This is a genomic window from Methylobacterium sp. UNC300MFChir4.1 (genome assembly GCF_900110155.1).
In the GTDB taxonomy this organism is placed as follows: domain Bacteria; phylum Pseudomonadota; class Alphaproteobacteria; order Rhizobiales; family Beijerinckiaceae; genus Methylobacterium.
On sequence record NZ_FOCS01000001.1, the window covers coordinates 84184 to 139787 of the forward strand.

The 55604-nt window shown below is 71.6% G+C and carries 54 protein-coding genes (2 of these 54 only partly in view); 22 read left to right on the plus strand and 32 right to left on the minus strand.

What is annotated here, in order from left to right; genetic code table 11:
• A protein-coding gene (locus BMY19_RS00435) for a GNAT family N-acetyltransferase (protein ID WP_100250543.1) crosses the window boundary here: on the minus strand, positions 1 to 90 show its 5' portion. The gene continues 399 nt to the left of window position 1, outside the view; only the first 90 of its 489 coding nucleotides appear in the window; its start codon is at positions 88 to 90; its stop codon lies off the left edge, out of view.
• Entirely contained in the window at positions 87 to 854 is a 768-nt protein-coding gene (locus BMY19_RS00440; protein WP_020090865.1) for an NAD kinase, read from the minus strand. The genes BMY19_RS00435 and BMY19_RS00440 overlap by 4 nt, the downstream gene beginning before the upstream one ends.
• A 143-nt stretch (positions 855 to 997) precedes the next feature.
• Between BMY19_RS00440 and cutA the strand changes: the two genes are divergently transcribed.
• Both cutA and BMY19_RS00450 read left to right on the plus strand, forming a co-directional pair.
• Positions 998 to 1351: a divalent-cation tolerance protein CutA gene (gene cutA, locus BMY19_RS00445; RefSeq protein ID WP_100250544.1), complete on the plus strand. Its 354-nt coding sequence runs from the start codon at positions 998 to 1000 to the stop codon at positions 1349 to 1351.
• 331 nt (positions 1352 to 1682) lie between these two features.
• Positions 1683 to 2294, plus strand: coding sequence for a cupin domain-containing protein (locus tag BMY19_RS00450; RefSeq protein WP_100250545.1), 612 nt, complete (start codon positions 1683 to 1685; stop codon positions 2292 to 2294).
• Positions 2295 to 2339: 45 nt separating this feature from the next.
• Here BMY19_RS00450 and BMY19_RS00455 read toward each other — a convergent pair whose 3' ends face one another.
• The 4 genes from BMY19_RS00455 to BMY19_RS00470 form a co-directional block, all read right to left on the minus strand.
• A complete protein-coding gene (locus tag BMY19_RS00455; protein WP_100250546.1) occupies positions 2340 to 3476 on the minus strand; it encodes a glycosyltransferase family 2 protein in 1137 nt (378 codons plus the stop codon).
• A 67-nt stretch (positions 3477 to 3543) separates the two neighbouring features.
• Positions 3544 to 4302 carry a lysophospholipid acyltransferase family protein gene (locus BMY19_RS00460; RefSeq protein ID WP_100250547.1) on the minus strand — a complete coding sequence of 253 codons (759 nt, stop codon included), beginning with the start codon at positions 4300 to 4302 and terminating at the stop codon, positions 3544 to 3546.
• 95 nt (positions 4303 to 4397) lie between these two features.
• Positions 4398 to 5927, minus strand: a complete 1530-nt coding sequence (crtI, locus tag BMY19_RS00465; protein WP_100250548.1) for a phytoene desaturase family protein — start codon at positions 5925 to 5927, stop codon at positions 4398 to 4400.
• 97 nt (positions 5928 to 6024) lie between these two features.
• On the minus strand, positions 6025 to 6873 hold the full coding sequence (locus BMY19_RS00470; RefSeq protein WP_100250549.1) for a type 1 glutamine amidotransferase: 849 nt from the start codon (positions 6871 to 6873) through the stop codon (positions 6025 to 6027).
• 197 nt (positions 6874 to 7070) lie between these two features.
• Here BMY19_RS00470 and BMY19_RS00475 point away from each other — a divergent pair, with 197 nt between their 5' ends.
• Positions 7071 to 7385 carry a hypothetical protein gene (locus BMY19_RS00475; RefSeq protein ID WP_020090858.1) on the plus strand — a complete coding sequence of 105 codons (315 nt, stop codon included), beginning with the start codon at positions 7071 to 7073 and terminating at the stop codon, positions 7383 to 7385.
• 208 nt (positions 7386 to 7593) lie between these two features.
• Entirely contained in the window at positions 7594 to 7941 is a 348-nt protein-coding gene (locus BMY19_RS00480) for a cache domain-containing protein (RefSeq protein ID WP_244534795.1), read from the plus strand.
• Between the two features lie 26 nt (positions 7942 to 7967).
• Here BMY19_RS00480 and BMY19_RS00485 read toward each other — a convergent pair whose 3' ends face one another.
• The 7 genes from BMY19_RS00485 to croR all read right to left on the minus strand — a co-directional run bounded on the left by BMY19_RS00485 (position 7968) and on the right by croR (position 14931).
• Entirely contained in the window at positions 7968 to 9176 is a 1209-nt protein-coding gene (locus tag BMY19_RS00485; RefSeq protein ID WP_100250550.1) for an ABC transporter permease, read from the minus strand.
• Positions 9173 to 10150, minus strand: coding sequence for an ABC transporter ATP-binding protein (locus tag BMY19_RS00490; protein ID WP_100250551.1), 978 nt, complete (start codon positions 10148 to 10150; stop codon positions 9173 to 9175). Before BMY19_RS00490 ends, BMY19_RS00485 begins: the two co-directional genes overlap by 4 nt.
• A gap of 4 nt (positions 10151 to 10154) precedes the next feature.
• Positions 10155 to 10574 carry a DUF2141 domain-containing protein gene (locus BMY19_RS00495; protein WP_100250552.1) on the minus strand — a complete coding sequence of 140 codons (420 nt, stop codon included), beginning with the start codon at positions 10572 to 10574 and terminating at the stop codon, positions 10155 to 10157.
• Positions 10575 to 10618: 44 nt separating this feature from the next.
• The gene (gene crtI, locus BMY19_RS00500) at positions 10619 to 12208 is read right to left on the minus strand and encodes a phytoene desaturase family protein (RefSeq protein ID WP_100250553.1); all 1590 of its coding nucleotides are present in this window, start codon (positions 12206 to 12208) and stop codon (positions 10619 to 10621) included.
• Positions 12209 to 12440: 232 nt separating this feature from the next.
• Entirely contained in the window at positions 12441 to 13442 is a 1002-nt protein-coding gene (locus BMY19_RS00505) for a helix-turn-helix domain-containing protein (protein ID WP_100250554.1), read from the minus strand.
• Between the two features lie 186 nt (positions 13443 to 13628).
• Complete coding sequence (locus BMY19_RS00510; protein WP_170862886.1) at positions 13629 to 14456, minus strand: TrmH family RNA methyltransferase; 828 nt, start codon at positions 14454 to 14456, stop codon at positions 13629 to 13631.
• Position 14457: 1 nt separating this feature from the next.
• The gene (gene croR, locus BMY19_RS00515) at positions 14458 to 14931 is read right to left on the minus strand and encodes a 3-hydroxybutyryl-CoA dehydratase (protein ID WP_020090850.1); all 474 of its coding nucleotides are present in this window, start codon (positions 14929 to 14931) and stop codon (positions 14458 to 14460) included.
• A 189-nt stretch (positions 14932 to 15120) separates the two neighbouring features.
• Here croR and BMY19_RS00520 point away from each other — a divergent pair, with 189 nt between their 5' ends.
• The 3 genes from BMY19_RS00520 (at position 15121) to BMY19_RS00530 (ending at position 17657) form a co-directional block, all read left to right on the plus strand.
• Entirely contained in the window at positions 15121 to 15726 is a 606-nt protein-coding gene (locus tag BMY19_RS00520) for a cation efflux transmembrane domain-containing protein (protein ID WP_100250555.1), read from the plus strand.
• Positions 15727 to 15770: 44 nt separating this feature from the next.
• Positions 15771 to 16622, plus strand: coding sequence for a metallophosphoesterase (locus tag BMY19_RS00525; RefSeq protein ID WP_170862887.1), 852 nt, complete (start codon positions 15771 to 15773; stop codon positions 16620 to 16622).
• Positions 16623 to 16763: 141 nt separating this feature from the next.
• The gene (locus BMY19_RS00530) at positions 16764 to 17657 is read left to right on the plus strand and encodes a transporter (protein WP_020090847.1); all 894 of its coding nucleotides are present in this window, start codon (positions 16764 to 16766) and stop codon (positions 17655 to 17657) included.
• A 183-nt stretch (positions 17658 to 17840) separates the two neighbouring features.
• Here BMY19_RS00530 and BMY19_RS00535 read toward each other — a convergent pair whose 3' ends face one another.
• Positions 17841 to 19286, minus strand: a complete 1446-nt coding sequence (locus BMY19_RS00535; protein WP_091676273.1) for a homospermidine synthase — start codon at positions 19284 to 19286, stop codon at positions 17841 to 17843.
• Positions 19287 to 19661: 375 nt separating this feature from the next.
• Between BMY19_RS00535 and BMY19_RS30750 the strand changes: the two genes are divergently transcribed.
• From BMY19_RS30750 to BMY19_RS00545, 3 genes are all read left to right on the plus strand, one after another.
• A complete protein-coding gene (locus BMY19_RS30750; protein ID WP_020090845.1) occupies positions 19662 to 19838 on the plus strand; it encodes a hypothetical protein in 177 nt (58 codons plus the stop codon).
• A 102-nt stretch (positions 19839 to 19940) separates the two neighbouring features.
• Positions 19941 to 20630 carry an invasion associated locus B family protein gene (locus BMY19_RS00540; RefSeq protein WP_056531428.1) on the plus strand — a complete coding sequence of 230 codons (690 nt, stop codon included), beginning with the start codon at positions 19941 to 19943 and terminating at the stop codon, positions 20628 to 20630.
• Between the two features lie 188 nt (positions 20631 to 20818).
• Complete coding sequence (locus BMY19_RS00545) at positions 20819 to 24175, plus strand: hypothetical protein (protein WP_244534796.1); 3357 nt, start codon at positions 20819 to 20821, stop codon at positions 24173 to 24175.
• A 65-nt stretch (positions 24176 to 24240) separates the two neighbouring features.
• Here the strand turns inward: BMY19_RS00545 and fliP are convergent, their stop codons facing one another.
• From fliP to BMY19_RS00560, 3 genes are read right to left on the minus strand one after another with little or no spacing between them, the layout of a single operon-like run.
• Positions 24241 to 24999 carry a flagellar type III secretion system pore protein FliP gene (fliP, locus tag BMY19_RS00550; protein ID WP_020090841.1) on the minus strand — a complete coding sequence of 253 codons (759 nt, stop codon included), beginning with the start codon at positions 24997 to 24999 and terminating at the stop codon, positions 24241 to 24243.
• A gap of 29 nt (positions 25000 to 25028) precedes the next feature.
• Positions 25029 to 26096 carry a lysylphosphatidylglycerol synthase domain-containing protein gene (locus tag BMY19_RS00555; protein WP_056531434.1) on the minus strand — a complete coding sequence of 356 codons (1068 nt, stop codon included), beginning with the start codon at positions 26094 to 26096 and terminating at the stop codon, positions 25029 to 25031.
• Positions 26097 to 26151: 55 nt separating this feature from the next.
• Positions 26152 to 26592 (minus strand): hypothetical protein, encoded by a 441-nt coding sequence (locus BMY19_RS00560; protein WP_100250558.1) that lies wholly within the window; start codon positions 26590 to 26592, stop codon positions 26152 to 26154.
• A gap of 191 nt (positions 26593 to 26783) precedes the next feature.
• On the opposite strand from BMY19_RS00560, the gene BMY19_RS00565 reads away from it, so the two are divergent.
• Together BMY19_RS00565 and BMY19_RS00570 are read left to right on the plus strand one after the other, a co-directional pair.
• Positions 26784 to 28094, plus strand: coding sequence for a KpsE/RkpR family capsule polysaccharide export protein (locus tag BMY19_RS00565; protein ID WP_100250559.1), 1311 nt, complete (start codon positions 26784 to 26786; stop codon positions 28092 to 28094).
• A 103-nt stretch (positions 28095 to 28197) separates the two neighbouring features.
• Positions 28198 to 28482 (plus strand): hypothetical protein, encoded by a 285-nt coding sequence (locus BMY19_RS00570; RefSeq protein WP_020090837.1) that lies wholly within the window; start codon positions 28198 to 28200, stop codon positions 28480 to 28482.
• Positions 28483 to 28594: 112 nt separating this feature from the next.
• Here BMY19_RS00570 and BMY19_RS00575 read toward each other — a convergent pair whose 3' ends face one another.
• From BMY19_RS00575 to BMY19_RS00610, 8 genes are all read right to left on the minus strand, one after another.
• The gene (locus BMY19_RS00575) at positions 28595 to 29956 is read right to left on the minus strand and encodes a sigma-54-dependent transcriptional regulator FlbD (protein WP_091926504.1); all 1362 of its coding nucleotides are present in this window, start codon (positions 29954 to 29956) and stop codon (positions 28595 to 28597) included.
• Positions 29957 to 30013: 57 nt separating this feature from the next.
• Positions 30014 to 30346 carry a flagellar motor switch protein FliN gene (gene fliN, locus BMY19_RS00580; RefSeq protein ID WP_012321962.1) on the minus strand — a complete coding sequence of 111 codons (333 nt, stop codon included), beginning with the start codon at positions 30344 to 30346 and terminating at the stop codon, positions 30014 to 30016.
• Positions 30347 to 30356: 10 nt separating this feature from the next.
• Positions 30357 to 30968 carry a FliH/SctL family protein gene (locus BMY19_RS00585; RefSeq protein ID WP_020090835.1) on the minus strand — a complete coding sequence of 204 codons (612 nt, stop codon included), beginning with the start codon at positions 30966 to 30968 and terminating at the stop codon, positions 30357 to 30359.
• Positions 30965 to 32023, minus strand: a complete 1059-nt coding sequence (gene fliG, locus BMY19_RS00590; protein WP_020090834.1) for a flagellar motor switch protein FliG — start codon at positions 32021 to 32023, stop codon at positions 30965 to 30967. Before fliG ends, BMY19_RS00585 begins: the two co-directional genes overlap by 4 nt.
• A gap of 25 nt (positions 32024 to 32048) precedes the next feature.
• Positions 32049 to 33680 carry a flagellar basal-body MS-ring/collar protein FliF gene (fliF, locus tag BMY19_RS00595; protein WP_020090833.1) on the minus strand — a complete coding sequence of 544 codons (1632 nt, stop codon included), beginning with the start codon at positions 33678 to 33680 and terminating at the stop codon, positions 32049 to 32051.
• A 369-nt stretch (positions 33681 to 34049) separates the two neighbouring features.
• Complete coding sequence (locus BMY19_RS00600; RefSeq protein WP_007569077.1) at positions 34050 to 34325, minus strand: CtrA inhibitor SciP; 276 nt, start codon at positions 34323 to 34325, stop codon at positions 34050 to 34052.
• Positions 34326 to 34416: 91 nt separating this feature from the next.
• Positions 34417 to 35103, minus strand: a complete 687-nt coding sequence (locus BMY19_RS00605; RefSeq protein WP_100250560.1) for a flagellar hook assembly protein FlgD — start codon at positions 35101 to 35103, stop codon at positions 34417 to 34419.
• Between the two features lie 89 nt (positions 35104 to 35192).
• Positions 35193 to 36749, minus strand: a complete 1557-nt coding sequence (locus tag BMY19_RS00610; RefSeq protein WP_100250561.1) for a flagellar hook-length control protein FliK — start codon at positions 36747 to 36749, stop codon at positions 35193 to 35195.
• Between the two features lie 239 nt (positions 36750 to 36988).
• Here BMY19_RS00610 and mnmA point away from each other — a divergent pair, with 239 nt between their 5' ends.
• The 4 genes from mnmA to BMY19_RS00630 all read left to right on the plus strand — a co-directional run bounded on the left by mnmA (position 36989) and on the right by BMY19_RS00630 (position 41320).
• Positions 36989 to 38143 carry a tRNA 2-thiouridine(34) synthase MnmA gene (gene mnmA, locus BMY19_RS00615; protein ID WP_020090829.1) on the plus strand — a complete coding sequence of 385 codons (1155 nt, stop codon included), beginning with the start codon at positions 36989 to 36991 and terminating at the stop codon, positions 38141 to 38143.
• Between the two features lie 25 nt (positions 38144 to 38168).
• Positions 38169 to 38822 carry a class I SAM-dependent methyltransferase gene (locus BMY19_RS00620; RefSeq protein ID WP_056531444.1) on the plus strand — a complete coding sequence of 218 codons (654 nt, stop codon included), beginning with the start codon at positions 38169 to 38171 and terminating at the stop codon, positions 38820 to 38822.
• The gene (locus tag BMY19_RS00625) at positions 38819 to 39622 is read left to right on the plus strand and encodes a TVP38/TMEM64 family protein (protein ID WP_100250562.1); all 804 of its coding nucleotides are present in this window, start codon (positions 38819 to 38821) and stop codon (positions 39620 to 39622) included. The genes BMY19_RS00620 and BMY19_RS00625 overlap by 4 nt, the downstream gene beginning before the upstream one ends.
• Before the next feature lie 210 nt (positions 39623 to 39832).
• Positions 39833 to 41320 carry a sensor histidine kinase gene (locus tag BMY19_RS00630; protein WP_020090826.1) on the plus strand — a complete coding sequence of 496 codons (1488 nt, stop codon included), beginning with the start codon at positions 39833 to 39835 and terminating at the stop codon, positions 41318 to 41320.
• A gap of 35 nt (positions 41321 to 41355) precedes the next feature.
• Here BMY19_RS00630 and bioB read toward each other — a convergent pair whose 3' ends face one another.
• The 3 genes from bioB to BMY19_RS00645 all read right to left on the minus strand — a co-directional run bounded on the left by bioB (position 41356) and on the right by BMY19_RS00645 (position 44629).
• The gene (gene bioB / locus BMY19_RS00635) at positions 41356 to 42369 is read right to left on the minus strand and encodes a biotin synthase BioB (RefSeq protein ID WP_020090825.1); all 1014 of its coding nucleotides are present in this window, start codon (positions 42367 to 42369) and stop codon (positions 41356 to 41358) included.
• A 31-nt stretch (positions 42370 to 42400) separates the two neighbouring features.
• On the minus strand, positions 42401 to 43516 hold the full coding sequence (locus BMY19_RS31560) for a methyl-accepting chemotaxis protein (RefSeq protein WP_280141589.1): 1116 nt from the start codon (positions 43514 to 43516) through the stop codon (positions 42401 to 42403).
• Between the two features lie 228 nt (positions 43517 to 43744).
• The gene (locus tag BMY19_RS00645; RefSeq protein WP_056531450.1) at positions 43745 to 44629 is read right to left on the minus strand and encodes a fumarylacetoacetate hydrolase family protein; all 885 of its coding nucleotides are present in this window, start codon (positions 44627 to 44629) and stop codon (positions 43745 to 43747) included.
• A 411-nt stretch (positions 44630 to 45040) separates the two neighbouring features.
• Between BMY19_RS00645 and BMY19_RS00650 the strand changes: the two genes are divergently transcribed.
• The gene (locus BMY19_RS00650; RefSeq protein ID WP_100250564.1) at positions 45041 to 46354 is read left to right on the plus strand and encodes an OmpP1/FadL family transporter; all 1314 of its coding nucleotides are present in this window, start codon (positions 45041 to 45043) and stop codon (positions 46352 to 46354) included.
• 182 nt (positions 46355 to 46536) lie between these two features.
• Here BMY19_RS00650 and phaC read toward each other — a convergent pair whose 3' ends face one another.
• Positions 46537 to 48378: a PHA/PHB synthase family protein gene (gene phaC / locus BMY19_RS00655; protein ID WP_100250565.1), complete on the minus strand. Its 1842-nt coding sequence runs from the start codon at positions 48376 to 48378 to the stop codon at positions 46537 to 46539.
• Between the two features lie 156 nt (positions 48379 to 48534).
• Between phaC and BMY19_RS00660 the strand changes: the two genes are divergently transcribed.
• The 4 genes from BMY19_RS00660 (at position 48535) to BMY19_RS00675 (ending at position 51069) form a co-directional block, all read left to right on the plus strand.
• Positions 48535 to 48921, plus strand: a complete 387-nt coding sequence (locus BMY19_RS00660; protein ID WP_244534797.1) for a hypothetical protein — start codon at positions 48535 to 48537, stop codon at positions 48919 to 48921.
• Positions 48922 to 49031: 110 nt separating this feature from the next.
• A complete protein-coding gene (locus BMY19_RS00665) occupies positions 49032 to 50249 on the plus strand; it encodes an LL-diaminopimelate aminotransferase (protein ID WP_026604561.1) in 1218 nt (405 codons plus the stop codon).
• A gap of 134 nt (positions 50250 to 50383) precedes the next feature.
• Positions 50384 to 50596, plus strand: coding sequence for a hypothetical protein (locus tag BMY19_RS00670; protein WP_020090818.1), 213 nt, complete (start codon positions 50384 to 50386; stop codon positions 50594 to 50596).
• Between the two features lie 113 nt (positions 50597 to 50709).
• Entirely contained in the window at positions 50710 to 51069 is a 360-nt protein-coding gene (locus tag BMY19_RS00675) for a hypothetical protein (RefSeq protein ID WP_020090817.1), read from the plus strand.
• Between the two features lie 21 nt (positions 51070 to 51090).
• Here BMY19_RS00675 and BMY19_RS00680 read toward each other — a convergent pair whose 3' ends face one another.
• Positions 51091 to 51426 carry a DUF3140 domain-containing protein gene (locus BMY19_RS00680; protein WP_100250567.1) on the minus strand — a complete coding sequence of 112 codons (336 nt, stop codon included), beginning with the start codon at positions 51424 to 51426 and terminating at the stop codon, positions 51091 to 51093.
• A 223-nt stretch (positions 51427 to 51649) separates the two neighbouring features.
• On the opposite strand from BMY19_RS00680, the gene prfB reads away from it, so the two are divergent.
• Positions 51650 to 52778, plus strand: a protein-coding gene (gene prfB / locus BMY19_RS00685; RefSeq protein WP_100250568.1) for a peptide chain release factor 2 whose coding sequence is annotated in 2 segments (ribosomal slippage) — positions 51650 to 51718 and positions 51720 to 52778 — 1128 coding nt in all. Because the reading frame shifts where the segments join, the coding sequence is not laid out codon by codon here.
• 181 nt (positions 52779 to 52959) lie between these two features.
• Here the strand turns inward: prfB and ggt are convergent.
• Both ggt and BMY19_RS00695 read right to left on the minus strand, forming a co-directional pair.
• Complete coding sequence (gene ggt, locus BMY19_RS00690) at positions 52960 to 54561, minus strand: gamma-glutamyltransferase (RefSeq protein WP_100250569.1); 1602 nt, start codon at positions 54559 to 54561, stop codon at positions 52960 to 52962.
• Between the two features lie 258 nt (positions 54562 to 54819).
• Positions 54820 to 55604: the 3' portion of an ABC transporter ATP-binding protein gene (locus BMY19_RS00695; protein WP_091676312.1), read on the minus strand. 139 nt of this gene lie beyond the right edge of the window; only the last 785 of its 924 coding nucleotides appear in the window; its start codon lies beyond the right edge, outside the window — the gene reads right to left on this strand; the stop codon is at positions 54820 to 54822.

The window sequence follows — 55604 nt, forward strand, 5'->3', positions numbered from 1 at the left end:
GTAGGTCTCACCGGCCCGGATGGTCGGCACGATGATGCCGGTGATGGCCGCGTGGTCGGCCGCCTGCACGGCCCGGATGTGCAGACTCACCCGAATTGCTCCCGCAGGATGCGCTCGTCGAGGCTGTGGCCGGGATCGTGCAGCAGCACGAGCTCGGTGGCGCGGTCGAGGGACGTCTCTACCGTGCAGACCCGGCGGAACTCCGTGTGGTCGGCCACCGCCGCGACCGGGCGGTGGGGGGCGTCGAGGACGTCGATCCGGATCCGGGCGTAGTCCGGCAGAAGTGCGCCGCGCCAGCGCCGGGGGCGGAAGGCCGAGATCGGTGTCAGCGCCAGAAGCTTGGCGTCGAGCGGTAGGATCGGTCCCCCGACCGACAGGTTGTAGGCCGTGGAGCCCGCCGCGGTGGCGACGAGCACGCCGTCGGCGATCAGCAGGTCGAGCCGGACATTGCCGTCGACGGCGATCTTCAGCTTGGCGGTCTGGTGGGTCTGGCGCAGCAGGTAGACCTCGTTGATCGCCCGCGCCCGGTGGGATCGGCCCTCCGTGTCGAGCACGTCCATCACGAGCGGGTGGATGACGCTGCGCTGGGCGTTCTCCAGATGCTCCAAGAGGTCGTCGTCGCGGAACTCGTTCATCAGGAAGCCGACCGTGCCGCGGTTCATCCCGTAGATCGGCTTCGGGTGGTCCATGAAGCGGTGCAGCACCTGGAGCATCAGGCCGTCACCGCCCAGGGCCACGACGACGTCGGCCTCCTCGGGCGGGACGTGGTCGTAGCGCCGCATCAGGGCGGCCGCGGCCTCGCGGGCGTAGCCGGTCGGGCTCGCCACGAAGGCGATCTTCTGGAAACGCGGCATGGATCAGGCGCAGCCGCGCAGGCGCGTCGGGATCGCCTCAGGGTTCACGTCACGGCTCCAGTCTGACGAGCGAACCGCCCGGTTGACGTCCTTGCCCGGCATGCGCCTCACTCCGCGAGCACACGCGCAATTGGAGGCATAGCATGGAGCGTCCGCTCCTCGTCTACACCACCTTTCCCGACCTCGCCTCGGCGCTGAACATCGGCGAGGCGCTGGTCCGCGAGCGACTCATCGCCTGCATCAACGTGCTACCGGGCATGCAGTCCGTCTACAGCTGGAAGGGTGCGGTGGAGCGCGGTGCCGAGGTCGCAGCCATCCTCAAGAGCCGCGAAGGTCTGGCCGACGCGCTGGCGGTCGCGCTGAAGGCCCGCCACCCCTACGACACGCCGATCATCCTGCATCTGCCGGTCGCCGGGGCGGACGCCGACACGGCCGCCTGGATCCTGGCGGAGACGCAGCCCGGTAAGTCGTTCGAGAACGGGACCCAGGCGGACTGATCCGGCAGACTGCGCCGCGCTGCTTCCCACCCTGACCCTTCCGGCCGGTTCCGGCAGTGTGCCGGACAGGGTCCAGACGGCTGTGGACAAGCGCGCTTTGCCGTCGGTGCGGGCGCCACAATGGCTCGTCGGACACTGGTGCCATTGGCGTAGTCGTGGAGTCGAATTAAAAAGACATAAATATACGAATCTATGCTAAAAATATCCGATCTTGAATTATGGAACGAGAATTTATACTGACTGATTGGAGTATAGGATTGAATTCATCTGGTGTGCTTGGCTAGAAAACCTCCGTGCGTACACCGCACGCGATGCGACGCGGAGGAAAATCATGGGACGTTTCAGGAATGCAGGACGGTTGGGGTTGGTCCTGCTCGCCGCAGTCGCGGGCGCCGTGCATGCGCAAGCGGCCGGGGCGCCGAAGAGCGAGCCGCTGATGACCGTCGCGCCGGCGCCGTCCGGTCCCGCCGGCCTCGCATCGGCCGATCCGCCCGCCTTGCGGTACGGTGTCCTCTATGCCGACGACAAGGGCCACAGCCATGTCCAGTATTGTGACCTGAAGAACTTCATCTTCAAGAGCTACGCGCCTCCGGCAGCGCCGCAATATGTCGGCTTTCCGCCGGGTGAGGTGACGTCGATCAAGTACGCGGTCCTGCCGGTCGGCTATGTCGGCACGTGGCACACGGCGCCGGGTCCCCAATGGGTGATCACCCTGTCGGGCCGCTGGTCCGTGGAGGCTACGGACGGGTCGGTGCTGGAGCAGGGCCCCGGCGAGGTGGAATTCAACGCCGATATGGGATCGACACCGCAAGGGCCTGAGGGCCATGTCGGACACCTGACCCGGCAGGTCGGCGACGTGCCGAACGTGCAGCTCATCGTCTCGCTGAAGCCGCAGGCCGGAAAGGCCCGCTCCACCGATCCGTGCCAGCCGTCCCAGCCCTGAAGCGCGGTGCGGGCCGGCGACACTCGTTCCGCCGGCCCGCGCGGGTCAGCCGCCGCTCACCGGATAGCTGCGGCCCTTCCAGGTCGCCGCGCCGGCCCGTTCGCGGCGCAGGAGCACGTTCCACTGGATCGCCAGGGCCACCGCGACCGCCGCGGGGTGGAGCGGGATCGTCGCCCACGGGGCCCGGACCGCGACGGTGACGGCCGTTCGGGTCGCCAGGGACAGGCCGAGGGCCAGCACGGCCGGGGTCAGGGCGGAGGCCGGCAGCAGCCCGAGCAGCCCGGCCAGGACGAGGAGCGGCGGCAGGATCTGACCGCAGCCGAGGAGCAAGGTCCAGATCGGAAGGGCGCGGGGCGTGGCCATGCCCTCGTGGGCGTTCTTGGAGAAGCCGGCCCAGGCCTGGGCGAAGCCGTTGTACATCCGGCAGGTGGCCAGCGCGGCGGCGGCCACGAGATCCGTCCGGTAGCCCGCGGCCCGGAACAAGCGGGGCAGGCGGACTCCGTCGTGCAGGGAGGTGCGGATCGCGCCGTGGCCACCGGTGGCCGCGTAGGCCCCCCGATCCATCAGGATCAGTTGACCGCAGGCCGCGCCGAGCGACGGGTCGGACAGGCGGCGCATCAGCGGCACGGGCAGGAAGCCGAGGAGCAGGAAGTCGATCATCGGCACCGTCAGCATCTCACCCACCGTGTCGGTCCGCTGCCGGGGCACGCCGCTGACGAGGGCCGCGCCGGTGCGGCGAGCCTGCGCCGCGAGGGCGGCGGCTGCCCCGGCCTCGAGGCGCACATCGGCGTCGATGAACAGCAGGTGGTCGCCGCGGGCGAGCCCGGCCATGTGGCTGCAGGCGTGGTTCTTGCCCGTCCATCCGTCGGGCAGGGCCGGCACCGGGACGAGACGCAGGCGCGGGTCGCCGACGGCGCGCACGATCTCGGCGGTCGCGTCGGTGGAATGGTCGTCGCCGACGATCACCTCCACCGGGACCGCGGCGCTGGCGAGCGCCGCCCGCACGGTGGCGTCGATGTTGCCGGCCTCGTTGCGCGCCGGGATCAGGATCGAGACGAGACCGGCCCCGGTCTCCACCGCGGGTTGGCGCAGGACCGCGAGATTCACCGCCGCCAGGATGGCCGGCAGGAGGGCGGTGGCGAGGCAGAGGTACGCCAGGGCCGTGAGGATCGAGTCGGTCATCGTCTGCGCCGGCAGGGGTGCGCGCCACGATAGGGGATCGGGCGGGATCTGGCGCGCGCGGGCGGTCTCATCCGGCGCGATCCTGACCGCCCGCGGCGCGGTGCGCCGGATCGAACCGGCGGCCGGAGAGGCGGGCCGACAGGCGCCGCCACAGGTCGTAGAGGCCGCCAACGCCCTTCCGGCCGGAAACCAGCGTGCGGAAGCGTCCGGGCTCCCGGCTGATCACGTCGGCGCTCAGGCGGTCGAGGGTTCGGGTCAGTTCGGATTCCAGGCGCGCGAGGCGCTGATCGCGCGGGAGCGCGGCGAGTTCGGATCCGACGATCCCCGGCCCGAAGGCCGTGAAGGCTCCCGCGCCGCGCTCGTCCCAGAAGGTGTACTCGACGGCGAGCGGGACGAAGAGCGCGTCGGGGGCGATCTCGGCGAGCCGCGCGACGCCGGGACGGAGGGCCAGCGGCCGCGCGCGGGCATCGGCGAAGCGGCCCTGCGCGGTGATCCAGAGCATGCCGTCGGGGGCTCCGAGGATCGACCGTGCGGCTGCCAGGAACTGCGCCGCCCCGCGCGGGCTGTCGAGGTCGACGCCGAAGGCCCCGATCCGCTCGAAGATGCGGTAGCGCGCCAGCATCGCGGCGTCGAACGGCGCGCGGCTCGCCCGCTCTGGATAGAGCCGGCCGCCCAGCACGATGATCAGCGCGGCGTCCCACCAGGCCGGATGGTTGCAGTAGACCACGATCGCGCCGGGATGGTTCGCGTCAGGTGGCGTGCTCCAGAGGGGCAGCCGCAGGGCGTCGAGGTGGCGGTGCAGGTATCGCTCGAACCACGCCACCATAAAGGCGCGGATCCGAGGCGAGACCGAGGGCAGGGGGGCGCCGTGCGCGCCTCTCGCGCCCCCCGTACCGGGGGGCGGAGATGGCGGCGTCGCGGTCACGCCGAGGCGCGCAGGGCGCCGCGCGCGTCCTGGTCATGCGCGTCGGCGGCGATCCAGCCCGACATCATCACCATCGGCATGCCGGGCCCCGGATGGGCGGCGCCGCCCGCGAGGTAGAGGCCGCGCACCTGCCGCGACCGGTTGCCGGGCTTGAACGCCCCCATCACGCGCCCGTGGGAGGCGAGGCCGTAGATCGCGCCGTTCAGGACCTTGTAGCGCTCGTGGATGTCTTGCGGCGTGAGGTGGCGCTCGACGACGATACGCTCTTCGAGATCCGGCATGCCGGCGGTGCGCTTGAGCTTGTCGAGGATCGTGCGGCGGTAGTTCTGGAACAGCGGCCCGTCCGGACGCCAGTCGTGGTGCGGCCGCAGATACGGCGTGTGCACGAGGACGTAGAGCGCCTCGCCGCCCTCGGGCGCCACGCTCGGATCGGTGGAGGAGGGAGCTGCCAGATAGGCGGTGGGGTCCGGGGCCGGCTCGCCCTTGTTGTAGATGTAGTCGAACTCCTCCTCCGGGTCGCGGGAGAAGACGAAGTCGTGGTGGTTGAGGTGCTCGTAGCGCTTGTTCAGGCCGAGATAGAGCACCACGCCCGAGCAGGCCGGTTCGGGATTCTTCTTGGCGTAGGCCTTGGCGGCCTCGCCGCCCACGAGCTCCCGGTAGGTGCGGACCGAGTCCATGTTGGAGATCACGGCGTCGTAGGCCGTGACCCCCGCGGCCGTCCGCACGCCCCGGACCGCGCCGTTGGCGGTCTCGATCCCGGTCACCTCGGTGTCGGTCTTGCACGTGGCGCCGAGTTCCTGGGCGAGCTTCGCCAGCCCCTCGGCGACGGCGCGGGTGCCGCCCATCGGGTACCAGACGCCGTCGGCCGTCTGCATGTGGGCGATGGCGCAGAGCACCGCCGGCGCGCCGTAGGGCGAGGAGCCGACATACTGCACGAAGTGGTCGAGCATCTGCGCGAGCCGCGCGTCCTTGACCTTGCCGCGGATCGTCGAGGCCACCGAGGCATGCATGCGCAGCGACAGTACGTCGCGCAGCGTGCCCGGGTTCATGTTGGCGCGGATGTTGATCGTGTCGAACAGGTCCTCGACCGGCTTCCAGAAGAAGAATTTCTCGGACACGCCGTGAAGATGCTCGGAGATGGTGATGAACTTCTTGTAGCCCTCGCCGGTGCCGGGGGCGAAGCGCTCCATGTCGCCGGCCATCCGCTCGACGTCCTGCATCAGGTCGATATGCGTGCCGTCGTCGAAGAAGCAGCGCCACTGCGGGTCCAGGCGGCGCAGGTCCATGTAGTCGTGGACCGAGCGGCCGGACTCCGCGAAGATCCGCTCCAGCACCCGGGGCACGGTCAGGATCGTCGGCCCCATGTCGAAGCGGAAGCCGCCCTCGTGGAGCACCGCCGCCTTTCCGCCGAGCCAGCCGTTCTTGTCGTAGACCGTCACGCGGTGGCCCCGCGCGGCGGCGACGCACGCGGCGGCGAGTCCGCCGAGCCCGCTGCCGATGACGGCGACCGTGGAATCCTGGCTCATCCTGCTGGCTGGCTCCCCGGGCCGAGGAAGGCGTGGCCCGCAGAGCGAAGCTAGACCTGGGGCCGGGCGGGTCAACGCGCCACCCGGTCGCGGTCGCCTAGTGGCGGCGCTCGCCTGTGGACAGGCGCACCAGGAAGTTTCCGATCTCCCGCCGGCGGAGCCCGGCCTCCAGCACCTCGGGCCCGACGCCGTGACGCCAGGCCAGGCGGCGCGCGGTCTCCGGGTCGTGGCCCTGGAGCGTCGCGACTTCGTCGGCATAGGCGGCCACGGCCCGCGAGTTCTCGGCGAGACCCGCCTCGACAATGGCGGTGTCGCAGAGGCGCAGCATCGCGGCCAGCTCGTCGAGGTCGAGCTCGGGATGATACTGCGTCCCCCAGAACCAGCCGCGATCCCGGCGGATCTCGAGGGCCTGGATGCCGAGAACGCGGTTGCCGGCGAGCACGCGGGCGCCCGGGGGCGGCTCTAGGACGGCGTCGGAGTGGATCGCCGGGGCGTCCCAGGTCGCCGGCCGTCCGGCGAGCAGAGGGTGAGTTCGGCCCTCCTCGGTCAGGGTGATCGCCCGGGCGAAGCCGTATTCCGGCCCGCGGGGGTTCTCGGCGGCGCGCCCGCCCGCCACCGTGGCGGCGACCTGCACGCCCCAGCACGAGCCGAAGACCGCGCGCCCGGCCTCGAAGGCCGCGCGCATCAGGTCGAGCTGCCGGTTCACGGCCGGCGTGCCCTCCGAGACCTTGAGGGTCGAGCCGGTGAAGATCAGGCCATCGAACTCCGCGAGACCCGCCGGCAGGGCCGCGTCGGCGTCGGCGGCGTTGACGTGCTGGCAGACGGAGTCCGGCGCGAGGTCCCGCACCACCGCCGCGTAGGACTCGGCCGAGGTTCGTCCGGTGGCCGCGACGTGGCGGTCGCGGGCGGCGCGATCGTTGCCGTCGGCGATGAGCAGGCGGAGCATGCGGGATACCGGGGAGCGCGGCCGTAGCGGAGGCGTCTCTATGTCGGTGCGCACCGCGTCGCAGGAACGGCGCGGATCGTCGCGGGAGGCGGGCGCTGAAATCGGGCCCGACTCCTCCAAACGGGTGATGCGTCCCGCGAGGCCGGGGTTACCCCTTCCGTCTCGGACTCCGAGGAACGATCAGCGCGGAGGACAGGATGCCAGATCTCGCCGAGGTGGAGCTCTACTGCGCGGAAGCCCGGGATATCCTCGCTCACGCGGAGAACATCGTTGCCGACCTGGACCGGAGAGGTGCCTGCGAGGGGCACTGCCTGATGGCGAACCAGGGCCTCGCGGCGCTGCGGAACCTCGACCGCATCATCGAGCGGCACCGCAGGCGGCTGGCGTTCCTGGCCCTGCCCAACGCGGTCGGCCCGTCCCCACCTCCATCCCCTCCGCGGAAGCGGAACTGGTTGCTCTTCCTCCGGCGGCGCGGCGGCTACGCGGGCCATGGCATCGAGGCGCATTCCTAAGGCTTTCCCGGAGGATCGAGCGAGCCACGCGAGGCGTGCAGATCCCTGGCTGCCGGCGACGCGGCGGTGCGACGGCCTGTCGAGGACCCTGCTGGTCGGGATCGTGCTGCTCGTCCTGGGGTTGGCCATCCCGGCCACCGCCCGGCGAGCACCCCCGCCGTTGCACTAGGCGGCCGAGATCGAGGCCCTGGTCAACAGGGCGGCCGACATGCTGGAGGCCGAGGGCGCGCGGGCGTTCGACGCGTTCCGGCGCAAGGGGAGCACCTGGCGATACGGGGACGTCTACCTGTTCGTCGTCGACCTGCGGGGGATCGTCCTCTTCAACGCCGCCCATCCGAACCGCGAGGGCCACGACCTGCTCCACGAGCGCGACGCCGACGGGAAGCAGTTCCACCACGATTTCATCGACGCCGTCACGCGGTTCGGGTCCGGATGGGTCGACTACATGTTCCCGAAGCCCGGCCAGTCGGCGCCGAGCGTGAAATGGAGCTACGTCTGCGCGACGCGCGTGGCCGGCGTGGAGGCGCTGGTCGGTGCCGGCGTCTACGTGGAGTAGCGCCGTCCGGGTCGGGACGGCGGGCCCTAGGCCGTCCGCCGCGCCGCCAGCGCGAGGGCGAACGCGAGACCGGCCAGGGTCAGCGCCGCCAGGACGCCCAGGGCCGGGGCCGCGGCGGAGAAGCCCTCGCCCAGGGCGCTCTGGTAGGCCTCGATCGCCCAGGCGTTCGGGGTGAGCCATCCGGCCTGCTGCAGCCAGGGCGGCATCAGGAACCGCGGGACCATCGAGCCTCCGACCGCCGAGAGCAGCAGCACCCCGAAGGTCGAGGCGAGATGCGCCTGCTGGCGCGAGGCCGCGAGCGCGCAGGCCGCGAGCGCCAGACCGGCCGCCATCGCGGAGACCAGCAGGCAGGCGGCCAGGAAGGCCGGCCAGTGCGGACCGATCTCGACGCCGTAGAGAAGCGCGGCGGCCAGGAAGATCAGTCCGGCCTGGACGAGCCCCTGCAGCGTCAGGAAGGCGAACTTTCCGAGCACCACGACGGGCAATCCACCCGGCCCGGCCATCAGCCGCTCGGTGAGGCCCGTCTCGCGCTCCTCGACCAGGGACATGGCGCCCTGCATGGCGGCGAAGAGCAGGAACACCGCGGTGATCGCGCCGGCATAGTAGCTCACCCGGGCATTGGCGGTCCCGGACGCGGTGCTGCGGCGCTCCACCAGGGAGGCGAAGCTGAACGGTTCCTTCTTGGCACGCTGCTCGGCGAAGGCCTCGTCGAGGAACCGGCGCTCGTCTGGACCGATCTTGCCCGTGCGCTCGACGTCGGCGACGACCCGCGACAGGACCACGTCGGGCAGCGCCTCGTTCAGGACCCGCTGGAGCTGGCCGAGGGCGATCGGTGTCGCCAGCGCCTTGGCAGGGTTCTCGACCAGCACCACCGGCTGGTCCGCGGAACCGGGCGCGGCCACAGCAGGGGCGGCGATCAGGTCTCCACGCAGGACCAGCGCCACGTCGACCTCGCCGGCCCGCACCGCCTGCGCCACGGCGTCGATGTCGGTCGCGGGCAGCCGCGACACCCGGAGCGAGGGATCGGCCGCGAGCGCGTCGGCGAGGCGCTGTGTCGCCGCGGTGTGGACGAGGTCGGCCAAGCCGAGATGGATGCGGATCCGGTCGCCGATCGCACCGGAGAAGATCGCCGCGAAGATCGAGAAGATCACGGTCGGCAGCACGAAAGCCATCACCAGCGCGGCCCGGTCGCGCAGGAGGGTCAGGAGCATCACCCGGAAGGCGGCAGCGATCATCCGGCGGCCCCGACCCGGAGCGGGGTGGCTTCGGGATCCGTCAGTTCCCGCGGGCGGAGGGCGTCGAGATAGAGCGTCTCCAGCCGCGGCGCCCGCACCCGGATCTCGGCCACCGGCACGTTCTGGGCGCGTAGGGCGCCGAGCAGCGCCGCGCCGTCGAGGCCGGCCCGTTCGACCGACCGCCAGACGAGGCCGCCAGCCTCGGCGGGCACGAAGCCGGCCCGGCGCAGCGCGCCCTCGGCCTGTCCCGTCACCGGGCCGGTGAGGCTCAGCTCCCGCTCGGGCGCGCCCGTGCGCAACTGCGCGAGCAGGTCGGCGAGACGGCCGGCACGCACGACCCGGCCCTGGGCCAGGAACGCGACCCGGGAGGCGAGGCGTTCCGCCTCGGCGAAATCGTGGGTGGCAATCAGGATCGCGGTGCCGGCGGCCTTCAGGCGGTCGAGCACCGCGTGGATCGCGGCCCGCGCGGCGAGGTCGACGCCGCTGGTCGGCTCGTCGAGGAGCACCAGCCGGGGCCGGTTCATCAGGCTCGCGGCGATGTTCACCCGGCGCCGGTACCCGCCCGACAGGACGCCGACCGGACGTCGCGCCACGTCGCCGATGTCGGCCATGGCCAGGGCGGCCTCCACGGCCGCCTTCCGGTCGCGGCGGGAAACCCCCGCCAGCTGCCCGAACACGCCGAGATTCTCCGACACCGTCAGCCGCGGGTAGAGGGCGATCTCCTGCGGCACCCATCCGATGGCGCGTCGGGCCTGTCCCGCGCGGTACGGGTCCGCTCCGGCCACGCGCACCGAGCCCGCACTCGGGGCGAGGCGCCCCGCCACGAGGCGCATCAGCGAGGACTTACCGGCCCCGTTCGGTCCGAGCAGCGCCAAGGTGTCGCCAGTGCCGAGGTCGAGATCGACCTGATCCAGAACCCGTCGGCCGCGGAGGTCGAGGCCGACGCCCGCGAGCCGGACGAGGGGGGCGTCCATCGGTTCACCGACCCGGCAGGGCACGGCCGAGGCGCACCCGTACGGCGGCGCCGGGCTCCCGGAGGGCGAAGGCCGCCTCGGCGAAGTCGGGTCGCGCCCGCCGCCCGACGGCCCCCGAGAAGCCGTAGGGCTCGAGCGGCAGGCCGAGGCCGGTGCGGTCGAGGCGCCCGTTGCCGTTGGCGTCCTGGTAGGCCGCCACCGCGTAGGTTCCCGGCGGGACATCCCGGAAGGTGAACCGCGCCCGGTCAGCGGTGGCCGGCGCGTCGTCCCCCCGGAGACACGACGTCTCCGAGAGACCGCCCTGACAGAGCGCGACGCGCACCTGGCCGCCCCCGGGCTCGATGCCGTCGACCTCGACCTGCACCGCGGCGGCCCAGGCGGGCAGGGTCGCGGCGCAGAACCAGGCCGCCACGGCAACCGTCACGCGTCCTCTCGGCCTCCGGAGAAGGCTCCGGTCGGTCGCCGCGCTCACGAGGCCTCGCTGGAGGTGGCCAGCGGGGCGGTGTCGGGGATGCCGGCCGCGGCGGCGGCGCGGGCACCGGCAAGCTCCTCGATCAGCAGCCGGGCCGAGATGCGGGCTCCCTCGTAGATCACCGGCAGGCCGGAGCCCGGATGGGTGCCGCCACCGACGATGTAGAGCCCCGGTCCGAAACGATTGTGCGGCCGGAAATACAGCATCTGCATCAGGTCGTGGGCGAGGTTGAAGGTGGCGCCTTCGTGGACGGCGAAATCCTCCTCCCACTGGGTCGGGTCGATGATCCGCTCGTAACGGATGCGGGACTCGAGATCGTCGATTCCGAGGAGCTTCAGCCGTTCCAGGATCAGGGCGCGGTAGGTCTCCCGCATCGCCGCCCAGTCGATCCCCGCCTTCAGGTTGGGCACCGGCACCAGCACGTAGAGGGCCGTGTGTCCGGGCGGCGCCATCCCGCCATCCGTGTAGCCCGCGTGCTGCACGTACAGGGACGGCTGCATCGGCAGCGTGCCCTCCGTGATCTCGCGGATGTTCTTCTCGTAGCCGTCGGCCAGGAGGATCGTATGATGCCCGAGGCTGTCGGGCATTTTCCCCTCGAGGCCGAGATACAGCATGAAGGTCGAGCAGGAGAGCCGAGCCTTCCGGATCTTGGCGTCGCGCCAACGCGGCCGGTGCCGCTCCGGGACGAGGGCGCGCACGACCTTCGCGAAGTCACCGTTGATCAGCACCGCGTCGGCGTTGAAAGTCTCGCCGTCCGCTACCAAACCGGTGGCGCGCTTGCCGTCGAACAGCACCTCCTCGACGTTGCTGTTGAGCCGGAGGTCCACGCCCATGCGACCGGCCAAGCCCGCCATCGCCTCGGAGACGGCGCCGCAGCCGCCCACCGGGTGATAGACCCCGTGCTCGTATTCGAGGAACGACAGGATGGTGAACAGGCTCGGGCACCGGAACGGCGACATGCCGAGATACTTGGTCTGGAACGAGAAGGCGAGGCGCACCCGCGGGTCGGCGAAGTGGCGCTTGAGGTCTCGGTCCACGCTCCGGCCCGGATGCAGGTAGGGCAGGGCGGCCAGCATGGCCGGGCTCGCCATGCTGCGCAGGGTGTGGAAGGCCTGTTCCAGGACCGGCTTGAAGTAGTTCAGCTTGGTCCGGTTCTCGGAGAAGAAGGCCTTGACGTTCTTGGCGTCGTCCGGCGCGAGGCGGGCGATCTCGCGCTCCAGGCGCTCGACGTCGCCGGTCGCGCGGATCGTTCCCGAGATCCCCTCCGCGCCCTCGAACACGAGGTGGTACTGCGGGTCGAGCCGCTCGAGCTTGACGTGGTCTTCCAGCCGCTCGCCGCAGCTCGCGAAAATATCCGCAAGAATCTGTGGATAGAGGAAGAACGTCGGGCCGATATCGAATCGGTAACCGCCGGGAGCCTCGACGGTCTTCGTCCGACCCCCGACCTGCGGGTCCTTCTCGAAGATGGTGACGTGGATCCCGGCCCGCGCGAGCAGCAGGGCGGCGGCCAGTCCGCCCGGTCCGGCCCCGACCACGGCCACCCGGCGTCCGGTCAGCGCCCGCAACCCATCCCCAGACTGAAGCAACGTCCCCGACTCCTCACAGAATCCCGATACCCCGTGCAGCCAAGCTAGCTTCGCATCACCGCGCGGCAATTGCAGCCGTTTGTCGCGCGCACAACGCTGTATACGATCATACGGTGGATACACATCCGCAAGGTTTCTCGACGCGAGCCGCGTCGCGGACCGCCCGTGGCCTCACCGGCGGCCTCGCCAGCGCCGGATCGCGTGTCGGGCCGTCCTCGGTGGAGCGGGCGCGTCAGCGCTGGCCCAGACGCTCGTACCAGGCGTGGGCCTGGGCGGGCGTCCGCTCGAACGTCCGGGTGCCGTGGGGCCTTCGCGTCTGGCGCCATTCCCGCGGCGTCACCCCGAATCGAGCGCGGAAGGCGCGGCTCAGGTGTGCGGGATCCTTGAAGCCGTGCTCGCTCGCCAAGCGCGCGAGCGCCCGCGTCTCGAGCGGATCCTGCAGGGCGATCCGGATCGCCTCCAACCGCTTCTCCCAGACGCGGTGCATGACGCCGCCGACGTTCTGGAAGGCGCGGTACAGCACGGTCCGCGAGACGCCCGCCCCGTCGGCGAGGCGGTCCGGCGATAGGTCGGGCGAGGCCAGGTGGAGATCCATCAGGCGCTCGACGAGGGCGACGAAGCCGGCATCCAATTCCGGGCCCTGCAGCACGTCCGAGGCCGCGGACGGATCGAACAGGCGGCGGACGAAACCGGTCAACTCACCCGCGATCGCCGGCTCGTCGTCGGCGGTGGCCGTCGGCAGCCGGCGGTACAGGGCGTGCAGCCGGGCGACGAGCAGACGGTTCCGCTCCCTGTCGAGGAAGATCGGGATCCGCTCGACCGCGCAGTTGGCCAGCAGGCGCCGCGGGATGGTCAGCCCGATCGCGCTGGAGCTCACCCCGCGGGCATCGAGTTCCCGGCCCATATTGGCGGCCATGATCCGGTTGCGCTGCTGCACCACCGGGCTGCCCGCGACGTCCCCGGACAGGCCACCCGACACGTAGAGCATGAACGTGAAGTGATCCGGCGTCGCCGCGGCGTGGCGGCGATCGCGGACCATGTGCTGGGCCGAGAAGACCATCCGGCTGGCGAGGATGTCCCCCAGGACCGTGCAGGACAGGTTCCCGCGCGGCACCGGAGCCCCTTTGATCTGCTCGATCCGAACGATGGGTGCCATCAGATCGCGCCAGGCCGCGAAGGCCTGCGCGGGTTCGAGGGGATCGGTGTTGAAGTGAAGCGTCGGGAGACTCGACATGCGATCCGGCGCGGCGTCGTGACGGTCTTGAGACCTCAGCTTGCGCACACCCGCGCGCGGCGTCGAGATGTCCATGTGTTGCAGGCGGACGATTGTGTCCCGGACCTATTTGGCGGCGTCCGCGCGGAGAATACTGAGTTCAGGAAACGGCCGGCCCGGGCGAAGGGAGCTGTCGTCGCGGCGCGTTCACGGCCTGCCGAGGCGCCCCTGGCCGCGCGCGATGGTGTAGAGGGCGACGCCCGCCGCGGTGGCGACGTTGAGCGAGTCGAAGCCGGCGGCCATCGGGATCCGGATCGGACGCGCCCGGGCCAGCGTCGCCGCATCGAGGCCGGGTCCCTCGGTGCCGAGGATCAGGAGCGCGCGCGCCGGGACGTCGAGCGTGTCCAGAGTCTCGGTCGCCCCCGGGCTGAAGGCCAGCGGCTGGAGATCGAGGGTTTCGGCGAGCCGCAGCCAGTCCTGCCCTTCCGGCAGCCGCGCGAAAGGCTGGATCAGGGCGGCCCCTGCGGAGACGCGGATGCTCTTGCGGTAGAGCGGGTCGCAGCTCGCCCCGTCGAGGAGCACGGCGTCGGCCCCGAAGGCCGCCGCGTTGCGGAAGGCGGCGCCGACATTGTCGTGATTGGTCAGGCCCGCGAGGCCGACCACGAGGGCGGGGGCGGGCGGCGGCGGTACGAGGTCGGCCGCGCCGGGCTCCGGCCCGCGCAGACCGACCGCGAGGACCCCGCGGTGGATCGGGAAGCCCGTCACGGCGCTCATCACCGCCTTCGAGGCGCCGAACACGGGCGGCGGCTCCGCGGCGGCGGCGACGTCGGCGGCGAGTCCGGGCCAGCGCTCAGGCGCGAGGAGGATCGATTCGGCGCGGAAGCGGCTGCGGCGCCCGAGGAGCAGCCGCAGGGTCACCTCGCCCTCGACGATGAAGCGCCCGGCGCGGCCCACGAGGTCACGCTCGCGCATCCGGGTATAGGGCTCGAGGCGGGGATCGTCCGGGTCGGCGAGGAGCTCCGGGACCGGAGTCACCTCAGCCCTGGGACCGGTCGGAGCGGTTCGCCAGCGGGTCGGCCTCGGCCTTGGTCGGCACCTTCACCAGGGCCTCGCCGTCGAGGACCGTCTCACCGCCCACCGAGCACTTGCAGGCGAGGCGCGCGCGCCGCCGCTCGGGCATGAGTTCGGCCACCGTCACGGTGACGTCGACGACGTCGCCGATCCGCACCGGGGCGCGGAAGTTCAGGGTCTGGGAGATGTAGACGGCGCCGGGCCCCGGCAGGCGGGTGCCGAGCACCGCCGAGATCAGCCCGGCCGTGTAGAGGCCGTGGGCGATGCGGGTGCCGAACGGCGTGCGCGCGGCGAAGTGCTCGGACAGGTGGATCGGGTTGCGGTCGCCGGTGATCTCGGCGAAGCCCACCACGTCCGAGGAGGCGATGGTCTTCGAGAGGGTCTCCGACAGGCCGACCTCGAGATCCTCGAAATAGAGCACGCGCAGTTCGGGCAGCATGACGCGGCAGACCTCCGGTTCCGGCCGGTCATTCGTCTCGTGCAGCCGGCTCCGGCAACGGCGTCGCACGATCCCGGCGGCGAATCCACCCGGACGAAGGCGTAACGGCCTCGAACTTTCTTGAGCCGCGGACAGGCTTTTCTCAACAGCGGCTCGACAGCGCCGCGCGCGTCGGCGAAGAGGCGTCCCGTGATCGCCGATGATGCGCCCCGGCCCGCGCCGCCCGCCCTCCGCCCGGTCGTCGCCCGCGTGGCGGCGCTCAACCTCGGCTATTTCGGCATCGAGATCGCGGTGGCGCTCGCCATCGGCTCGGTGGCGCTGATCGCCGACAGCCTCGATTTTCTCGAGGACGCGGCGATCAACCTGCTGATCTTCGCGGGTCTCGGCTGGAGCGCGCGCAACCGCGCCCGCCTCGGGACCGCCATGGCGGGGATCCTGCTCCTGCCGGCGCTGGCGGGGGCCTGGGCGGCCTACGGCAAGATCGCCGATTTCACCGCCCCCGCGGCACTGCCCCTGACCCTCGCGGGGCTCGGCGCGCTCGCCGTGAACCTCACCTGCGCGCTCATGCTCGCCCGGCACCGCTCCGGCTCGGGCAGCCTGACCCGGGCGGCCTACCTCTCGGCGCGCAACGACGCCGTCGCCAACCTGGCGATCATCGCCGCCGGCCTGGTGACGGCCCTCCACCCGTCCCCCTGGCCGGACCTCGTCGTGGCGGCCGGGATCGCGATCCTCAACGCCGACTCGGCCGCCGACATCCTCAAGGCAGCCGCGGTCGAGCGCAGAGCCGCGCGGTAGCGGCCCTCGGGCGGCCCCCAAGCGGCGACACGGCAGCGACCATCATGCGCATCTTCCCAATCTCGGACCTGCACCTGGAGCGGCGCCGCCTCGACCGGATCGCGCCGCCCGCGGAGCCGTTCGACCTGCTCGCCTGCCCAGGCGACCTCCACGAGGGACATCCCGAGCGGGGGCTCGCGGCGCTGCTGCACCTCGCGCAGAGACGGCCGATCGTGCTGGTGCCGGGCAACCACGAGCGCTACGCGCCGACCGGGGACCGGCGGACCGCGCCGGAGCTGATCGCCGCCCTCGAGGCCGAGGTCGGTCGCCTCAACCGGCTCGGCGCGCGGATCCATCTGCTCCAGCACGCGCGGAGCTGCGTCATCGACGGTGTCCGCTTCGTCGGCACCACCCTGTGGAGCGACTGGACCCTCGCGGGGCGCTGGCTCGCACCGGACGCGCCGAACCGGCCCGACGATCCGGTGGCCTACGCGGCGTCGCGCATGACCGACCCGGTGACGGGCTCGCGGGAGTATCTCGGCTCGATCCGCAAGGCCGACGGCAGCCCCTGGCAGCCGGCGGACGCGATGGCGGAACACCGGATCGAGCGGGCGGCCCTGCACGCGGCGCTCCGGACCCCGCACGACGGACCGACCGTGGTGGTGACCCATCACCCGGCGAGCCCGCTCGCGGCCGACCGCTTCCGGGACGCGCCCGGCGTCCCCTGGTGGGTGCCGGCCTTCTACGCCAGTACGGCCCTCGACGACCTCGCGGAGGTCGAGCGGCCGGAGCTGTGGATCTCCGGGCATTTCCACGCCGGCCACGACCTGCGCATCGGCCGTTGCCGCTGGATCTCGAACCCGGTGGAGGGCACGACCTACCGCGGCGACTTCGTCGTCGAAGTCGAGGATCCGTGATTTAGTCCTCCCGCCAAGAGAACGGTCTGTCGACGCCGTGCGATCGCGCACGGCTTGGCCGTAACGGCGGGATGCTGTCGGAGTGAACGCCCGTCAAACCCTGATCGGCCCCGAATGACGGGGCTCAGGTTCGGGGTTTTCATGGCCGGATTTAGCCTGACGTCACGTTGGGTCGCGGCGGCGGCTCTCGCCGTCTCGGCCCCGATCGCCGCCGCGTCGACGGCCACGACCGCGCGGGCGGCGTCCGCGGCGCAGCCGGGACAGACGGTCGGCCTGCCGGTGGGCGACCAGCTGCCGGTCGGCCTGTATTTCGTGAACCTGTCGAGCTTCGGCGTGCGCGGCACGCTCCCGCGCGACTCGTCGACCAACGTCAACCTGCCGACCTTCGCGTGGGCGACGCCCTGGGATGTCGCCGGTGCGCGCCTGCAGTTCTTCTTCACCCAGCCGGTCGCGGCGGCGAGCAGCCAGGGCGCGCCCTATCAGAGTGGCGTCGGGCAGCAGCTGCTGGCGGCCCAGCTCGCCTGGGACCTCGGCGGCGACGTCGGCTTCAGCTACCTGTTCGGCGGCTACCTGCCGATCCAGACGCGATTCCTGACGCAGTCGGCCTCGCTGACCCACCGCTTCGCGCTGAGCTACACCGGCCAGGGCTGGAACCTCACGGCGAACCTGCTCTACGGCGTCTTCCTCGACACGCGCTCGCCCAGTGGCACCCTCTATCCGGACTACATGAACCTCGACCTGACCATGACGAAGAAATTCGGTTCCTGGCAGATCGGCGCGGTGGCCTTCGGGTCGACGGACCTTCCTACCGGCGTGGCGAGCTACCGTCCGCAGGGCCAGATCGCGGTGGGCGGTCTCGTCGGCTACAATTTTGGGCCCGTGAACCTGCAGGCCTACCTCACGCACGACGTGGTCGAGCGCAATTACGGCGGCCGCGAGGTCCGCGGCTGGCTGCGCGCGATCGTGCCGCTGTACCAGGACAAGAACGAGGTCGAGCCGGGCCGCACCCTCGTGACGCGGCGGCAGGCCGAGTAGCCGAGCCGGCTGAAACTCTCCGAGCCGGTGTCATCCCTGGCATAGGCCGCGGGGCCGGGCGGGGGGACGTACGAACGGGGCCTCCGAGATCGTCGCATCTCGGAGGCCCCGTTCGTGCGTTCAGGACGGCGCCGCCGATCCGGCGCGGATTCGCGCCCCGACTGACGGGGCGCGGCGGAAGCCTCAGCCGTGCACCAGCACGTTGCGGAACTGCCAGGGATCGCTGGTGTCGATGTCCTCCGGGAACAGGCCCGGGCGGTCGGTGAGCGGCGTCCAGTCCGTGTACACGCCCACGACCGGGCCGAGATACGGGGTCTGGACCTCCAGGCAGCGGCGGAAGTCCATCTCGTCGGCCTCGACGATGCCGGCCTCCGGATTCTCCAGGGCCCAGACCATGCCGGCGAGCACCGCCGAGGTCACCTGCAGGCCGGTGGCGTTCTGGTAGGGGGCGACCCGGCGGGTCTCCTCGATGGAGAGCTGCGAGCCGTACCAGTAGGCGTTCTTCGCGTGGCCGTAGACGAGCACGCCGAGCTCGTCGATGCCGTCGACGATCTCGGTCTCGTCGAGGATGTGGTGCTGCTCCTGCACCTGGGCCGCCTTGCCGAACATCTCGTGGAGCGACAGCACGGCGTCGTCGGCCGGGTGGTAGGCGTAGTGGCAGGTCGGCCGGAAGACCGGCTTATCGCCCTCGCGCACCGTGTAGTAGTCGGAGATGGAGATCGCCTCGTTGTGGGTGACGAGGAAGCCGAACTGCGACCCGGCGGTCGGCACCCAGGTGCGCACCCGCGTGTCGGCGCCCGGCTGCAGCAGGTAGATCGCGCAGCGCGACCCCTTCTCCTGCTCGCGGGCGTTGGCGGGCTTCCAGGTCTCGTGCGTCCCCCAGCCCAGCTCGGCCGGCTGGTTGCCCTCGGAGACGAAGCCCTCGACCGACCACGTGTTCACGAAGACGCCCCGCGGCTTCGGATTCTTGGCGCGCTGCGTGTCCCGCTCGGCGATGTGGACGCCCTTCACGCCCAGATCCTTCATCAGGGCGGCCCACTCGGCCTTGGTCTTTGGCTCGGGCCGCTGCAGGCCGGTATCCTGGGCGATGTTCAGGAGCGCCTGCTTGACGAACCACGAGACCATGCCGGGATTGGCGCCGCAGCACGACACGGCCGTGGTGCCGCCGGGCTTCTGCGCGCGGGCGTCGAGGATGTTCTCGCGGAGCGCGTAGTTGGTGCGGTCGCCCTGGCTCTTGGTCTTGTCGAAGTAGAAGCCCGGCCAGGGCTCGGCCACGGTGTCGATGTAGAGGGCGCCGAGCTCGCGGCAGAGCTCCATGATGGCGCGCGAGGAGGTGTCGACCGACAGGTTGACGCAGAAGCCCTGGCCGCCGCCCTCGGTGAGGAGCGGGGTGAGCACGTCGCGGTAGTTCTCCGGCGTCAGGGCCACCTTCTCGAAGCGCAATCCGTGCTTCTCGGCGAGGGACCGATGCGTGTCGACCGGGTCGATCACGGTGAAGCGGGCGCGGTCGTACTCGAAGTGGCGCTCGATGAGCGGGAGGGTGCCGCGGCCGATCGAGCCGAAGCCGATCATCACGATGGGGCCGGTGATCCGGCCATGGATCGGGTGATGGGTCGGCTGGTCGGTCATGCGGGATATCCTCGTCTGGCGGACGCCGGGCGCGTCCGCTCATCTGCTCGCGGGCGGGTTATGGCGCGCGTGTGACAGTGCGGCGACAGGCCCGCGCCGCCGGAGCGGTGCCGGTGCGGTCCAGGGCCCGAGTCGCCGGAAACGCGCTCAATGGCGGCTTGCCCGTCGCCGGTCAACCGCGCCCCCATTACCCTTCGTTAACGCGCCCTCACCGAAACGTCGCGCGAAGTATGAATCCAGCGCATGCGTACCCCATCATCTGCTCAGTGGCAGTCTCTTGGCGCGGGCCTCATATTGCAATGCAGCAAGGCCGCGCAGAGGGCCGCAGAGTTGGGGAGCGACGAAACGCCCGGGACCTCGCACCTGGAGTCCGTCATGCTCGCGCTCATCACCGCCCGGATCCCCGGCCCTGCCGTCGAGACCGCCGATCGCGATCCCGGCTTCCTGACCCTCGTCTTCGCGGTCGCCCGCACACTGCGCGTCGGCGCGGAGAGTGCCTTCGCCCGCCGCTGCGCGCTCGCGCGCTCGATCGGTGGCCCGAATCCTCTCTGAGACGCGCGCAACCCACCGGCGCCGCCTCCGGCGATTGCGTCGCCCCGGCTTGGGCATTAGGCGGCATTGCCGCCCAATGGCTCTCCGGGGGATCGTGATTCCATGTCGACATTTCGTGCGCTTCTGCGTCTCAGCCTGATCGCGACGTCGCTTGCGGCGGTCCCGAACCTGGCGGCGCGCGCGCAGGATGCCGAACCCGACGCCGCTCCGGCCGCCGAGGCGCCCGCGAAGCCGAAGCCCAAGCCGCGGCCGAAGCCGGCTCCCCACAAGGCGGCCAAGCCTACCGAGGCGGCGAAGCCCGAGGAGGCCGCGACGCCGGCGGCCGCTGCGGCGCACGCCGTGTGGCCCGCCGGCGCCAGCACCGTCAGCGAGAGCTACGGCGACTGGACGATGACCTGCACGCGCCCGAGCGACAAGGTCACCTGCATCGTGGCCCAGTCCCAGGGCGATTCGCGGACCGGCCGGCGCAAGTTCGGCTTCGAACTGCAAACGCCCGCGAACGGCCGGGCCGAGGGGATCGTGCTGATGCCCTTCGGGCTCGCCATCGAGCCGGGCGTGACCTTCAAGCTCGACGAGCAGACCCTCGGCAAGGGCGCCCCCTACACGACCTGCAGCGCCGAGGGTTGCATCGTGGCGATCAGCTTCCCGACGCTCGCCCTCGACGGCATGCGCACCGCCAAGGCCCTCACCGTGACCGGCGAGAAGGCGGGCGGCACCGAGCCGGCCACCGTCACGGTGCCGCTGACGGGCTTCTCGCAGGCCTTCGATCGCGCCGTCGCCCTCGGCGGCTGAGCCGCGCGGCGGCCTGCGGCCTTTTCCGGGTACGGTTAAGCCAGCGTTAGCCGCGGTCGAGCAGGATCCCGCCGAGAAGTGGCGCCGCGCGCCGCGGTCCCTCGGGTGCCGCGCGCCGGGTTCGGATCGGCGAGGCGATGGGATCGGTGGGCGGGCGACCCCGGAACGGTCGAGGACGCGGCGCGCGGGTGCTGACCGCGGCGCTGGCGCTGCTCGCCCTTCTCGCGGGGATCGCGCCCGCGCTGGCCGCGCGGCTCGTCAGCACCAAGGGCAGCGAGGTCGGCACCGGGGCCGGCGGCTACGGCCGGATCGTGCTCACCTTCGACAAGCCGGTCGCGGTCAAGGCGAAGCTCGCCGGCGGCGTCCTGCTCCTGAGCTACGGCGAGCGGGTGGCGCCCGGGCCCGAGCACCTCACGGACGAGATGCCGGCCTTCATCGCCAGCGTCCGCCGCGATCCCGACGGCACGGGGCTCCGCCTCGCCCTGCAGCGCCCTTACCGGGCCAACGTCCAGTCGGCCGGCGAGCGCGTGTTCGTGGACCTGCTTCCGGAGGGGTGGTCCGGCCTCATGCCGCCCCTGCCGGCCGAGGTGATCGCCGACCTCGCCCGCCGGGCCCGGGCGGCCGAGGAGGCGCTCAGGGCGCGCGATCCGGAGCCGGTGCGCCGGGCGCTGCCGCTCGAGCTCGCGCTGCTTCCGACCCTGACGCGGCTGTCGCTGCGCCTCCCCGCGGAGGCCGTCTCCACGGTGACCGCCGAGGGACCCGTGACGCGCGTGCGGGTGATCGGCGCCTGGACGATCGATCCGAGCGGCACCCGCGGCCGTCCGCGTCCCGGAATCGCCAAGCTGGCGACGGAGACCGACGCGAACTCGGCGAGTCTCCTGATCACGCCCGAGGACGGGTTCAGGATCGGCACCGAGCGCGAGGACGGCGCCATGTACGTGGACGTGGTCCGCCCCAAGCCTCTGGAGCCGGCCGCGACCGCCGTCGACGTGCCGGGTCCCGCCGCCGCGAAGCAGGCGCCGCCGCTGCCGGTCGCGTCGCGCCCGGCCCAGGCCAGTGCGCCAGTCATTGCGCCAGTCACTGCGCCGGCGGTCGCGCCGCGCTCCCCCGAGCCGCCGCCGACGCGCCGGGCCGGCGGAGGCTTGCTCTTCCCGTTTCAGACCCTCCCGCCGGCGGTCCTGTTCGAGCGCGGCGGGATCGCGACGCTGGCCTTCGAGACCGGCGAGCCGGTGGTCGTCCCGCCGTCGAGCCAGGGCCTCGCGCCGATGGGCGCACCCGCCCGGACGGGGCCGCTCACGGTTGTGCGGTTCCCGGTTCCGCCGGGTCGGCTCGTCGATCTCAACGCCGTCACCACCGGGACCGGCGTGGCCTGGGAACTCTCGGCGGGCAGTGCACTCAGTCCGAGCGACACGATCGATCCCGTCCGCAAGCCCGATCCGTCCGGCCGCATCGCCGTCACCCTGACGCTGCCGCATCCCGGATCGGCGACGTGGCTCGCCCTCGACGATGAGCGGATCGCGGTGGTCACGTCGGCCGCGCAGCGCCCCGTCGGCAATCCGAAGAACCGTCGCTTCGTCGATTTCGAGATCCTGCCGAGCCGGCACGGCCTCGCGGTGCTCGCCGGCGCCGACGATCTGGCGGTGCGGCCCGAACTCGACGGCGTCTCGATCGGCCGCGAGGGCGGACTCGCCGCGTCCATGGCGGCGCGCAAGCCGGACGTGGCGCTCGTCGACGCGGGGGCCCTCGCGATCGCGAAGGAGCCCTGGGAGCGCGCCAGGATGGGCAATGTCCGCGCGACCCTGCGCGGCCTCTTCGACGCGGCCGTCGCGGCGGCGCCGACCGAGCGCGGTCCGGCCCGCCTGGCGCTGGCCCGCGCGGATCTCGCCAACGGCCTCGATTACGAGGGCCTCACCGCACTGGAGATCGCGGCCGCCGACGATCCGCTCCTGGCCACCCAGCGCGACACCGCCGTCCTGCGGGGCATCGCCCTGGTCCGGATCGGCCGGAGCGCGGAGGCGCTGAAGGCCCTCAGCGTCCCGCTCCTGAGCGACGATCGCGAGGCCGCCCTGTGGCGCGCGATGGCCTCGGCCGGGGCCGGCGACTGGAAGACGGCGGAAACGGGCTTCCTCAAGGTGCTGCCGCTGGCCGACGGCTATCCCGCGGACGTCGCGCAGATGATCCGGGCCCGGGCCGCCGAATCGGCGATCGAGAACGGCGATGCCGAGACCGCTGCCGCGCGCGCCGAGGCGGAGCGCGACCTGCCGCCCTGGATCCGCGACCGGCTGGCGATGGTCCGCGCCCGCGTGGCCGAGGCGACCGGCCAGACCGAGGCGGCCCTGGACGCCTACGCGCGCCTCGACAACTCGGCCGTCCGCCCGGTCGCGGTCGAGGCCGCGCTCAGGGGCGCGCTCCTGGCGCAGGCCTCCGGCAAGCTCGCGCCCGACGCCGCCATCGAGCGGCTGGAGCGGCTCGCCCTGACCTGGCACGGGGGCCCGGTCGAGGACGGTATCACCGCCGGTCTCGCCCGCCTCTATCTCGCCGCCGGCCGGTGGCGCGACGCTTTCACAGTGGTGCGCCGGGCCAACGTCTTCGCGCCGAACGCCCCCGCGACCGCGGCCCTGGCGCGGGACGCGCAGATGGCCTTCGAGAACCTCTACCTCACCGACAAGGGCGACAAGCTCTCCGGGATCGAGGCCGTGTCGCTCTTCTTCGATTTCCGTGAGCTGAGCCCGATCGGGCGGCGCGGCGACGAGGTGGTGCGCCGTCTGGCCGACCGCCTCGTGACCCTCGACCTCCTCGATTCGGCCGCCGACCTGCTGCAGTACCAGATCGACAACCGCCTCACCGGCCCGGCGCGATCCGCGGTGGCGGCGCGGCTCGCGACGGTCCGGCTGATGGACGACAAGCCGATGGAGGCCCTGAAGGTCCTCGACGCCACCGAGCTGCCCGAGCTTCCGGGCGAACTCAAGCGCGCCCGCGGGCTGGTCCGCGCCAGGGCCCTGTCGGACCTGACCCGCACCGACCTCGCGCTGGAAACGATCGAGGACGAGAGCGGTCCGGATATCGAGCGTCTTCGCGCCGACATTTACTGGGGCGCGCGCCGCTGGCGCGAGGCCGGGGAGGCCCACGAGGCCCTGCTGGGCGATACGTGGCAGTCCGGCCAGCCGCTGGACGATCAGGCGCGCGCCGACATCGTGCGCGCCGCGATCGCCTACGATCTCGCGCACGAGGCCGTGGGCCTGGAGCGGTTGAAGGCGAAATTCTCGGAGGGGATGGCGGCGAGCCCGGACGCCCGCACCTTCGCGCTCCTGACCGGAACCGACCCGACCCGGGCACCGGGCTTCCGGGACATCGCGGCGCGCGCCACGAAGGTCCAGACGCTGTCGGCCTTCCTCGCCGAGTATCGCAAGCGCTATCCGGATGCCGCCGCGCCCGCGCGCGGTCGACCCGAGGCGCCGGGTGCGGGCGGCGAGGCGCCCGCCGCCGGTGCCCAGGGCGGACAGCAGCAGAGCAGCGCCGGGACACCCGGTGCGCCGCCCGGGTAAGCGCGGCGGTCGTCGTCGATCGTCCGTTCGAGCCGCCCTCGGCCGCGGAGGGCCGCGCGGCGCCGTCAGCCGCCGTAGCTCTGGACCAGGGAGCCGGCGACCAGGGTCCAGCCGTCGACCAGCACGAAGAAGATCAGCTTGAACGGCAGCGCGACCGTGGCCGGCGGGACCATCATCATGCCGACCGCCATCAGCACCGAGGCGACCACGAGGTCGATGATCAGGAACGGGATGAACAGCAGGAAGCCGATCTCGAAGGCGCGGCGCAGCTCCGAGATCATGAAGGCCGGCGTGACGATCTCCAGGCCGACATCCTCGGGGCCCTTCGGCGTCGGCACCTTGGCGAGGTCGAGGAACAGCTTCAGGTCCTTCTCGCGGACGTTGCGCAGCATGAAGGTCTTGAACGGCGCCGAGGCGCGCTCGAACGCCTGCGCCTGCGTGATCCGGCCGGCGATCAGCGGCTCGATACCGGCGCTGTAGGCGGCGCGGCCGGTCGGGGCCATCACGAAGGCGGTCAGGAACAGCGCGAGGCTGACGAGCACCGCTGTCGGCGGCGCCGTCTGGGTGCCCAGCGCCGACCGCAGGATCGACAGCACGACGACGATGCGGGTGAAGGCCGTGGCCATCACCAGCACCGAGGGGGCCACCGCCAGGACGGTGATCAGCGCCACGAGCTGGAGGGCGCGCTCGGTGGTGCCGCCGGCACCGAGATCGAGGGTGACGCTCTGCGCGAGGGCCGGACCGGCGGCGAGCACTCCGCCGGCCAGCGCGACCAGTGCGGCGAGCGCGACCGGCGGCAGGCGCAGATTCGGGACCTGGCGCATCGGGCGTGTCGGCACGGGAAGGTCTCGGGTCACGGACGGTCGCAGGTGGGTGTGGCCGGGCGAACGCCGGCGCGGCGGGCCTCGAGATTCTGCCAGACGAGGAGGGCCGGCAGGCCGAGCACCACGTCGGGCACGCGGCGCGCGAGCGACAGGGCGAGGGCAGTCCCCGCGTCGATGCCGAACAGGCCGCAGACCAGCACCAGTCCGCCCTCCTGGACGCCGAGGCCGCTCGGGACCACGAAGGCGGCGGCCTTGATCGCCTGGCTCAGCGCCTCGATCACGAGAATGTCGGCCCAGCCGACATGGTCCACGCCGATGCAGGCGAGGACGACCGCGACCTCGACCGTGCCGAGCAGCCAGGCCAGGGCGTGGAGCGCGAACGACTGAGCGAGGTGTCCCCGGCGGCCCGGAGCCCAGACCGTGTCGAGGGCGCCCTGGATCCGGCGGTTCGGCTCGGGGCGCGCCTCGGCGTCGCGCACGAAGCGCCGGCCGAGGGCGGCGAGGCGATCCTCGAGCACTCGCACGATGCCGGTCCGCTGGAAGGCGAAGAAGGCCGCCACCGCCAGCCCGGCCACGACGAGCGTCCGCAGCGTCCAGCTGGCGAGGGCGGCCGCCTCGGCGCCCTCGACCCGGCTCAGGAGGCCGGCGCCGAGGCCCGCGAACAGGGCGAGCGTTCCCACCTGAAACAGCATGTCGGCCAGCACGGAGGCGGCCGCCAGGGAGCCGGCGACGCCCCAGAAGGTGAGGAGGCGGGCGCCCAGCACGTCGCCGCCCACCGAGGCCACGGGCAGCAGCACGTTGATGCCTTCCCGGACGAAGCGCAGGATCATGCAGGCCGAAGCCGTCGCGGGCGCCAGCCCGTCGAGAATGCGCGCCCAGGCGAGGCCGCAGAGCAGGATCACCACGATCCGCACCAGCGTGACGCCGGCGAAGCCCGCCACGCCGATCCGTCCGAAGGCCGCGGCCACCGCGGCGAGATCGTTGGTCGCCACGAGCCAGACGGCGAGGCCGAGGCCGATCAGGGTGCCGAACAGCGGCAGGCGACGCAGCACGGCGTGGGCCGCCCGCCGCTTCCGGGAAACAGGGTCGCCGGTCACGGTGTGCGGGCCTCGCGTCGAGAGGCGGGCAAGAGCGCGCTCCAGGTTGTGCCGGTCAGCGGACCGGCGGCGATTCGTCGGGTGGTATCGCCGCTAGAGCGGTATTGGGGCCGAATTCGGGGACCCTGCGACGCGGCAGGACGGGATTGAGCACCGCGGCGAGCGCCTCGGCGGGCCCGGCGGCGGGATCGAGCAGGACGACCCGGCCCTCGGCCAGGCTCGCGCCGGTCGCGACCGCCACGGCGCGCTTCGGACAGGGGCCGAGGCAGCCCGATTCCACGATGCACAACTTCCGCCGGCGTCCGCCGCCGTCGCGGGCGGCCCGCTTCCCGGCCTTCTTCAGCGCCGCGCGGAGGTCCCGCCCGCGCAGGCCCTGCCGCTTCGCGCACTTCGAGCAGACGACGACGATCTCGGAGAGTTTGGTCTTGGCCGTGCGGCCGGTCGGGCAGCCATCAGGGGAGCCATCCGGGGCCGCGGCACGCGGTTCTGTCATCATTCAGAGACTGTAGGACGCGATACCGGCCCTGGGCTACGGCGCCCGTCGCCGCGGTGCAGCAGCCGGGCGGCGGGCGGGCCGGGCGCCATAAAAAGGGCCTAAAAGAACGGGATTCCGGTAACCGCGCACGGGCCGCCCCTCGGCCGGCGCCGCGGCAGCGGAACCGGCGCAGACCCAGGAACAAAGAGCGGATGAGCTTCGACGACGTCAAGGACGACACGCGCGAAGGCGAGATCGTGACGTTCGCCGCTCCGACCATGACGGAGCTGCGGCGCAGCGCGGAGACGATCCGGCCGGTGCCGGAGAAGCGGACCGCCCGGGCCCTCGTGGCGACCGTGCGGCAGCGCCTCGACTGGAGCCGTCTGCCGGGCCTGCGTCCCCGCGAGGAGGACACCTCGACCTACGGCGCGCGGATCATCCGCCGCGTCGGCCTGTTCGTGCTCCTGCCGACCCTGGTGGTCGGCCTGTACCTGTTCGCGTTCGCGTCCAATCAGTACGTTGCGGAAGCCCAGTTCGCGGTCCGCGGCAACGTCGAGCCGATGGAGAACATCTCGCTCGGCCAGTACACGAACCTCATCCAGAAGCACAACAGCCAGGACAGCTTCATCGTCCGCGACTACATCAACAGCCAGACGCTGGTCGAGGCGCTCGAGAAGAGTATCGGCATCTCCAAGATGTTCTCGCGGTCCGAGGCAGATTTCTGGGCCCGCTTCGACCCCAGAGATCCGATCGAGGACCTGACCAAATACTGGCGCAAGCACGTCGAGGCGCATATCGACTCGATCTCGGGCGTGATCCGCCTGTCCGTGCGCGCCTTCACGCCGGAGGACGCCCTGACCATCGCCCAGGCGGTGGTGTCGCGCTCCGAGGCGCTGATCAACGACATCTCCAAGCGCGCCCAGGCCGACATGGTCGCCCAGGCCGAGGCCGACGCGAAGGTCGCCCAGGACCGGCTGCGCAAGGCGCACGTGGCGCTGCAGGCATTCCGCAATCAGTGGGGTGTGATCGATCCGATCAAGACCGCCGAGGGCACGCTGACCACGCTGACCCTACTGCGGAAGGACAAGCTCAAGGCCGAGAACGACCTGCAGGTCCTGCGCGGCTCCAGCCTCGACGAGCGCTCGCGCTCGATCCAGACGCTGGTGGCCAACATCGCGGCCATCGACCAGCAGATGAAGTCGCTCCAGGACGAGCTGACGAGCGCCAACGCCGCCGCCGGCGGCCAGAACATGACCGAGGCGCTGCTCCAGTACGAGGGCCTGCTGGTCGAGCGGACCATCGCCGAGAAGCTGGAGGAATCGGCCCACAGCCTGCTCGACCGGGCGCGCATCTCGGCGAGCAAGCAGCACATCTTCCTGGCCACGTTCGTGCCGCCGGTCTCGCCGACCGACAGCCTCTATCCCGAGCGGGGCCACTCCCTCCTGGTGTCGTTCTTCTGCTTCCTGGTGATCTGGAGCTCGTCCGCGCTGCTGATCGCCGGCATCCGCGACCAGAGGATGTAGCGGCATCCGCGGCTCCCGGGATCTGGATCCCGGGCCGCGCGATCTGTAGAGGGAGGCGGCCCGGCCAACCGGGCGCACCTGGATGAGCGAAGTCTAACGGTCCATGTCGGATTTCTCCGATCTCGTCGCGAAGGCGATCCAGCCGTCGATGACCCGTGAGGAGCGCGAGGCGGTCTACACGGTCGTGCGGCAGGCCGTGCTCCGGTTGCAGGAGCGGGAGGCGTTTCCGCCGGACGACCCGCGGGTCGCCCTCCAGCGCCACCTCGTCGAGGAGACGATCCGCGACGTCGAGGGCGACGTCGCCCGCTACGAATCCCTGCGCAAGCTCGACGCGGCTTTCGCGGCCCAGGCCGAAGCCCACAAGGCGGCCCAGAGCGGGCGGCGCTAGGGCGTCATCGCCGGTCCGCCCCCGTCACGGCACGGGTACGCCCGGCCCTTCACATCCGTGACGTTCGCCGTCGTCCGGCGCGTCCGCGCCGGGGCCGCTCCGTGGATGCGCGTCAGCCGCAGGCGACGCTCGCCCGGACGCTGCCGGGCTCGGCCACGTCGAGGCCCGCCGACACGTACTCGTTGAGCTTGTTGCGCAGGGTCCGGATCGAGATGCCGAGGATCTTGGCCGCGTGGGTCCGGTTGCCGAGGCAGTGGTCCAGCGTGTCGAGGATCAGGTCGCACTCGACCTGCGCCACGGTCCGGCCCACCAGCCCGCGGGTGGCGGCCTCGGCGACCTGGGCGGCGCGCGCGGCCGGCCCCTCGACCGCGAAGGTCTCGCCCTCGGGCGACAGGATCGCCTCCGGGCCGATCGCGTCGCCCGAGGCGAGCAGCACCGCCCGGTGCAGGGTGTTCTCCAACTCGCGCACGTTGCCGCGCCACGGGTTCCGTAGCACGAGCGCCCGGGCCTCCGCGGAGAGCGGGCGGACCGGCATCCCGTTCACCGCGGCGTATTTCCGGGCGAAGTGGGTGGCGAGTTCGAGGATGTCGGCCGGGCGCTCGCGCAGCGGCGGGATCCGCAGGCCGACGACGTTGAGCCGGTAGAGCAGGTCCTCCCGGAACGTGCCCTTGCGGACCTCCTCGGCGAGGTTGCGGTTCGAGGTGGCGAGCACGCGGATGTCGACCCGCACCGGGGCGGTCCCGCCGACCCGGTCAATGACCCGCTCTTGCAGGGCGCGCAGCAGCTTCGCCTGCAGGCGCACGTCCATCTCGGAGATCTCGTCGAGGAGCAGCGTGCCGCCATTGGCCTCCTCGAACCGGCCGATGCGCCGGGCGACCGCGCCGGTGAACGCGCCCTTCTCGTGGCCGAACAGCTCGGATTCGAGCAGGGCCTCGGGGATTGCCGCGCAGTTCACCGAGACGAAGGGCTTGCCCGCCCGGTTGGACTTCTGGTGGACGTGCCGGGCCAGCACCTCCTTGCCGGTGCCGCTCTCGCCGGTGATCAGCACCGAGGCCTCGGAGCGGGCGACCTGCTCGGCGAGCTTGACCACCCGCTCCATGGACGGGTCGCGCCAGACGAAGGCGGCGCGGTCGGTGGCGACCGCTTCCAGCACCGCCGCGATCATCTCGGGATCGGGCGGGAGCGGGATGTACTCCTTGGCGCCCGCCCGGATCGCCGCCACGGCGGCCGAGGCGTCCGCCGAGACGCCGCAGGCGACCACCGGCGTGCGGATCCGCTCTCCCTCCAGCGCGGTGACGAGGTCGCGGATCGGCAGACCCACGTCGATCATGATGAGATCGGCGCCCCGCGCGCGCAGGACGGTGAGGCCCTGCGGCACGGCGTCGGCCTGCGTGACGGCGGCGCCGCGCTGCATCGCGATCTTCGAGGCGGTGATCAGCTCGCCGTTGAGCCGCCCGATCATCAGGAGCCGCATGGTTCGTCCCTCTCAAAACCTGCGCGCGGACAGCACACCGGCATCCGCGGCTGAAAATCACTCACCCTTGACGATCTCGGTCATCGTCACGCCGAGCCGGTCCTCGACGAGGACGACCTCGCCGCGGGCCACCAGCCGGTTGTTGACGAACACGTCGATCGCCTCGCCGACCTTCCGGTCGAGTTCGAGCACCGCGCCGGGCGCGAGCCGGAGCAGGTCGCCGATCGGCATCCGGGCGGAGCCGAGCACCGCCGAGACCATCACGGGCACGTCGAAGAGCTGCTCCAGGTCGGCCGCGGTCTTCGGGGTGGTGGGCGCGTCGCGGATCGAGCCCGCGGCGTAGTCGGTGTCGTGCTCGCCGAGCTGGGGCAGGCTGAAATCGTCGGACATCAGGATCTCCTCACGGGCCCGTCGGCAGGCCGAGGGCGTCGAGCACCGCCGCCTCGATGCGGGCGCGCTCCCGAACGATGCCGCCGTCCGCCCACTCGATGCGGGCGTCGCCCGCCGCCATGTCGGGGTCGCCCAGCACCACGAGCCGGCCCTCGTAGCCGCGCTCGCGCGCGAGGCGCTTCACCAGGGTCTCGGCCTCCTCGACCAGGCCGTCGTGCACCCGCACCACCAAGTGCGGCACGCCGCGCAGGTGCTGGAGCGCCGTCCGGGCCGCCTCGCCGATGCCGGCGAGCGGGGCGGCGTCGAGGGCGTCGCCCGCGACCTTGCGGGCGATCAGCATCGCCACCTCGACCGCCTGCGCCTCGCGCTCGGCGTCGCGCGCGTCGGCCTGGGCGATCAGGCCCGCGGCGGCGAGCGCCAGGCGGGTCATGGCGTCGGCGAGCCGGCCCTGGACCTGCGCCTCGGCCTGGACCCGGCCCTCCTGCATGCCGCGGGCATGGGCCTCGGCCTCGGAGCGGGCCGCGGTCTCGGCGGCGCGCAGGGCCTCGGCGCTGGGGCGGCCGCTGCGGAAGTCGGTCTCGAACAGGAACGGCTTCGCGCTCCGGGCGGATTGGGCGCTCAATAGACCAGCTCCTCCTCGGCGCTATTCTTGGCGATCATGATCTCGCCCTTCTCGGCGAGGTCCTTGGCGATCTCGGTCATCTTGGCCTGCGCCTCATCCACTTCCTTGAGGCGGACCGGCCCGAGCGAGGCCATCTCGTCCGTGAGGTTCTTGGCCGCGCGGGTCGACATCTGCCTCAGGAAGAAGCCGCGGGTCGGCTCGTTGGCGCCCTTGAGCGCGCGGCACAGGGTCTCGTTGTCGATGCTGCGCAGCAGGGTCTGGACGCTGCCCGGATCGAGTTTCAGCAGGTCCTCGAAGGTGAACATCAGCTCGCGGATCCGCTTGGCCGAGCCGCGGTTCGCCTGGTCGAGGGCGGCGAGGAAGCGGCCCTCCGTCTGCCGGTCGAAGGCGTTGAACACGTCGGCCATCATCTCGTGGGCGTCGCGGCGCTGGGTCTGGGCGATGGTCGACACGAACTCGACCCGCAGCGTCTCCTCGATGTGGCGCAGCGCCTCCTTCTGCACCGTCTCCATGCGCAGCATCCGGTTGAGGACGTCGATGGCGAAGTCCTCCGGCAGGATGGTGAGCACCTTCGCCGCGTAGTCGGCGCGCACCCGCGACAGCACCACCGCCACGGTCTGCGGGTACTCGTTGCGCAGGAACGACGCGAGGATCTCCGGGTCGACCTGGGCGATCGAGGCCCAGACGCGCTTGCCCGACGCGCCCTTGATCTCCGCCATGATCAGCGAGACCTGATCGCTGGGGAAGATCTTGAGGAGCAGCGCCTCGGTCCGCTCGAAGTTCGACGAGATGCCGCCGCTGTTGCCGAGCTTGGTCACGAACTCGATGATCAGCTTCTCAACGGTCTGCGCCTCCAGCGTGCCGAGCTGGACCATGGCGGCGCTGACCTTCTTGATCTCCTCCTCCTCGAGCATCTGCCAGATCGGGGCGCCTTCCTCCTCCCCGAGCATCAGCAGGAGCGCGGCGGCGCGCTGCGGCCCGGGCATCGACGCGAACGAATCGCCGCCCGCCGTCGCCAGCGTGTTGGCCAGACCCAGTGCCGCACCTGCCGCCATCGTGTTGCCCTCGACGCCCTACGCTTCACTCTTCCTGGATCCAGGTGCGCAGCACCTCGACGGTCTCGGACGGGCTCGCCCGGACCATGTCGACCACGCGCTGGACCGTCTCGGCCTGGACCTGGCCGTTGATCTTGGCGAACTCCATCAGCCGCGCGGTCGGGTTGTCGCGGTCGATGACCGTCACGGTCTGGCCCGGACCCGCGACCGCGGCGGCGTCGCCGGGGAGCGCGATTCCGGACGCCGTCAGGACCGGGGCCTCTGGGACCGGCGCAAGCACCTGGCGCACCAGGGGGCGGACCACCGTGAGCAGGACGATGAGCGTCAGCAGCGCCAGGACGGCGAGCTCGGCCATGCGCAGCACGTCCTCCTTGGTGGGGGCGAGCAGCGACTGGATCAGCGTGGGCTCGGTGAATTGCGGCACGCTCGGCGCCTCCGCGAAGCGCAGGTTCACCACCTCGATCTGGTCGCCGCGCGCCTTGTCGAAGCCGACGGCGCCGCGCACCAGCGCGGTGATCCTCTCGATCTCGGCGGGCGTGCGCGGGCTGTAAGTCTGCTTGCCGTCGGGGGCGGTGGCGTAGACGCCGTCGAGCACCACGGCGACCGACAGGCGCTTGATCCGGCCGCTCTCGGCGATCTCGGTCTTGGTGACCCGCGAGATCTCGTAGTTGGTGGTTTCCTCGTTCTTGTTGGTCGCGTCCTTGGGCGTCGGCGTCTTGTCGCCGCCATTGGCGCCGGGCAACTCGTTGCCGACGCTGACCTGTCCCTCGGCATTGCCGGTGACCGCCGATTCGGTGCGGGTCTGGGCGGAGCGCACGACCCGGCTCTCGGGATCGAAGGTCTCGGAGCGGCTCTCGACCCGGTTGAGGTCGAGTTCCGCGTTGACCTGGACGCGGGCCCGGCCCGGGCCGACGATGCCGGCGACGACGTCCTCGATCTGGCCGCGCAGGCGCCGTTCGAGGCCGACCTGCCGGTCCTCGAACCCGCCGGCGACGTCGGCCGCGGCGTCCCGGGCGCCGTCGGCCAGAAGCCGGCCGCGCTCATCGACGATCGAGATCCGTTCGGGCTTGAGGCCCTCCACCGCGGAGGCCACGAGATGGCGGATCGCCCGGACCTGCCCGGAATCGAGATCGCCCATCAGCTTCAGCACGATCGCCGCGCTCGGGCTCTCCCGGTCCCGCTCGAACAGGCGGCGCTCCGGCAGCACGAGATGGACGCGGGCCGCCTGGACCCGCCCGATCGCCCGGATCGAGCGCGCCAGTTCGCCCTCCAGAGCACGCAGGTGGTTCACGTTCTGAACGAAGTTGGTGGACGAGAACGCGTCGCCCTTGTCGAAGATCTCGTAGCCGACGCCGCCCTGGGTCGGCAGGCCCTTGCCGGCGAGGTCCATGCGCAGCTTAGCGAGGTCCGGGCGGGGGGCCAGGATCGTCTGCCCGGCATCGCCCCGCGTCTCGTAGCGGATGCCGCGGCTGTCCAGCTCCCGGACCACGGAGGCCGAGTCCTGCATCGACAGGTCGGAGAACAGCACGCCCATGTCGGGGCGCGAGACCCGCAGGATGATGAAGGCGAAGAAGCCGATGAGCGTCAGCGTCACCGCCGCCATGGCGGCGATTCGGGCCGGTCCGAACTTCGTGACGAGATCGAGAACCGGCTTCACGGGAGGATTCGCTGCACTCTAACGCTGGCGGACCCCGGCGGCCCGCTCGGCAGAAATTGCCCAGGTCGTGGTTAGCGGGTCGTTAATGCGGGGGCGTCCCGCGGGCTCGGATGCGGGCGCCGGAACGACCGAAGCCGCGCCCGGGGTCCGGACGCGGCTTCGTGAGTCCTCGGATTCGACCGGGCCAGCCCCTCGGCGCCGTCTGAGATCGTCGCTGCGGGCGGGTGGCCTTCGCGTCGGTCCGGGGCCGCGAAGCGGGTCCCTCGACCAGAGTCGCCGACGCGCCGGGTCCGGCATCCGCGGCCTCGATGAGACCCGGAAGCGCCGGCGGCGTCCCGGGATAGGGGCGCCCGGCACAGGCGCCGCGGATCAGTGACGGTAGTGCTGGATCCGGGTCGTCCGCAGGCCGGCGAGGCCGTGCTGGTCGATGGAGAACTGCCAGCTGAGGAATTCCTCTGTGGTCAGCGTGTAGCGCTTGCACGCCTCCTCCAGGCTGAGGAGACCGCCGCGCACCGCGGCCACGACCTCGGCCTTGCGCCGGATCACCCAGCGACGGGTGCTCGGGGGCGGAAGGTCCGCGATCGTCAGGGGGCTGCCGTCGGGCCCGATCACGTACTTCACTCTCGGGCGGCTCGGTTCGGTCATGATACGCTCTACACTCGACTGACCTGTCGAGCATTGAAGGTACTTGTGCCCGCTTAAGAGATGTTGAAGCGAGTCACTCGGATGTGATTCGTTAAGTGCCACTTGTGGACAACCCGATGGTCTGCACGCTGGACAGCGGCACGCGCTGCGAACCGATCACCAGCACCGGCGACGTTCCGCTGAGATCGACCTCGTCGACCGTGCCCGTGAGGCTCGTATCGACCGAAACGCTCGAGCCGGTGGCATCCGTGGCCGCCACCTTGATCGAGTAGTTCCCGTCGGGCGCGGTCAGGCCGGCCGAGGTCTTGCCGTTCCACGTGTAGGTCTGGCTGCCGGCATTGAGCGCGGTGGTCTGCGTGGCCACGACGTTGCTCTTCGAGTCCAGGACCGTGATCACCGCCTTCGAGGCGGCCCGGGCCGGGTTCAGCGTCCAGGAGGCGGAGCCGCCGGACAGCTGCGAGGCGCTGCCGTCGGCCGACACGGTCTTCCCGATGTAGCTCGTGGCCGAGGCCGAGCTCGCCGATTGCGAGGCGCTCAGGATGCTGTCGAGGCGGTCGTTGGTCTTAAGCTGCTGCTCGACGCCGGCGAACTGCACCAGCTGCTGCGTGAACTGGTTGGTGTCCATCGGGTCGAGGGGGTTCTGGTTCTTGAGCTGCGTGGTCAGCAGCGTCAGGAACTGCGTGAAGTTGCTGGCGATCTCGGTGGCGTTGCCGCTGCTGCTCGTGGACGAGCCCGTCGTGTTCGTCGTGCGCGTCAGGCTCGATATACCGCTCGTCATGCTGATCTCTCCTGTGCCGCGTCCTGGCGCAGGGGCCGGATGCGCGTCGTGTCTGTGTGGGTCCGCGATGCGGGCGCCGCGCGTACCGCCTAGATCCTCATGTCGAGGCCGCCGTAGCCGCGCAGGACGCGGATCGGGGCGACCTCGTGCGGGGCTTCCGCCTGATCGCGCGACCAGCCCGTGCCGCCCCCGCGCGGGGAATCGCCCGGCTGACCGCCGCTGCCGCCGCTCTGGGCGCTTCCGTCGCCCCGCAGCGACAGGTTGATCCCGCCGGCCGAGGGATCGAAGCCGGCCTGGGTCAGCGCCTGCTGCAGCTGGCCGGCGTCGCGCTGGAGCAGCGCGAGGGTCTCGGGCCGGTCGACCACCAAGTGGGTCATGACGCGGCCGTGCGCCTTGTCGATCTCCAGCTTGACGTCGATGCGCCCGAGCTCGGCCGGGTCGAGCCGGATCTGGAACTCGTTGGATCCGCGCAGCGACCTCAGGCCGATGGTCATCGGCACCTGGCCGATCGGGATGGGTGGGTCGGTCTGGAGCGACGCGGTCTGCGTCGGCGCGGCGGTCTCCTGGGCGGCGCGCGTCGTGTCCACGGCCTGACCGGATGTCGCGCGCGGCGCCGGACCACCCTGCGCCGCCGCGGGCAGCGTCTGAAGCGGACCTGCGCCCTGGCTCGCGTCGGTCAGGGCGGTGAGGAAATCCTGGGCCGCCGCATCGGACGTCGCGGCCGCCGCGCCGCCGGCCGTCAGGCCGTCGACCGGGACGCTGCCCGGCCCGACTTTGCCGGGTTCGTGACCGGCGCCCGCCGATGCCGGAGCGGTCCCGACGATGCTGGGGACGGTTCCGGCCGCGCGGCCGCCGCCCTGAGCGTTCGTGCCGGAAGGGCCCGCGGTTGCGCCGGTTCCGGAGAGAGCCGCCGAGCCGTCCTGCGCTGGCGCCGTGCCGCTACCCGCATCCGTCTCAGCCTCGGCCTCCGTCTTGACCGTCCCGGTCGCGCCGCCCCCCTCGGACAGCGCGGCGATGAGGGCCAGAAGGGAGGCGGACGGCCCCGAGGCCGCGGGCTGCGCAGGGGCCTCGGCCATCTGCGGCGGCACCGCCGCGTCGGCCTCGGGGCCTGCGGTGCCGGCCGCCTCGGCGGCCGGATCCTGCCCGGCCGCGACGGCCTCGGAACCCTGCTGCGCGGCGGCTCCCGCCCGGCCGGTCTCGGCGGTGCGCGCCGCGCCCGCCTTCGGAGCCTCGGCGCGCGCGCCCGCGGCGGAGGGCGGTCCCTCGGCCCGCGCGGCCGAGGCCGGCGCATCCGCCGGCTTGGCGAGGCTGACCCTCTTGTCCGCGACCCGGGCCTCGGTCTGAAGCGCCGCATCCCGGGCGCGGTCGCCGGCCAGCCGCGCGGCGTCGGCCTGATCGCGCAGGTCGGCCTGACGGGCGCGGGCCGAGGCGGCGACGTCGCGCTGATCGGCGGCGCGGGCCCGCGCCGTCGCGGCGTCGTCGCGGGCCTGGGCCGCGCTCAGGGCGGCGCCGAAGCGGTCCTGCGCGGAATTGCCGGCGCGGGCCGCCACGCCCGCGGCCTCCCAGCCCGAACGCTGCGCCTGCGCGTTCCGCGCGGACGGAATCCACGTGGTGACATCCAAACGATCCGCCGCGCCGCTCGCCATTCCGGACTCCTCTGGGCCGCACAGCAGCAAGGCGCGCGCCACCGTGCCGGCCGGATAAGTCACTGAAAAATCTCGTTCTCTGCTTGCAGCACGCGGGTCGGACCTGATCGAAGCTGCCGCCCGCCCGGCAGGATCTGCCGAGTGTCCGATCTCGCTGCCCTGGAAAGCCGGGCGAAGTCCCGCTATAGACGGCCCGTGCAGCCAGGGAGCTTCCGGGCCGGCGGCTGCGGACCCTCGCGATGAACGCCCTCGATCTTCCCAAAGCCCCCCACGAGACGCGCGTCGTCGTCGCCATGTCGGGCGGCGTCGATTCCTCCGTGGTCGCGGGCCTGCTGAAGCGGCAGGGCTTCGACGTGGTCGGCGTCACGCTCCAGCTCTACGACCACGGCGCGGCGAGCCACCGCAAGGGCGCGTGCTGCGCCGGCCAGGACATCCACGACGCCCGGGCGGCGGCGGAGCATCTCGGCATCCCGCACTACGTCCTCGATTACGAGGATCGCTTCCGCGACGAAGTCATCGAGAAGTTCGCCGAGAGCTACCTCGCGGGCGAGACACCGATCCCCTGTGTCGAGTGCAACCGCACGGTGAAGTTCCGCGACCTGCTGGGCCTCGCCCGCGACCTCGACGCCGACGCGCTCGCCACCGGCCACTACGTGGCCAGCCGGGCGCTCCCGGGCGGCGGCCGCGCGCTCCACCGCGCCCTCGATCCCGCCCGTGACCAGAGCTACTTCCTCTACGCGACCACGGCGGAGCAGCTGGACTTCCTGCGCTTCCCCCTGGGCGAGATGGAGAAGACCGAGACCCGCGCGCTCGCGAAGGATCTCGGCCTGTCCCTCGCCGAGAAGCCGGACAGCCAGGACATCTGCTTCGTGCCGCAGGGCCGCTACAGCGACGTGATCGCGCGTCTGCGCCCCGACGCGGCGCGGCCCGGCGAGATCGTCGACCTCGCCGGCCACGTCCTCGGCCGGCACGACGGGATCGTGCATTACACGGTGGGCCAGCGGAAGGGCCTCGGCCTGTCCGGGCCCGAGCCGCTCTACGTCGTGCGGCTGGAGCCGGACTCGGCCCGCGTTGTGGTCGGGCCGCGCACAGCGCTGGCCACGACCCGGATCCGCCTCTCGGACCTCAACTGGCTCGGCGAGGGGCCGGTGGCGGCCGTGCGCGACCTGCCGGTGGCAGTCCGCGTGCGATCGACCCGTCCGCCGCGCCCGGCGACGCTGACGGTCGGGCCGGACGGCGCGGCCGAGGTCGTGCTCGCCGAGCCCGAGGACGGCGTGTCGCCGGGGCAGGCCTGCGCGATCTACGCGGATGACGGCCCCCGGGCCCGGGTCCTGGGCGGCGGCACCATCCGGCGTGTCGACGCGTTGTCGGCCCGGCCCCGCGAGGCCGCCTGATCTCAACCTCTGGAACCTTCGAACGATGCTGAGCGAGCCGCAGATGGCCGGGCCGAGCACGGCCCTGATGCGCAAGGCCTATGCCCGCTGGGCCCCCGTCTACGACGTGGTCTACGACAAGCTCACCGAGCCCGCGGCCCGCGCCGCCGTCGAGGCGGCGGCCGAGCATGGGCCGCGGATCCTGGAGGCCGGCGTCGGCACCGGGCTGGCGCTGGGCTACTACCCGAAGGCCAGCTTCGTCTGCGGCGTCGACCTCTCCGAGGACATGCTCAAGCGCGCCCGCGCCAAGGTCCGGCGCCGGAACTTGGCCCACGTGAAGGGCCTCCAAGTGATGGACGTCTGCCACCTCGGCTACGCCGACGCGAGCTTCGACGCCGTCGTGGCCCAGTTCCTGATCACCCTGGTGCCCGACCCCGAGGCCGCGATGTCGGAGTTCCTGCGGGTGGTGCGCCCGGGCGGCGGCATCGTCCTCGCCAACCATTTCGGCCAGAGCGACGGCCCTCTGGCCCGGGTCGAGGAAGTCGTGGCGCCGCTCTGCACGAAGATCGGTTGGTCGTCGGACTTCAAGGCGACGCGGATCGAGGCCTGGGCGCGGCGCAACGGCGTCGAGGTCCTGGGGTTGAAGCCGACCTTCCCGGGCGGGTTCTTCAAGATCCTGCGGATGCGCAAGCCCGGGTGAGCGAGACCGGCAACGCCCCCGACGCCGAAGGCTGCGTCGAGAACCGCGAGGGGCGCTGGAAGCGCCTGCGGCGCTGGCTCCCGCTGGCGCTGCTCCTGACGGTGTCGGCGGTGGTCTTGGTCTCGGGAGCCGCGCAACTCCTCAGCCTCGACCGCCTGCTCGCGTCCCGCCTCTGGCTGCGCGGCTTCGTCGAGGCCGGGTATCTCCGCGCGCTGGTCGCGGCCTACTGCCTCTATGTCGGGGCCGTCGTCGTGTCGGTACCGGCCACGCTGATCCTCACGATGGTCTGCGGCTTCCTGTTCGGCATCGTGCCGGGGGCGCTTACCGCGGTCTGTGCGGCCACGACCGGGGCGGCCATCGTGTTCGCGATCGGCCGCGGGCCCGGCGCCGACCTGCTGCGGCGCATGGGCGGCACGCGCCTCGCCGGGCTGGCCGAGGGCTTCCGCCGCGACGCCTTCGGCTACATCGCGGTGCTCCGCCTCCTGCCGCTGTTCCCGTTCTGGGTGACCAACCTCGCGCCCGCCGCCTTCGGGGTGAAGATGCGGGTCTTCGTGCTCGCGACGTTCCTGGGGCTGCTGCCGGGCGCGATCGTGTACGCCACCACGGGCGCGGGCATCGAGGACGTCGTCGCCGCCCACGAGGCCGCCAGGGCCGCCTGCCTCGCGACGGGGGCGGGCGGCTGCGACCAGGCCCTGACCCTGCGCGCCCTGGTCACGCCCAAGATGGTTGCAGGTCTCGCGATGCTGGCGGTCTTCGCCCTGGTCAGCATGCTGCTGAGCCGCCGCGCCCGACGCGGCTGAGATGCGCCGCCGAGACGCGCGATCCGCCACCGGCTGTGTTTTTCGGTGTCTGAGGGCGCGTGCAACCGCTTGGAGGGGGATGTCGTATAGTGCTCGCCGCCGAGAGCCTGTATTCCCGCCTGCGAATCTGTGGCTTGCGAACATGTATCCCGCGAAGGCCGAACCCGGCTCGAGCTTTCTCAATCCTCTCTCCGCCGATCCTCATCCGCGATGCCGGCGCGGAGCGTGACCGGCGTGTCCCTCGAGTCCCATCAGGCCGCGGCACCGGCGACGCCGGCGCCCGCACCGGCCCGCGACGTCCCCGAGCGGCGCACCGCGCGCCTCGGCCTGTCCGGGCGCCTGTTCCTCGTCACCGTCGCGTTCGTGGTGGTGGCCGAGGTGCTGACCTACGTGCCGGCGGTGGCCAATTACCGGATCGAATGGATGTCCGACCGCCTGGCGGCCGCGCAAGTCGCCGCTCTGGTGCTCGACGGGCGGACCGGCGAGCCGGTCTCCGAGCCGCTCGAGAGCCGGCTCCTGGCCGGCGTGAACGCCCGCGCCATCGCCGTCCGCGGCGGCGGCGCCCAGCGTCTGCTCGCCATCGAGCCCATGCCCGAGCAGGTCGCCGACACCGTCGACCTGCGCGACGTCACGGCCCTGTCGGCGATCCGGGGCGCGTGGCGCACCCTCGTGGCGCCGGTCCACGAGCCGATCCGCGTGGTCGGGGAGGGCGGCATCGGCTTCGACCGGGTCGAGATCCTGCTCGATGAGGCGCCGCTGCGCACCGCCATGATCGACTACGCGCTGCGCCTGCTGGTCTCCTCGCTGATCATCGCGGCCGCCGCCGCCGGTCTCGTCTTCGTGGTGCTGCAGGTGCTGATCGTGCGCCCCGTGCGGCGGCTCGCCACCAGCATCACGGCCTTCGCGGACGATCCGGAGGATGCCGGGCGGATCATCGCGCCGTCCCGCCGCAGCGACGAGATCGGCCAGGCCGAGCGGGCGCTCGGGCGGATGCAGCGCAGCCTCGCCGATCAGCTCCGGCAGAAGCGGCGACTCGCCGAACTGGGCTTGGCGGTCAGCAAGATCAGCCACGAACTGCGCAACCTGCTGACCGGCGCGCAACTCCTGGGCGACCGCCTGGAGGGGACCGAGGATCCGACCGTGCAGCGCGTGGCCCCCCGCCTCGTCGGCACGCTGGCCCGCGCGATCCGCTTCTGCGAGGCGACCCTCGCCTACGGGCGCGTCTCCGAGCGGGCGCCGCTCCTCACCAGCACGCCGCTGGCACCGGTCTTCGCGGAACTTCCGGATCTCGCCGCGCTGGCGGCGCATCCGGTCAGCGTCCAGGTCGCGGCGGGCGATCTCTCCGTGCAGGCCGATCCGGAGCAGCTCGGGCGGGCGCTGGCCAACCTCGTGCGCAATGCCGTGCAGGCGCTGGACGGGGCGGCCGTGCCGGAGGCCGCCGTGAGCGTGGTCGCCGCCCGCGCGGCACCGGGCCGGGTCACGATCCTGGTCGCCGATAACGGTCCCGGTCTCCCGGCGCGCGCGCGGGAGAACCTGTTCGCGCCGTTCCAGGGATCCATGCGGTCCGGTGGCACGGGCCTCGGGCTGCCGATCGCCGCCGAGCTGATCGGGATCAACGGCGGCACCCTCACCCTCGACGATTGCGAGGCCGAGGGGCTGAGCGGCGCGCGCTTCCGGATCGTGCTGCCGGAGGGCTGACGGGACCGGACCCGCGGGACGTCGCCCCGCTGCCGCTACTCGGCCGCGGCCCGGACGGGCTCCCCGACCCGGATGCCGAGATCGGCCAGCAGCGCCGCGTCGTCGTCCTGCCCGTTATTGGCGGTGGTGAGCAGCCGCTCGCCGTAGAAGATCGAGTTGGCGCCGGCGAGGAAGCACAGCACCTGGGCCTCGCGGGTGAGGCTCTTGCGGCCGGCGCTGAGCCGCACGCGGGAGCGCGGCATCACGATCCGCGCCGTGGCGCACATGCGCACCAGATCGAACGGGTCGACCGCCGGCTGGTCCTCCAGCGGGGTGCCGGGCACCGCCACGAGGGCGTTGATCGGCACGCTTTCCGGATGGGGGGCGTGGTTGGACAGAACCTGGAGCATCGCGGCGCGGTCGGTGACACCTTCGCCCATCCCGACGATACCGCCGCAGCACACGCCGATCCCGGCCTCGCGGACGTTCGCGAGGGTCTGCAGGCGCTCGTCGTAGGTGCGGGTGGAGATGATGTCCTCGTAGAAATCCGGCCCGGTATCGAGGTTGTGGTTGTAGGAGGTCAGCCCGGCCTCGGCGAGGCGTCCGGCCTGCGAGGGCGTGAGCATGCCGAGCGTCACGCAGGCCTCCATGCCGAGGCCGCGCACGCCGCGCACCATGGCGAGCACCGCGTCGAATTCCGGGCCGTCCTTCGGCTGGCGCCACGCGGCGCCCATGCAGAAGCGCTGGGCGCCGGCGGCCTTGGCGGCGGCCGCCTCGGCCAGCACCGTCTCCACGGGCATCAGCCGCTCGCGCGCGACGCCCGCGCCCTTGTGATGGGCCGATTGCGGGCAGTAGGCGCAATCCTCCGGGCAGCCGCCGGTCTTGATCGACAGGAGCGAGGCCCGCTGGATGTCGGCGGGGTCGTTGTGCCGGCGGTGCACCTGCGCGGCCCGGAACACGAGGTCCATCAGCGGCAGGTCGTGGATCGCGCGGATCTCCGCCACGCTCCAGTCGTGGCGGATGTCGCCGAGGTCGGGCTGCTGGGAACCGGGGAGGGAAGTCGCGCTCATGCGGTGTTTGAGCCGGATCGGCGGACAGAAATCAAGCGGGCCTCGCGCCCGATCCTCCGACCGAGGGGTCGGTCTGGACGATCATGCCGTACCAGCCCAGCCCGCAATAGGTCTCGTATCCCGGTGTCCGATGGTACGCCGTGACCGTGCCCGACCGCGGATCCCGCACGACTCCGCTCGTCTCGCCGTCCATCCGGCAGGAGACCCGCTCGGTCAGGAGGCCGACCTGATCCGAGGCGGCCAGCACCCGGCCGCCGGCATCGACCAGCAGTGCGCGGGTGCGCCCCCGATCTTCCGGCGCGACCCGGATCCCCGAAACGATGGCGTGGGCCTGCGGTGCCCAGTCGAAGTGGATCGCCAGGACGCCGAGCGGTGCGCCGGTCGCCTGACCGCCCGCCCGCACGCTCGCCGCGTAGGTGGCGACCTGCGCGCCACCCAGCGCATCCTCCTGCCGCACGTCGGCGCAGACGAAGGCGTCGCCGCTCTCCAGGGCGAGCGCCTCCCGGAACCACGCTTCGCCCGCGACGCTCCGGCCCTGGAGCCCGGGGTAGCGGTCGGCGCGGCCGGTCGCGAGGATGCGGCCGTCCAGGCCGCAGATCCAGAGATCGAGATAGACCGTGTAGGCCGAGAGGATGATGCCGAGGCGGTCGCCCGCGAAGGCCGCCGCGGCCGGGCCGGGATCGGCCGCGCAGGCGACGACGGCGGCGTCGGTCGCCCACCAGCGCACGTCACAGGTCCGCTCGTAGAGGTTGCGATCGATCAGCTCGACCGCGTTGAGCGCGAGATCGACCAGGCGTTCTCCCTGGACGCGGCCCGCCATCGTCTCGACGGTGCGCTGCAGCTCGACGATGCGGCCGGACAGGTGAAGCTCCAGCTCGCCGGCGATGACGTCCACGGATTCGCCGAGGGCGCGCACTTCCTGGGCGACAACCGCGAAGCCGCGTCCCTCATCTCCGGCCCGCGCGGCCTCGATGAGCGCGTTGAGGGCGAGGATCTTGGTCTGCGCCGTGATCCGCCGGATCCGGCCGGTCTTCTCCTGCGCTGCTTGCTTGACGGCATCGGCCAGGATCTCGATCGACCTGAGCGTCGGCGGCTCGGACTCCGATCCGGAGGTCCGGTCATTGGGGAAATCAGTTTTCGCACTCATGCCGGGCCCGATCGACGAGGCGGGCATTTTACAGCTATAATATAATACAGTCTTAACCGATCAAGGTCCGCGATATAACTTACAATACTAAAATCAATCCATAATTCAATCGAGAGTATATAGGTCCCGTCGGTCGCGGGTGCCGGGCGCTCGCCAATGTCGGTGACGTTGCCTGGACGCGGGGCCGCCGCCCGGACGCGGGCGGCAGCCCGTCTGTCAGCCCGTCTGTCAGTGCGTCGGCTCGCCGGCCGAGACCTTGGCGGTCCAGTCGTCGAAGGCGATGACCTTCTGCCGCTGCTCGCCGAGCCGGTCGATGCGCAGGACCATCTCGTCCCCGGCCTTGAGGTAGCGCGGCGGCTTCATGCCGAGGCCGACGCCCGGCGGCGTGCCGGTGGTGATCACGTCGCCCGGCTCCAGCAGCATGAAGTGCGACGCGTAGGCGACGAGTTGGGGAACGTCGAAGATCATCGTTGCGGTCGAGCCGGTCTGACGGCGCTCGCCGTTCACGTCGAGGCTCATGGCGAGGTTCTTCAGGTCGGGAATCTCGTCGAGGGTCACCAGCCATGGGCCGAGGGGGCCGAAGGTCGGCGCGCTCTTGCCCTTGGTCCAGGTCGGACCGCGGTTCATCTGCCACTCGCGCTCGGAGACGTCGTTGCAGATGCAGGCACCCGCCACGTAGCTCAGCGCCTCGTTGGCGTGGACGTAGCTGGCGCGCCGCCCGATCACCACGGCGAGCTCCACCTCCCAGTCGGTGCTGTGCGATCCCTTGGGGATGATGACCGTGTCGTTCGGCCCGCACAGGCTGGACGGAGCCTTGTTGAAGATGATCGGCTCCGCGGGGATCGGCGAGCCGGTCTCTTCGGCGTGGTCGGCGAAGTTCAGGCCGATGGCGACGACGTTCCGGGTGCCGCCGACGCAGGGGCCGAGGCGCACGTCCGGGGGCAGCTTCGGCAGGGTCTCGGGATCCAGGGCGCGCAGACGCGCCAGCGAGTCGGGCGCGAGGGCCGGCCCGGCGATGTCGCGCACGATGCCCGACAGGTCGCGCAGCCCCCCGCTGGCATCCACGAGGCCGGGCTTCTCGTCGCCGCTCGGGCCGTGCCGGAAGAGCTTCATGGCCGCACTCCTCATCCTTCCCTGAACCGGTCTGCGCCGGACGCCGGGACCATGGCCGGGCCTCGACCCGGGTGCAAGGCCGGCCGCGTCGGCGTGTCGGTCCGCCGGGTGTCGCCGCAGGGCAACAGGACGGCGGAAAAGTGCAGGGTCGGCGACGTTCGGATATATTGTTCCTGTCGCCATCTCGGTGTGACAGCCCGGATCAAGACTGAAAAATCTCGATCATCACGGGCTTTCGCTCGTGAAGGTGCCGTTTACCGCTCCTTATCTACTACTATTCCTCTCGGTGCCGAAAATGGTCGGGGTCATTGCGGTTCCGCACCCGAAACCGGCACCATGCATGAAAGGTCGCCGCATAACGGGTCTCGAACAATCGACGGCGCCCAGCAGAACGAAGGCTTGGGGGAAGAGATGGGCGGGACGGTTCGCGCTGCGATGCTGGCGGCGACGGCGGTGGTCCTCGGCGCCGGGCAGGTGCAGGCGGGGGCGTTCGGGATCCGGGAGCAGAGCACCGAGGCCCAGGGGCTGGCCTTCGCGGGCGCGGCGTCGGGATCGGGCGGCGTCTCGTCGATGTTCTGGAATCCCGCGACGATCACGATGAACCCAGGCTTCGTCGCGGAGCAGAACTTCACCTATATCGGCCTCTCCTCGACGATCCGTCCGGATGCCGGCACCAATCCGGGCTTCGCGCGGCTGGGCGGCTCCGGCGATATCGGCCAGGGCGCCGTCGTGCCGGCGGGCGCGACCTCGTACCAGCTGAACGACCGCCTGTGGCTCGGCCTCTCGACCGGCGCCCCCTTCGGCCTCGTCACCAAGCCGCGGGACGTGTGGGCCGGCGAGGTCTACGGACGCTCGTCGCGGATCTTCTCGCTGGCGATCAACCCGGTCATCGGCTTCAAGGTCAACGAGTGGCTCTCGATCGCGGCCGGCCCGAACATCGAGTATTTCCGCCTGACCCTGCGGCAGGCGCTGCCGATCCCCGGCATCCTGCCGACCTCGTATCCGAGCTCCTTCCTCAAGGGTGAGTCCTGGGGCGCGGGCTTCACCGCCGGCGCCACGCTCACGCCCCGCGACGGGACCGTGCTGGGCATCGGCTACCGCTCCTCGGTGCACCACGACATCGACGGCTCGATCGGCGTCCCGCTCGTCGCCCTGGCGCCGCTGGCCGGACAGGTCCGCGCCAAGCTGAACACGCCCGAGAAGCTGAGCGTCGGCCTGACCCAGGCGGTCTCGCCGGTGGCGCGGGTGAATCTCGGCTTCGAGTGGGACAACTGGTCGAGGCTCGGCACCATCGGCATCGTATCGAAGACGATCGGCCTGCCGGTGAACAACCTGCCGCTCAACTACAAAGACGGGTTCACCTACGCGATCGGCGCCGAGTACGACGCGTCGCCGAACCTGACGCTGCGGACCGGCTTCGCCTACGAGACCTCGCCCATCGACTTCCGGAACCGCTCGGTGCGCCTGCCGGACGGCGACCGGTACAACGTCTCGGTCGGCGCCAGCTACCGCTGGAGCCAGCAGCTGACGCTGAACCTCGCCTACTCGCACTTCTTCCTGGACCGCTCGCGGATCCTCGCGGGCATCGGCCGCGACTACAACATCAGCAACATCGCCTTCGCGGGCGTGGTGGATTCCAGCGCCGACATCGTCTCGGTGGGCTTCCGCTACGTCTTCGGCGCGCCGCCGGCCCCGGCCCCGGCGCCGCTCGTGCGGAAGTACTGACGGGCAGCTCCGGTCGTGTCCTTCGCTGCCGCCGTCTTCGCGAGCGGAATGAAGCGATCCAGGGCAGCGCCACGCCGACAGGTGTCGCGCTGCCCCGGGTCACGTCGCTCCGCTCGTGATGTCGGGGCGGCTCCGTGACCGTCGGGGCCGATCACCCAATCGATCCACGTGCGTCGCGCGCTTCAGGCGCGCATCCGCACGTAGGTCCCCGGCGCCGGCCCTAAGGATTGCAGCGCGTCGCCGCCCGGCTGCCGGGCCGGCACCCGCTCCGGGGCCTGCGCCTCGATCCACTGGAACCAGTAGGGCCACCACGAGCCCTTGGTCTCGACCGCGGCCCTGATCCACTCCTCGAGCGTCCCCTTCACGGGGCCGCCGGTCCAGTAGCCGTATTTCGGCTTGGACGGCGGGTTGATCACGCCGGCGATGTGGCCGGAGCCGGCGAGGACGAAATCGACCTTCCCGCCGAAGACCTTCGAACCCTCGAAGACCGACAGCGCCGGCGCGATGTGGTCCTCGCGGGTCGCGAGGTTGAAGATCGGCACCTGGACCTTCCTGAGATCGAGGCGGACGTTGCCGAGCACCATCCGCCCCTGCGCCAGCGTGTTGTCGAGGTAGCAGTTGCGCAGGTAGAATGAGTGGTTGGCCGCCGGCATCCGGGTGGCGTCGGAGTTCCAGTACAGCAGGTCGAAGGCCGAGGGTGCCTTGCCCTTGATGTAGTTGTTCACGACGTAGGGCCAGATCAGGTCGTTCGGCCGGAGCATGTTGAAGGCGTTCGCCATGCGGGCGCCCTCCAGGTAGCCCTGCTCGGCCATGCGCGCCTCGACCTGGCGGATCTGCTCCTCGTCGGCGAAGACCTTCAGGTCGCCCGCGTGGGTGAAGTCGACCTGCGTGGTGAGCAGCGTCGCGCTCTTGATCCGCCGGTTGCCGGTGGCCGCCTGCATGGCGAGCGTCACCGCGAGCAGCGTGCCGCCGACGCAGTAGCCCGCCGCCGTGACCTCGCTCTCACCGGTGGCGACGCCGATCGCGTCGATGGCCGCCTCGATCCCCTCGCGCATGTAGGACTCGAAGTCCTTGTCGGCGTGGCGGGAATCGGGATTGACCCAGGAGATGCAGAAGACCGTCAGGCCCTGGTCGACCATCCACTTCAGGAAGCTCTTCTGCGGATTGAGGTCGAGGATGTAGAACTTGTTGATCCAGGGCGGGACCATCAGGAACGGGCGCCGCAGCACGGTCTCGGTGGTGGGCGCGTACTGGATCAGCTCGATCAGGTCGTTGCGGAACACCACCTCGCCGGGGGTGACCGCCATGTTGCGCCCGACCTCGAACCCGCTCGGGTCGGTCTGGCGCACGCGCAGCTGCCCGCCGCCGGCCGCCAGATCCTCCTCATACATCTTGAGGCCGCGGACGAGGTTGGCGCCGTTCTCCTGCAGGGTGTGGCGGATCAGCTCCGGGTTGGTCGGCAGGAAGTTCGAGGGCGACAGCATGCTGGTGACTTGGCGCAGGTAGAACTGCGCCTTGTGACGCGTGTGCGCGTCGAGCCCCTCGGCCTCGTCGACGAGGCTCTCGGCCCAGCGGGTGGCGAGCAGGTAGGCCTGCTTGAGGAAGTCGAAATACGGGTTGGTCGTCCACTCGGCGTGGGCGAAGCGCGCGTCCCGGGGCTCGGGCAGCGCCACCGGATCGGCGGGCTGGCCCTGCAGGCGCAGGTAGGTCGAGCCCCAGAGCGACAGGAACGCCTGCGACAGGCGCGCCTGCGCCTCGGCGCTGCGGTTCGGATCGGCGAGCCAAGTCTCGGCCACCTGACCGAGCACCTTGGCCGCCTCATTCATCTCGCTGCCGGGTGCGCCCGCCTGGCCCTCGGGCCCGAGGAGGCGGGCGACGTTGCGCCCCATCGCCTCGACGAACTGACCGGCGTTGCGGGAAATCGCCTCGAAATCCGGCATCGGGGCGACCGTGCCGTCCGGCATCGCGCCGTTCGAGACCGACTTCGGAGGGGCGGTCCGATCCGGCGCCTGCGGGCTCGTCAAACGTGCCTCCCTGTGCTTCATCTGTTGACCCGATGGCGCGGGCCTCGTTTCCGACAAAATAAGGAGCGAGCCAGAGTTTTCGCCAGCCCGGCTCAGGACGTCGCCGAAACATCCGGCCGATCTTTTCATACGCATGTGACGATGGATCGTGCCATTTTGAACCCCGCTATCCGCCCGCATCGCGCCGGTCCGCTGCGCCGCCTGACGCTCGCGGCCGGCCTGGGCGTGCTGGTCGGCGCGCTCGGGGCCTGCTCGGGCGACGTCGTCCGCTCGCTGGCCTCCGATGCAGGCTACGGGCCGCGGGTCGTGGCGGCCCCGGATTTCGTCACGGACACCCGCAGCAAGGCGCAGCCCGACTTCATGCCGGTGGGCGTCGACGCGCCGAAGCGGCCGGTCCGGGCCAAGTCGGTCACGGGCCAGAAGGCCCTGGAGGCGGAGCTGGAAGGTGCCCGCGGCCGCAACGAGGCCCGGGGACGGGCCGCCGAGAGCGCCGGGCGGGGCGCGGCCGCCACCGTCAAGCCGGCTCCGGCGGCGTCGCAGTAGCGGCCCTTTTTCAGGGTCGGCGGCGGCCCGCAACTCTGGTAGAGCACGTGGTTCGCCCGACCGGCCCAAACGAGAGACGCCGGATCCGGGACGCGCCGATGGACACGCCCATGACCGACTTCCACCGCATCAAGCGACTGCCGCCCTACGTCTTCGAGCAGGTCAACCGGATCAAGGCCGCCGCCCGCGCGCAGGGCGCCGACATCATCGATCTCGGCATGGGCAACCCGGATCTGGACGCGCCGAAGCACGTCATCGCCAAGCTGTGCGAGACGGCCGGGCGGCCGCGCACGGATCGCTACTCGGCCTCCAAGGGCATCGCGGGCCTGCGCAAGGCCCAGGCGGGCTATTACCAGCGGCGCTTCGGCGTGACCCTGAACCCCGACACCCAGGTGGTGGCGACTCTCGGGTCCAAGGAAGGGTTCGCCAACATGGCCCAGGCGATCACCGCGCCAGGCGACGTCGTGCTGGTGCCGAACCCGAGCTACCCGATCCACGCCTTCGGCTTCCTGATGGCCGGTGGCGTCATCCGCTCCGTGCCGGCCGAGCCGACGCCGGCGATGTTCCCCGCCCTGGAGCGGGCCATGCGCCACTCGATCCCGAAGCCGGTGGCGCTGGTCGTCTGCTACCCGTCGAACCCGACCGCCTACGTGGCGAGCCTCGACTTCTACCGCGACCTCGTGGCCTTCGCGAAGCAGCACGAGCTGATCCTGCTGTCGGACCTCGCCTACGCGGAAGTCTATTTCGACAACAACCCGCCGCCCTCGGTGCTGCAGGTGCCCGGCGCTATCGACTGCACGGTGGAGTTCACCTCGCTGTCGAAGACCTACTCGATGGCCGGCTGGCGGATGGGCTTCGCGGTGGGCAACGAGCGCCTGCTCGCGGCGCTCACCCGGGTGAAATCCTACCTCGATTACGGCGCCTTCACGCCGATCCAGGTCGCCGCGACGGCCGCCCTCAACGGCCCGGACGACTGCATCCACGAGATGCGCAGCATCTACAGGAAGCGTCGCGACGCGCTGGTGGAGTCCTTCGGCAAGGCCGGCTGGACTATCCCGTCGCCCGCCTCGTCGATGTTCGCCTGGGTGCCGATCCCCGAGCGGTACCGGGAACTCGGCAGCCTCGAATTCTCCAAGCTGCTCCTGGAGAAGTCCGACGTGGCGGTCGCGCCCGGCATCGGCTTCGGCGAGTTCGGTGACGAGTACGTCCGCATCGCGCTCGTGGAGAACGAGCAGCGCATCCGGCAGGCGGCGCGCAATATCCGCCGGTTCTTCGACGGCACCGACAAGACGCTGCACAACGTCCTGCCGATGGCCCGGACCGGCTAGACCGGCCCGCGCAAATTGTTGCCGCGGGGCGACAGACGCCGTCAAAGGTGTCGGCGCCCCGCGCCGGCGCTTGTCAGCGCGGGGCGCGATGGCCAGGGTCAGGTGCGGGGGTCTTCCCGCGTCCCGAGTCTCGCATGCGCCGCCTGAACCTCATCGCCGCCCTGCTGCTCGCCGCCGCGGCCTCGGCCTGCGCGCCGAACCCGATCATCGCCCGGGACCCGATCCCTGCGCCAGGGCCGGCGGACGTGTACGCGTGCGACTCGAAGCCGTTGCCGGTCAACGCCTTCACGACCGATTGCCGCCCCGTCCCGGCGAGCCCGCAGGTCGTGCTGCGCGCGCGGGGCTGAACCCGCCCGGAATTTCGGTAACCGGTCGATTCGGACGGGCCGGACAAGCCGCCCGCGATCAGCTAGACTGTAGGCCAGATGCCGGCCCGCCCGGCCCCCTGACGGAGCATCGCGTGAGCACCAAGACCCTGATCGCCGCCGGATTGCTCGCCCTCCTGGCGGGGCAGGGCGCCTCGGCCTCCGACGCCGCATACCCGCCGGCGCCCTACCAGCCCCGAGCCTTCGTGTTCACCGCCCCGAACGGCCCGACGGTCCTGCAGACCGAGGGCTGCTGCCAGGTGGTGGTGCCGCCGGGCCGGCCCGATCTCGCCCAGCCCGCCGTGCCGGTGGCCGAGGTGATGAACGGCGGCGGCTTCGGCTACACCGGGTTCGACTACTACAACGACCAGATCACCGAGGGGCGGTTCGGCGCGCGCAAGCGGCCGCGGGAGTACGTGATCGCTCCGTCCTACATCGTGCCGCCGCGCTACTGAGCCGCCGGGCGTTCCGGGGCCTCAATCCTTCTGCGGATCGTGGCCCCAGTTCATCAGCGACATCCGCCACGGGGAGTCGGGGTCCTTCCGGGCCTCGCCGCCCTGCTTGAGATGGCGGTGGACGTAGCCCACGACCTTGCGCATGGCGGCGTAGTCGTCGTCCGTCAGGTCGGCCTTCTTGGTGTCCTTGATCGCCAGGATCCGCCGGCCCATCTCGTGCCCGGTCGACTCGCCGCCGTCCTTCTTCTGGCCGACCTCCCGGCTCGCCGCGCTGTCGAGGTGCTTCTTCAGCGCCGCCGGCGTCATGTTGACGGCCTCGTTGAAGTCCTTCCACGTCGCCGCGTGATCGTCCGCCATCCGCCTGCCTCCCGGGCCGTGTCGCTCGTCCCCGACAACGCGCCCGAGGCTCGCCGGCTCGCCGCCATCCCTGCGGTCGGGCGCCGCACGGGCAACGGGCGACGCGGCGGGCGACGTGGCGGGCGACGTGGCGGGGAAGCGTTTACAGGCCGGGTCCCGGGGGGTATCACCCCGACCCGACGAGCTTCCATTCTCTCCCCACACCCCATTCCCGAAAAGCCAGATGCGCGCCGAGATCGAGCAAGCCTCGGATGCCGCCAAGCAGTCTATAGGGCTGCTGAGGAGGCATCTTTGACTGGGATACAGTCGATAAACGCCTCGCGGAGCTGAACGCGGCTTCCGAGGACCCCGACCTCTGGAACGACGCCGAGGCCGCCCAGAAGGTCATGCGCGAGCGCCAGCAGCTCGACGAGGCCGTCACGGCGATCAAGAAGCTCGAGCGCGACCTTGAGGACGGCGCCACGCTGATCGAGCTCGGCGAGATGGAGGGTGACGAATCCTCGATCCGCGAGGGCGAGGCGGCGATCCTCGCCGTCGAGAAGGAGGCCGCGAGCCGGCAGGTCGAGACGCTTCTGTCGGGCGAGGCCGACGGCTTCGACACCTATCTCGAGGTCCATGCCGGGGCCGGCGGCACCGAGAGCCAGGACTGGGCCAACATGCTCCAGCGCATGTATGCCCGCTGGGCCGAGCGCCGGAAGTACAAGGTCGAGGTCGTCGAGATGACCGACGGCGAGGAGGCCGGGATCAAGGGCGCCACGCTCCTGATCAAGGGCCACAACGCCTACGGCTGGCTCAAGACCGAGTCCGGCGTGCACCGTCTGGTCCGGATCTCGCCCTACGATTCCAGCGCCCGGCGGCACACCAGCTTCGCCAGCGTCTGGGTCTATCCGGTGATCGATGACCGGATCGAGATCGAGATCAAGGAATCCGACTGCCGGATCGACACCTACCGGTCGTCCGGCGCCGGCGGCCAGCACGTCAACACCACCGACTCGGCGGTGCGCATCACCCACAACCCCACCGGGATCGTGGTGGCGTGCCAGCAGGAGCGCTCCCAGCACAAGAACCGGGCGACCGCCTGGAACATGCTGCGCGCCCGCCTGTACGAGCTGGAGCTGAAGAAGCGCGAGGAGAAGGCCAACGCCGAGGCCGCCGCCAAGACGGATATCGGCTGGGGCCATCAGATCCGGTCCTACGTGCTGCAGCCGTACCAGCTGGTGAAGGACCTGCGCACCGGCACCCAGTCCACCGATCCGGACGAGGTGCTCGACGGCGACCTCGACCCGTTCATGGAGGCCTCGCTCGCGCAGCGGGTCTACGGCGGCGTTGAGGCGGTCGAGGATATCGACTGAGGCGGCGTGAGCTGCCTCCCCGTCATCACGAGCGCAGCGAAGTGACCCAGGGCGGCGCGCGATCGATCAGCGTGGCGCGACCCTGGATCGCTTCGCTCCGCTCGCAATGACGGCGGTGCTGACAGAGAGCGCCGTTGAGGCCAAAGGATGAGCGCCGGGGGCGCCCATCCTCCCACGCCTCTCAATACCCCAGCGCCGCCCCGTCCTTGCGCGGGTCGGATCCGGCCGCCAGCGTGCCGGCCTTGCGGTCGATCCAGATGACCTGCCCCCCGCCGAGCGGCAGCGGCGCGCGGATCGCCGGGTGGCCGCGCTCGACCAGCCCCGCCATCACGGCGTCGGAGATCCCGCCCTCCACCTCCAGGCTGCCGCCGTAGGCGAAGCTGCGCGGGGCATCGAGGGCCTCCTGCACGTCGAGGCCCCGGTCGAGGAGGCCCGACAGCAGCTCGACATGGCCCATGGCCTGGTAATGGCCGCCCATGACGCCGAACGGCGCGACCGCCTGCCCGTCCTTCATCAGCATGCCGGGGATGATCGTGTGCATCGGCCGCTTGCCCGGGCCGACGCTGTTCGGGTGGCCGCCCTCCGTGCGGAACGACAGGCCGCGATTGTGCAGCAGTACGCCGCTCTCGGGCGCCAGGATGCCGGAGCCGAAGCCCTGGAAGATCGAGTTGATCAGCGACAGCGCGTTGCCGTCCCGGTCGACCACGCAGAGGTAGACCGTGTCCTTGTGGGCGCGGCCCTCGGCCATCTCGCGGGCGATCTCGGGATAGATCTCCGGCTCGCGGGCCCGGCCCATGTCGATCGCGCCGTGGGCGGCGGCCTTCCAGGCGTCGGAGAGCAGGTGCTCGACCGGCACGTTGGCGAGGGCCGCGTCGCCGAACAGCACGTCGCGGTGATGGTAGCCCTGCTTGCAGACCTCGGCGAAGAGGTGGAGCCGGTCGAGGTCGGAGAGCGCGCCGACGTCGTAGTGCGACAGCACGTTCAGCATCATCAGCGCCGCCAGACCCTGGCCGGCGGGCGGGCACTCGTAGACGTCGTAGCCGCGGTAGCGGGTCGAGACCGGTGCGACCACGTCGGGCCGCGCGGCGGCGAAGTCGTCCAGCGTGTGCAGGCCGCCGAGGGCGTTCAGCCGGCTCACCATGTCCTCGGCGACGGGGCCCTCGTAGAAGGCGCGCGCCCCCGCCTCGGCGATCGCTCGGAGCGTCGCCGCGAGCTTCGGCAGGCGGACGACGCTGCCGATCGTCGGCGCCTGCCCGCCGGGCAGGTAGGTCTCGGCGGCGTGCGGATCCGCGGCGACGCGCTCGGCGCCGCGCAGCCAGTCCCATCCCACCCGCTGCTGGACGACGAACCCGTCCTCCGCGTACCGGATCGCCGGCTGGAGCAGCTCGCTGAGGGAGCGGGTGCCATGCTCGCGCACCAGCAGGTCCCAGGCCGCGACCGCGCCCGGCACCGTCACGGCGTGCGGCGAGGTCGGCGCGATCGCGACGCCGTGCTCGGCGTACCAGTCGGGCGTCGCGGCGGCGGGCGCGCGGCCCGAGCCGTCGAGGGCGATGGGCTTGGTGGCGCCCGCGGGGGCGTAGAGCGCGAAGCAGTCGCCGCCGATCCCGGTCATCAGCGGGTCGACCACGCACTGCACGGCCACCGCCGCGATACCGGCATCGACGGCATTGCCGCCCGCGCGCAGCACCTCGATGGCGGCGAGCGTCGAGAGCGGGTGCGAAGTCGCGACCGCGGCGTTGGCGGCGTAGACCGGGGATCGGCCGGGGGCGGAGAAGTCTCTCACGGGATGTCCTGCTCTGCTGGGCGACTTAAAGAATCACCGCTTGATGCATATCGCCACCTCGGGATGAGGCGGTGACGGAGATGACGGCGCGGCCTCGTCCATGACGGATGGCTTCGTCGCCTCGTCTTTGCGAGCGCAGCGAAGCAATCCAGCCGCAACGCTGGGCAACCTCGCGCTGCCCTGGGTCACTTCGCTGCGCTCGTGATGACGGCGGAGGCCGGGCTGACCGGTTGTTCCGATCGAGGATCGCCTGGACGATCACGCGTGCTGCCCTCTCGGCAGCGCCACCCAGTGCCCCGGCGCCACCTCGGTGAGCGGCCCGTCGGGCGGCTGATCGTGGCCGGCGAGGTCCCGCGCGGCGAGGCGGGCGCGCTCCTCGGCCGGGTGCGGCACCGGCACCGCGGCGAGCAGACGGCGCGTGTAGGGGTGGCGCGGATCCTCGTAGAGCGCGTCGGCCTCGGCGAGCTCGACGATCCGCCCGCGCCAGAGCACCGCGACCCGGTGGCAGAGGTAGCGCACCATGCGCAGGTCGTGCGAGATGAACAGGTAGGACAGGCCCATCTCGTCCTGCAGGTCCTGCAGCAGGTTCACCACCTGCGCCTGGATCGAGACGTCGAGCGCCGCGATCGGCTCGTCGGCGACGATGAAGCTGGGCTTCAGGGCGATCGCCCGGGCGATGCAGATGCGCTGGCGCTGGCCGCCCGAGAACTGGTGCGGGTAGCGCCCCATGAACCGCGGATCGAGCCCGACCCGCTGGAACAGGGCGGCAACCGCCTCCCGCCGCTCCGGGCCGCGCATGTCCCGCCGATGCAGCTTGAACGCCTCCGCGACATACTCGCCGGCGCTCATCCGCGGGTTGAGGGCCGCGTAGGGATCCTGGAACACGGTCTGGATCCGCGCGCGCATCTTGCGCATGGCGCCCGCCGAGAGCTTGGCGAGGTCGGTGCCCTCGAAGGCGATCGTGCCCGAGGTCGGCGGGTTGAGCATGGTCACGGCCCGGCCGATGGTCGATTTGCCGGAGCCGGACTCGCCCACGAGGCCCA

What these genes read in the sequence shown, in the direction of transcription:
- BMY19_RS00605 (WP_100250560.1), bottom strand. Translation starts at nt 35,103, where the DNA reads ATGACGAGCGGTATATCGAGCCTGACGCGCACGACGAACACGACGGGC.
- BMY19_RS00440 (WP_020090865.1), bottom strand. Translation starts at nt 854, where the DNA reads ATGCCGCGTTTCCAGAAGATCGCCTTCGTGGCGAGCCCGACCGGCTAC.
- BMY19_RS00460 (WP_100250547.1), bottom strand. Translation starts at nt 4,302, where the DNA reads ATGGTGGCGTGGTTCGAGCGATACCTGCACCGCCACCTCGACGCCCTG.
- BMY19_RS00560 (WP_100250558.1), bottom strand. Translation starts at nt 26,592, where the DNA reads ATGATGACAGAACCGCGTGCCGCGGCCCCGGATGGCTCCCCTGATGGC.
- BMY19_RS00680 (WP_100250567.1), bottom strand. Translation starts at nt 51,426, where the DNA reads ATGGCGGACGATCACGCGGCGACGTGGAAGGACTTCAACGAGGCCGTC.
- mnmA (WP_020090829.1), top strand. Translation starts at nt 36,989, where the DNA reads ATGAACGCCCTCGATCTTCCCAAAGCCCCCCACGAGACGCGCGTCGTC.
- BMY19_RS00535 (WP_091676273.1), bottom strand. Translation starts at nt 19,286, where the DNA reads ATGACCGACCAGCCGACCCATCACCCGATCCATGGCCGGATCACCGGC.
- fliN (WP_012321962.1), bottom strand. Translation starts at nt 30,346, where the DNA reads ATGTCCGACGATTTCAGCCTGCCCCAGCTCGGCGAGCACGACACCGAC.
- BMY19_RS00665 (WP_026604561.1), top strand. Translation starts at nt 49,032, where the DNA reads ATGACCGACTTCCACCGCATCAAGCGACTGCCGCCCTACGTCTTCGAG.
- BMY19_RS00645 (WP_056531450.1), bottom strand. Translation starts at nt 44,629, where the DNA reads ATGAAGCTCTTCCGGCACGGCCCGAGCGGCGACGAGAAGCCCGGCCTC.
- BMY19_RS00575 (WP_091926504.1), bottom strand. Translation starts at nt 29,956, where the DNA reads ATGCGGCTCCTGATGATCGGGCGGCTCAACGGCGAGCTGATCACCGCC.
- BMY19_RS00650 (WP_100250564.1), top strand. Translation starts at nt 45,041, where the DNA reads ATGGGCGGGACGGTTCGCGCTGCGATGCTGGCGGCGACGGCGGTGGTC.
- BMY19_RS00455 (WP_100250546.1), bottom strand. Translation starts at nt 3,476, where the DNA reads ATGACCGACTCGATCCTCACGGCCCTGGCGTACCTCTGCCTCGCCACC.
- BMY19_RS00540 (WP_056531428.1), top strand. Translation starts at nt 19,941, where the DNA reads ATGTCGACATTTCGTGCGCTTCTGCGTCTCAGCCTGATCGCGACGTCG.
- BMY19_RS00470 (WP_100250549.1), bottom strand. Translation starts at nt 6,873, where the DNA reads ATGCTCCGCCTGCTCATCGCCGACGGCAACGATCGCGCCGCCCGCGAC.
- BMY19_RS00630 (WP_020090826.1), top strand. Translation starts at nt 39,833, where the DNA reads ATGCCGGCGCGGAGCGTGACCGGCGTGTCCCTCGAGTCCCATCAGGCC.
- BMY19_RS00570 (WP_020090837.1), top strand. Translation starts at nt 28,198, where the DNA reads ATGTCGGATTTCTCCGATCTCGTCGCGAAGGCGATCCAGCCGTCGATG.
- bioB (WP_020090825.1), bottom strand. Translation starts at nt 42,369, where the DNA reads ATGAGCGCGACTTCCCTCCCCGGTTCCCAGCAGCCCGACCTCGGCGAC.
- BMY19_RS00475 (WP_020090858.1), top strand. Translation starts at nt 7,071, where the DNA reads ATGCCAGATCTCGCCGAGGTGGAGCTCTACTGCGCGGAAGCCCGGGAT.
- BMY19_RS00600 (WP_007569077.1), bottom strand. Translation starts at nt 34,325, where the DNA reads ATGACCGAACCGAGCCGCCCGAGAGTGAAGTACGTGATCGGGCCCGAC.
- BMY19_RS31560 (WP_280141589.1), bottom strand. Translation starts at nt 43,516, where the DNA reads ATGAGTGCGAAAACTGATTTCCCCAATGACCGGACCTCCGGATCGGAG.
- BMY19_RS00610 (WP_100250561.1), bottom strand. Translation starts at nt 36,749, where the DNA reads ATGGCGAGCGGCGCGGCGGATCGTTTGGATGTCACCACGTGGATTCCG.
- BMY19_RS00670 (WP_020090818.1), top strand. Translation starts at nt 50,384, where the DNA reads ATGCGCCGCCTGAACCTCATCGCCGCCCTGCTGCTCGCCGCCGCGGCC.
- BMY19_RS00525 (WP_170862887.1), top strand. Translation starts at nt 15,771, where the DNA reads ATGCGCATCTTCCCAATCTCGGACCTGCACCTGGAGCGGCGCCGCCTC.
- croR (WP_020090850.1), bottom strand. Translation starts at nt 14,931, where the DNA reads ATGCTGCCCGAACTGCGCGTGCTCTATTTCGAGGATCTCGAGGTCGGC.
- BMY19_RS00490 (WP_100250551.1), bottom strand. Translation starts at nt 10,150, where the DNA reads ATGGACGCCCCCCTCGTCCGGCTCGCGGGCGTCGGCCTCGACCTCCGC.
- BMY19_RS00485 (WP_100250550.1), bottom strand. Translation starts at nt 9,176, where the DNA reads ATGATCGCTGCCGCCTTCCGGGTGATGCTCCTGACCCTCCTGCGCGAC.
- BMY19_RS00480 (WP_244534795.1), top strand. Translation starts at nt 7,594, where the DNA reads ATGCTGGAGGCCGAGGGCGCGCGGGCGTTCGACGCGTTCCGGCGCAAG.
- fliG (WP_020090834.1), bottom strand. Translation starts at nt 32,023, where the DNA reads ATGGCGGCAGGTGCGGCACTGGGTCTGGCCAACACGCTGGCGACGGCG.
- BMY19_RS30750 (WP_020090845.1), top strand. Translation starts at nt 19,662, where the DNA reads ATGCTCGCGCTCATCACCGCCCGGATCCCCGGCCCTGCCGTCGAGACC.
- crtI (WP_100250548.1), bottom strand. Translation starts at nt 5,927, where the DNA reads ATGAGCCAGGATTCCACGGTCGCCGTCATCGGCAGCGGGCTCGGCGGA.
- BMY19_RS00565 (WP_100250559.1), top strand. Translation starts at nt 26,784, where the DNA reads ATGAGCTTCGACGACGTCAAGGACGACACGCGCGAAGGCGAGATCGTG.
- BMY19_RS00505 (WP_100250554.1), bottom strand. Translation starts at nt 13,442, where the DNA reads ATGTCGAGTCTCCCGACGCTTCACTTCAACACCGATCCCCTCGAACCC.
- BMY19_RS00620 (WP_056531444.1), top strand. Translation starts at nt 38,169, where the DNA reads ATGCTGAGCGAGCCGCAGATGGCCGGGCCGAGCACGGCCCTGATGCGC.
- BMY19_RS00450 (WP_100250545.1), top strand. Translation starts at nt 1,683, where the DNA reads ATGGGACGTTTCAGGAATGCAGGACGGTTGGGGTTGGTCCTGCTCGCC.
- BMY19_RS00530 (WP_020090847.1), top strand. Translation starts at nt 16,764, where the DNA reads ATGGCCGGATTTAGCCTGACGTCACGTTGGGTCGCGGCGGCGGCTCTC.
- cutA (WP_100250544.1), top strand. Translation starts at nt 998, where the DNA reads ATGGAGCGTCCGCTCCTCGTCTACACCACCTTTCCCGACCTCGCCTCG.
- fliP (WP_020090841.1), bottom strand. Translation starts at nt 24,999, where the DNA reads ATGCGCCAGGTCCCGAATCTGCGCCTGCCGCCGGTCGCGCTCGCCGCA.